The 57,043-nt window shown below is 56.3% G+C and carries 54 protein-coding genes, 2 tRNA genes and 1 pseudogene; 31 read left to right on the top strand and 26 right to left on the bottom strand.

Translation table 11 applies throughout. From position 1 onward, the window contains the following. The 4 genes from G556_RS11465 to pta form a co-directional block, all read right to left on the bottom strand. The coding region (locus G556_RS11465; protein ID WP_420806062.1) for a hypothetical protein at nt 1-243 on the bottom strand (243 nt) is incomplete at its 3' end. Between the two features lie 648 nt (nt 244-891). Beyond that, complete coding sequence (locus tag G556_RS0106830) at nt 892-2,958, bottom strand: CocE/NonD family hydrolase (RefSeq protein WP_028822233.1); 2,067 nt, start codon at nt 2,956-2,958, stop codon at nt 892-894. A gap of 20 nt (nt 2,959-2,978) precedes the next feature. Beyond that, nucleotides 2,979-4,523: a peptide MFS transporter gene (locus tag G556_RS0106825; RefSeq protein ID WP_028822232.1), complete on the bottom strand. Its 1,545-nt coding sequence runs from the start codon at nt 4,521-4,523 to the stop codon at nt 2,979-2,981. Between the two features lie 251 nt (nt 4,524-4,774). Then, on the bottom strand, nt 4,775-6,277 hold the full coding sequence (gene pta / locus G556_RS0106820; protein ID WP_028822231.1) for a phosphate acetyltransferase: 1,503 nt from the start codon (nt 6,275-6,277) through the stop codon (nt 4,775-4,777). Between the two features lie 63 nt (nt 6,278-6,340). On the opposite strand from pta, the gene G556_RS0106815 reads away from it, so the two are divergent. Further along, a complete protein-coding gene (locus tag G556_RS0106815; RefSeq protein ID WP_028822230.1) occupies nt 6,341-7,135 on the top strand; it encodes a deoxyribonuclease IV in 795 nt (264 codons plus the stop codon). Nucleotides 7,136-7,192: 57 nt separating this feature from the next. Then, nucleotides 7,193-8,881: a formate--tetrahydrofolate ligase gene (locus G556_RS0106810; protein ID WP_028822229.1), complete on the top strand. Its 1,689-nt coding sequence runs from the start codon at nt 7,193-7,195 to the stop codon at nt 8,879-8,881. 3 nt (nt 8,882-8,884) lie between these two features. On the opposite strand, the gene G556_RS10540 is transcribed toward G556_RS0106810, so the two are convergent. Then, nucleotides 8,885-10,237 (bottom strand): histidine kinase, encoded by a 1,353-nt coding sequence (locus G556_RS10540; RefSeq protein ID WP_155941777.1) that lies wholly within the window; start codon nt 10,235-10,237, stop codon nt 8,885-8,887. Between the two features lie 271 nt (nt 10,238-10,508). On the opposite strand from G556_RS10540, the gene G556_RS11100 reads away from it, so the two are divergent. The 9 genes from G556_RS11100 to G556_RS10525 all read left to right on the top strand — a co-directional run bounded on the left by G556_RS11100 (nt 10,509) and on the right by G556_RS10525 (nt 18,762). Next, nucleotides 10,509-11,228 (top strand): SAF domain-containing protein, encoded by a 720-nt coding sequence (locus G556_RS11100; protein ID WP_051176760.1) that lies wholly within the window; start codon nt 10,509-10,511, stop codon nt 11,226-11,228. Beyond that, complete coding sequence (locus G556_RS10535; protein ID WP_155941776.1) at nt 11,225-12,004, top strand: CpaE/TadZ family protein; 780 nt, start codon at nt 11,225-11,227, stop codon at nt 12,002-12,004. The genes G556_RS11100 and G556_RS10535 overlap by 4 nt, the downstream gene beginning before the upstream one ends. Further along, nucleotides 12,001-13,440 carry a TadA family conjugal transfer-associated ATPase gene (locus G556_RS0106790; RefSeq protein WP_028822227.1) on the top strand — a complete coding sequence of 480 codons (1,440 nt, stop codon included), beginning with the start codon at nt 12,001-12,003 and terminating at the stop codon, nt 13,438-13,440. Before G556_RS10535 ends, G556_RS0106790 begins: the two co-directional genes overlap by 4 nt. Next, on the top strand, nt 13,437-14,258 hold the full coding sequence (locus G556_RS0106785) for a type II secretion system F family protein (RefSeq protein WP_028822226.1): 822 nt from the start codon (nt 13,437-13,439) through the stop codon (nt 14,256-14,258). Before G556_RS0106790 ends, G556_RS0106785 begins: the two co-directional genes overlap by 4 nt. Beyond that, a complete protein-coding gene (locus tag G556_RS10530) occupies nt 14,255-15,139 on the top strand; it encodes a type II secretion system F family protein (protein WP_036916171.1) in 885 nt (294 codons plus the stop codon). The genes G556_RS0106785 and G556_RS10530 overlap by 4 nt, the downstream gene beginning before the upstream one ends. Before the next feature lie 113 nt (nt 15,140-15,252). Next, entirely contained in the window at nt 15,253-15,456 is a 204-nt protein-coding gene (locus G556_RS0106775; RefSeq protein ID WP_028822225.1) for a hypothetical protein, read from the top strand. Then, a complete protein-coding gene (locus G556_RS0106770) occupies nt 15,457-15,810 on the top strand; it encodes a TadE/TadG family type IV pilus assembly protein (protein ID WP_028822224.1) in 354 nt (117 codons plus the stop codon). Nucleotide 15,811: 1 nt separating this feature from the next. Next, nucleotides 15,812-16,207 carry a TadE family protein gene (locus G556_RS0106765; RefSeq protein WP_028822223.1) on the top strand — a complete coding sequence of 132 codons (396 nt, stop codon included), beginning with the start codon at nt 15,812-15,814 and terminating at the stop codon, nt 16,205-16,207. Further along, nucleotides 16,195-18,762, top strand: coding sequence for an AfsR/SARP family transcriptional regulator (locus G556_RS10525; RefSeq protein ID WP_081675543.1), 2,568 nt, complete (start codon nt 16,195-16,197; stop codon nt 18,760-18,762). Before G556_RS0106765 ends, G556_RS10525 begins: the two co-directional genes overlap by 13 nt. Here G556_RS10525 and G556_RS0106755 read toward each other — a convergent pair. The 5 genes from G556_RS0106755 to G556_RS10515 all read right to left on the bottom strand — a co-directional run bounded on the left by G556_RS0106755 (nt 18,749) and on the right by G556_RS10515 (nt 23,655). Then, on the bottom strand, nt 18,749-20,083 hold the full coding sequence (locus tag G556_RS0106755) for an MFS transporter (protein WP_081675542.1): 1,335 nt from the start codon (nt 20,081-20,083) through the stop codon (nt 18,749-18,751). The two genes, G556_RS10525 and G556_RS0106755, sit on opposite strands and share 14 nt — an antisense overlap. Nucleotides 20,084-20,086: 3 nt before the next feature. Next, complete coding sequence (locus G556_RS11095) at nt 20,087-20,758, bottom strand: GNAT family N-acetyltransferase (protein ID WP_016454910.1); 672 nt, start codon at nt 20,756-20,758, stop codon at nt 20,087-20,089. Nucleotides 20,759-20,991: 233 nt separating this feature from the next. Continuing rightward, a complete protein-coding gene (locus G556_RS0106745; protein WP_028822221.1) occupies nt 20,992-21,630 on the bottom strand; it encodes an RNA polymerase sigma factor in 639 nt (212 codons plus the stop codon). 92 nt (nt 21,631-21,722) lie between these two features. Continuing rightward, the gene (locus G556_RS0106740; protein ID WP_028822220.1) at nt 21,723-22,394 is read right to left on the bottom strand and encodes a response regulator; all 672 of its coding nucleotides are present in this window, start codon (nt 22,392-22,394) and stop codon (nt 21,723-21,725) included. 52 nt (nt 22,395-22,446) lie between these two features. Next, nucleotides 22,447-23,655, bottom strand: a complete 1,209-nt coding sequence (locus tag G556_RS10515) for a sensor histidine kinase (RefSeq protein WP_051176756.1) — start codon at nt 23,653-23,655, stop codon at nt 22,447-22,449. A 111-nt stretch (nt 23,656-23,766) separates the two neighbouring features. Between G556_RS10515 and G556_RS0106730 the strand changes: the two genes are divergently transcribed. Further along, complete coding sequence (locus G556_RS0106730; protein ID WP_028822219.1) at nt 23,767-25,539, top strand: hypothetical protein; 1,773 nt, start codon at nt 23,767-23,769, stop codon at nt 25,537-25,539. Here the strand turns inward: G556_RS0106730 and G556_RS11640 are convergent, their stop codons facing one another. Further along, nucleotides 25,540-25,668 (bottom strand): DLW-39 family protein, encoded by a 129-nt coding sequence (locus G556_RS11640; protein ID WP_211219449.1) that lies wholly within the window; start codon nt 25,666-25,668, stop codon nt 25,540-25,542. 127 nt (nt 25,669-25,795) lie between these two features. On the opposite strand from G556_RS11640, the gene G556_RS0106725 reads away from it, so the two are divergent. Together G556_RS0106725 and G556_RS0106720 are read left to right on the top strand one after the other, a co-directional pair. After that, complete coding sequence (locus tag G556_RS0106725) at nt 25,796-26,245, top strand: HIT family protein (RefSeq protein ID WP_028822218.1); 450 nt, start codon at nt 25,796-25,798, stop codon at nt 26,243-26,245. Between the two features lie 10 nt (nt 26,246-26,255). Continuing rightward, nucleotides 26,256-26,618: a DoxX family protein gene (locus tag G556_RS0106720; RefSeq protein WP_028822217.1), complete on the top strand. Its 363-nt coding sequence runs from the start codon at nt 26,256-26,258 to the stop codon at nt 26,616-26,618. A gap of 95 nt (nt 26,619-26,713) precedes the next feature. Here the strand turns inward: G556_RS0106720 and G556_RS0106715 are convergent. Further along, nucleotides 26,714-26,786 (bottom strand) — tRNA-Ala (locus tag G556_RS0106715). Between the two features lie 117 nt (nt 26,787-26,903). Here G556_RS0106715 and G556_RS0106710 point away from each other — a divergent pair. From G556_RS0106710 to G556_RS10505, 4 genes are read left to right on the top strand one after another with little or no spacing between them, the layout of a single operon-like run. Beyond that, the gene (locus G556_RS0106710) at nt 26,904-27,320 is read left to right on the top strand and encodes a DUF5318 family protein (protein ID WP_028822216.1); all 417 of its coding nucleotides are present in this window, start codon (nt 26,904-26,906) and stop codon (nt 27,318-27,320) included. Further along, complete coding sequence (locus tag G556_RS10510) at nt 27,313-29,490, top strand: transglycosylase domain-containing protein (protein WP_051176755.1); 2,178 nt, start codon at nt 27,313-27,315, stop codon at nt 29,488-29,490. Before G556_RS0106710 ends, G556_RS10510 begins: the two co-directional genes overlap by 8 nt. Next, nucleotides 29,487-30,836, top strand: a complete 1,350-nt coding sequence (locus G556_RS0106700; protein ID WP_028822215.1) for a glycosyltransferase family 87 protein — start codon at nt 29,487-29,489, stop codon at nt 30,834-30,836. Before G556_RS10510 ends, G556_RS0106700 begins: the two co-directional genes overlap by 4 nt. Next, complete coding sequence (locus G556_RS10505; RefSeq protein WP_051176753.1) at nt 30,826-31,896, top strand: mannosyltransferase family protein; 1,071 nt, start codon at nt 30,826-30,828, stop codon at nt 31,894-31,896. Before G556_RS0106700 ends, G556_RS10505 begins: the two co-directional genes overlap by 11 nt. A gap of 40 nt (nt 31,897-31,936) precedes the next feature. Here G556_RS10505 and G556_RS0106690 read toward each other — a convergent pair whose 3' ends face one another. The 5 genes from G556_RS0106690 to G556_RS0106670 all read right to left on the bottom strand — a co-directional run bounded on the left by G556_RS0106690 (nt 31,937) and on the right by G556_RS0106670 (nt 36,213). Next, nucleotides 31,937-32,791, bottom strand: coding sequence for a PfkB family carbohydrate kinase (locus G556_RS0106690; RefSeq protein WP_028822214.1), 855 nt, complete (start codon nt 32,789-32,791; stop codon nt 31,937-31,939). Further along, a complete protein-coding gene (locus G556_RS0106685; RefSeq protein WP_028822213.1) occupies nt 32,788-33,054 on the bottom strand; it encodes a GNAT family N-acetyltransferase in 267 nt (88 codons plus the stop codon). The genes G556_RS0106690 and G556_RS0106685 overlap by 4 nt, the downstream gene beginning before the upstream one ends. Before the next feature lie 31 nt (nt 33,055-33,085). Beyond that, nucleotides 33,086-34,636: an RNA-binding domain-containing protein gene (locus tag G556_RS0106680; RefSeq protein WP_028822212.1), complete on the bottom strand. Its 1,551-nt coding sequence runs from the start codon at nt 34,634-34,636 to the stop codon at nt 33,086-33,088. 159 nt (nt 34,637-34,795) lie between these two features. After that, entirely contained in the window at nt 34,796-35,125 is a 330-nt protein-coding gene (locus G556_RS0106675) for a YqfO family protein (RefSeq protein ID WP_028822211.1), read from the bottom strand. Nucleotides 35,126-35,169: 44 nt separating this feature from the next. Further along, a complete protein-coding gene (locus tag G556_RS0106670) occupies nt 35,170-36,213 on the bottom strand; it encodes an acyltransferase (RefSeq protein ID WP_155941775.1) in 1,044 nt (347 codons plus the stop codon). A 92-nt stretch (nt 36,214-36,305) separates the two neighbouring features. Here G556_RS0106670 and G556_RS11770 point away from each other — a divergent pair, with 92 nt between their 5' ends. After that, nucleotides 36,306-36,440 (top strand): hypothetical protein, encoded by a 135-nt coding sequence (locus G556_RS11770; protein ID WP_267878596.1) that lies wholly within the window; start codon nt 36,306-36,308, stop codon nt 36,438-36,440. Between the two features lie 69 nt (nt 36,441-36,509). Here G556_RS11770 and G556_RS0106660 read toward each other — a convergent pair whose 3' ends face one another. The 5 genes from G556_RS0106660 to glf form a co-directional block, all read right to left on the bottom strand. Beyond that, nucleotides 36,510-37,715 (bottom strand): glycosyltransferase family 2 protein, encoded by a 1,206-nt coding sequence (locus G556_RS0106660; protein WP_028822209.1) that lies wholly within the window; start codon nt 37,713-37,715, stop codon nt 36,510-36,512. Continuing rightward, nucleotides 37,706-38,797: a glycosyltransferase family 2 protein gene (locus G556_RS11090; RefSeq protein WP_081675539.1), complete on the bottom strand. Its 1,092-nt coding sequence runs from the start codon at nt 38,795-38,797 to the stop codon at nt 37,706-37,708. Before G556_RS11090 ends, G556_RS0106660 begins: the two co-directional genes overlap by 10 nt. Before the next feature lie 121 nt (nt 38,798-38,918). Then, the gene (locus G556_RS0106650) at nt 38,919-39,671 is read right to left on the bottom strand and encodes an ABC transporter ATP-binding protein (RefSeq protein ID WP_051176750.1); all 753 of its coding nucleotides are present in this window, start codon (nt 39,669-39,671) and stop codon (nt 38,919-38,921) included. After that, entirely contained in the window at nt 39,671-40,540 is an 870-nt protein-coding gene (locus G556_RS0106645) for an ABC transporter permease (RefSeq protein ID WP_028822207.1), read from the bottom strand. The genes G556_RS0106650 and G556_RS0106645 overlap by 1 nt, the downstream gene beginning before the upstream one ends. A gap of 15 nt (nt 40,541-40,555) precedes the next feature. Further along, nucleotides 40,556-41,719, bottom strand: coding sequence for a UDP-galactopyranose mutase (glf, locus tag G556_RS0106640; protein ID WP_028822206.1), 1,164 nt, complete (start codon nt 41,717-41,719; stop codon nt 40,556-40,558). 141 nt (nt 41,720-41,860) lie between these two features. Between glf and G556_RS0106635 the strand changes: the two genes are divergently transcribed. From G556_RS0106635 to galE, 3 genes are read left to right on the top strand one after another with little or no spacing between them, the layout of a single operon-like run. Further along, nucleotides 41,861-43,837, top strand: a complete 1,977-nt coding sequence (locus tag G556_RS0106635; protein WP_028822205.1) for a DUF6541 family protein — start codon at nt 41,861-41,863, stop codon at nt 43,835-43,837. A gap of 26 nt (nt 43,838-43,863) precedes the next feature. Beyond that, nucleotides 43,864-45,810: a DUF6541 family protein gene (locus tag G556_RS0106630; RefSeq protein WP_028822204.1), complete on the top strand. Its 1,947-nt coding sequence runs from the start codon at nt 43,864-43,866 to the stop codon at nt 45,808-45,810. Nucleotides 45,811-45,854: 44 nt separating this feature from the next. Continuing rightward, complete coding sequence (gene galE / locus G556_RS0106625) at nt 45,855-46,835, top strand: UDP-glucose 4-epimerase GalE (protein WP_028822203.1); 981 nt, start codon at nt 45,855-45,857, stop codon at nt 46,833-46,835. Between the two features lie 54 nt (nt 46,836-46,889). Here galE and G556_RS0106620 read toward each other — a convergent pair whose 3' ends face one another. Next, nucleotides 46,890-47,771 (bottom strand): glycosyltransferase family 2 protein, encoded by an 882-nt coding sequence (locus G556_RS0106620; RefSeq protein ID WP_028822202.1) that lies wholly within the window; start codon nt 47,769-47,771, stop codon nt 46,890-46,892. 191 nt (nt 47,772-47,962) lie between these two features. Here G556_RS0106620 and G556_RS11890 point away from each other — a divergent pair. The 6 genes and pseudogenes from G556_RS11890 to G556_RS0106600 all read left to right on the top strand — a co-directional run. Then, nucleotides 47,963-48,019, top strand: a pseudogene (locus G556_RS11890) (lipoprotein); the annotation flags it as partial. Between the two features lie 33 nt (nt 48,020-48,052). Further along, nucleotides 48,053-48,571 (top strand): Ig-like domain-containing protein, encoded by a 519-nt coding sequence (locus G556_RS0106615; protein ID WP_155941774.1) that lies wholly within the window; start codon nt 48,053-48,055, stop codon nt 48,569-48,571. Then, entirely contained in the window at nt 48,499-48,780 is a 282-nt protein-coding gene (locus G556_RS11885; RefSeq protein ID WP_155941773.1) for a L,D-transpeptidase, read from the top strand. Before G556_RS0106615 ends, G556_RS11885 begins: the two co-directional genes overlap by 73 nt. A gap of 9 nt (nt 48,781-48,789) precedes the next feature. After that, nucleotides 48,790-49,107 (top strand): hypothetical protein, encoded by a 318-nt coding sequence (locus G556_RS11460; protein ID WP_162139765.1) that lies wholly within the window; start codon nt 48,790-48,792, stop codon nt 49,105-49,107. Between the two features lie 118 nt (nt 49,108-49,225). Beyond that, nucleotides 49,226-50,662: a sodium:proton antiporter gene (locus G556_RS0106605; RefSeq protein WP_028822199.1), complete on the top strand. Its 1,437-nt coding sequence runs from the start codon at nt 49,226-49,228 to the stop codon at nt 50,660-50,662. Between the two features lie 12 nt (nt 50,663-50,674). After that, on the top strand, nt 50,675-51,946 hold the full coding sequence (locus tag G556_RS0106600) for a lipopolysaccharide biosynthesis protein (RefSeq protein WP_028822198.1): 1,272 nt from the start codon (nt 50,675-50,677) through the stop codon (nt 51,944-51,946). On the opposite strand, the gene G556_RS0106595 is transcribed toward G556_RS0106600, so the two are convergent. From G556_RS0106595 to G556_RS11085, 3 genes are all read right to left on the bottom strand, one after another. Next, nucleotides 51,943-52,308, bottom strand: coding sequence for a DUF2304 domain-containing protein (locus tag G556_RS0106595; protein ID WP_024111677.1), 366 nt, complete (start codon nt 52,306-52,308; stop codon nt 51,943-51,945). The two genes, G556_RS0106600 and G556_RS0106595, sit on opposite strands and share 4 nt — an antisense overlap. Next, nucleotides 52,305-53,015: a glycosyltransferase family 2 protein gene (locus tag G556_RS0106590; protein ID WP_051176763.1), complete on the bottom strand. Its 711-nt coding sequence runs from the start codon at nt 53,013-53,015 to the stop codon at nt 52,305-52,307. Before G556_RS0106590 ends, G556_RS0106595 begins: the two co-directional genes overlap by 4 nt. A gap of 106 nt (nt 53,016-53,121) precedes the next feature. Beyond that, on the bottom strand, nt 53,122-54,075 hold the full coding sequence (locus tag G556_RS11085; RefSeq protein WP_162139764.1) for a glycosyltransferase family 2 protein: 954 nt from the start codon (nt 54,073-54,075) through the stop codon (nt 53,122-53,124). A 121-nt stretch (nt 54,076-54,196) separates the two neighbouring features. On the opposite strand from G556_RS11085, the gene G556_RS10490 reads away from it, so the two are divergent. The 3 genes from G556_RS10490 (at nt 54,197) to G556_RS0106570 (ending at nt 56,687) form a co-directional block, all read left to right on the top strand. Further along, entirely contained in the window at nt 54,197-55,135 is a 939-nt protein-coding gene (locus tag G556_RS10490) for an ornithine carbamoyltransferase (protein WP_051176748.1), read from the top strand. 109 nt (nt 55,136-55,244) lie between these two features. Next, a tRNA-Thr gene (locus G556_RS0106575) sits at nt 55,245-55,320 on the top strand. 128 nt (nt 55,321-55,448) lie between these two features. Beyond that, a complete protein-coding gene (locus tag G556_RS0106570) occupies nt 55,449-56,687 on the top strand; it encodes an exonuclease domain-containing protein (protein ID WP_028822195.1) in 1,239 nt (412 codons plus the stop codon). The last annotated feature ends 356 nt before the right edge of the window (nt 56,688-57,043 follow it).

Genomic DNA, 57,043 nt, shown 5'->3' with positions numbered 1-57,043 from the left:
CAGTTTCGGAGAAGATAATTCCAAGTCTTTAGCTATATCAGGCTTGGTTTCACCAGCAAGGAAACGCTTAACAGCCTGAACCTTCAGCTCATAGGAATATGACGAATACTTTGACCTATCCACAACAGCTAGCCTGCCATGAATACGCCACCGATCCTGAAAATTTCTCGACGCATACCTACTACACCCGGCTAGGTCAGCAGCCGCCTCTCTTCCGTAACCAGCCTCAAATAACTCAATCAAACGAAGCCGCTGACTATAAGACAAAGCAGCATTCTTGCGCATAAAGATACTCCCCGAAAGAAGGAACCAAATTAACCAGTCCAACTTTCGGGGAGCACTTCAGACATTGCCGCTCCTTTCAGTTTTTCCTAAACATTCGTTGTTATCGCTCATTAGGCTTTCACCACTTAAGAAAGGTTCGGTGCGTGGCGGTGAGGGTTGATGATTTTCCGCTTTGATTAAGCACCAGACTCTCCCACCCCAGATAGTTTTCCGAGTGTAAAAACTATATCGAAAAGCGTAGGGAAATATGTCCAGAGGGCGATGTTTTTGGGGCCTTTGTGGCACCAGGGAACTAGAGTTTTTCTTAATCTCTTAAATACCGAAAACGGACGCTCAAAAACGCTAAAAATCGGAATTTTTATCTCGCGTTTTTAGGTTCACCTAATGAAGTGTTCCTTTACAAATTTCGACGAACCGCGACGTGGAGGCCCTGCGTATGTTGAGCACTACTACCTTTCGGAGCAGGCCTCAGCTTTCGTTCAATGGTGCGAAGGCTGCTGCCTCCAATTGATTAGACCCGCCTGGCCGCTTTGTTTTCGCAGGTTTTATTTAGCCGTCCAAAAAATAATTGGCCCGGTAACTCGGGCCAATTATTCGTTTTATTCGTTAGCTAGCTTCGCGCGGAATGGTTTCTTCCCAGGTCCTGGAAAAGATCTTTTCGTCCTCATCAAAGCATTCGACGATCGACTGCGTGTAGAAGTTCTTCTCGTCGCAGCGGATCCGGGTGTCGGCGGTCAGCGAGGCCTCCCAGTCCATGTCCGGACGGGTCAGCTCCACCTTCCACTGCGCCTCGGTGCGTGCGCTAGTGGGGTCGTCCCAGTTGATCCAGTAACGCTCGACGGCGTCCTCGTTGTAGTGCAGGCCGTCGGGGTAGATCCTGGTGCCACCGTACATCGGGTCCACCTGAATCAGCGTTTCCTGCTTGGCCACGTCGAAGCTAATCAAACGTTCCGGGCGACGGGCGCCGGAGCGGCCCTCCTCGGGGTACTCGACGTCGATGAGTGGCGGCTGAACCGGCTCGCCGAAGACCACCGATTTGTCCAGCTCTTCCTGAGCCGAGCCCTGCTCGTGTGCCAGGCGCTCCGGAACGACGAAGCGGCTGGCGGCTAGGTCGATCTCGACCGCCTCGTTCTGCGCTTGCGGCCAAATCCACGGCCAATACGCCGTGGAAACCGAGAGCCGCAGCGTGTGACCCTCGGGCACTTGGTAGGCGATGCCGGTCATCGGGATGGTGACGTCCACCCATTCGCCGGCGGGGAACTCCACCACCTTGTCTCGGCCTTCACGAGCCGTCAGGTTCAGGTTGCCGCGGGTAATCAGCGTCGATGCGCCGTCGGGGGCGACGTCACACAGGCGCACGTAAACCTGGCCGCGGGTCGCCTGCGTCGTTATCTTGAGGTTCACCTGGGCGTTGCCCAAAATCTGCAGCGGCTTGCTCAGCGGGAAATCGAACGTCGTGCTGCGGCCGTCGTCGGGGCGCTGATCGACCGGAAGGTCGGTGTCGTTGCCGAACGGGAAGTAGCGGCCGGCAAGCTGCCCGACGTCCTGCGGGCTCTTGACACGCGCAATCTGCTTGCCGTTCTGGTCTTGGGCGAGCGGGCAGCAGGCGCCATCTGCAAGTAAGAACGTCCTCGCCTCGAATGCCGGGTTCGGCCATTCGCGCTCGGCGATCCAGCGTCCGGGCATCTCATCGTAGACAGACTTGGGCTCGTAGCCATCGAGCATCCAGGTGCGCAGCAGCGGCTCGTCCATGACGTCGTTATCTTCTTCCTTCAGCCACTTGTCCCACCAACGCAGGGTTTCGCCGAGGAAGTCGATGTGCGGGCCCGGGCGCAGGTCGCGGTCCGGGTATTGGTGCGACCAGGGGCCGATGATGCCCTTGACGTTCTTGCCTTGCGCAGAAAGGTTTTCCACGAGCCGCAGGACGGTGTCGCGGTACGGGTCGAACCAGCCGCCGACGGCCATGACGGCCGCGTTGATGCGCGAGTAGTCCTCGCACACCGAGCCGTGACGCCAGTAGTCGTCGCGGGTCTGGTGGGCCAGCCAGCGGTCGATGAACGGACTGAGCTTGTTCAGCCTGCCAACCCACTGCTCGCGCCACTTGTCGCCCCAGACGCGCTTGTCTACCGGGCGAGATTCGAAAGCCATCATGGTGGCTGCCCAGGCGTGCATGTCGACGGCCAGCATCGAGCCGCCCATGTAGTGCACGTCGTTGTCGTAGCGGTCGTCGGTGGAGCAGACGGTGACGATTGCCTTCAGCGGCTCGGGCTGCAGGTAGGCCAGCTGAAGCGAGTTAAAACCACCCCACGAAATGCCGAACATGCCAACGTTGCCGTTCGACCATTCGCGGCTGGCAAGCCAATTGATGACCTCAACGCCGTCGGCGTGTTCCTGGGCGTCATATTCGTCGCCGGGCACGCCCTCGGAGTTGCCGTGGCCTCGAATGTCGACGCGCACCGACGCGTAGCCGTGGCCCGCGTAGTAGGGGTGACGCTCCGAATCGCGCGGCCAAGTCCAGTCGCCTGCACGGTAGGGCAGGTACTCGAGAATGACCGGAACCTTTTCTTCGGTTTTAGGCAGCCACGCCTTCATCCACAGCCTGGTGCCGTCGGAAAGCGGAATCCAGTCTTCGACGACCTCCACCTCGTAGGGAAAATCGGAGATGTACTTCATATTTCCTCCTTCGAATAGATTTAACCGACTACGGTCATGCGTTTACGCATCCATGGCGTCAAAATAATCAGCATGACGCCGACCGCGCCGATGGCAACCGCCTGCCAGCCGAAGTAGCTGGTGATGTTGCTCATGTGTTCGTAGTCGAAAAGTTTGACGATTTGTGCCTGCAGCCCCTGCGTCATGGCCATCGCAGAGAACCACACGGCCATCGTTTGTGCGGCGAATGCGCGCGGGGCCAGTTTGGTGGTGGCCGACATGCCCGATGTCTGCACGAATAGGTCGCCGATCCCCATGAAGATGTATGAGACGACGATCCACCACATCGCGAATAGGTGGCCGTGGTCGGTTAGAGCGCCGGCCAGCGCGATGATGGCGAACGAGATCGCGCCCAGAATCACGCCGATGCCCACCTTCGCGGAGACGGGCGGCTGATGCTTGCCCAGTTTGATCCACAGCGCCGCGAGCAGCGGACCTGCGGCAACCTCCACCAGCGCGATCATGGGGATGTACCAAGTTCCGGGGAACTCGAAGCCCAGAATGTTGTTGTTCGTGTGCTGGTTGGCGATGAAGTTCAGCGTGTTGCCGGTCTGGAAGTAGGTGATGCTGTAGGCCACCAGCGCAACCAGAAGCAGGGCGTAGGGGCCCAGGTTGGCCTTCTCGGTCTTCGTCACTTTGGGCGAAAAGAACATCCACGTCAGATACGCGATTGGTGCGATGATCGTGACCGCGGTCACCATGTTTATGATTAGGCCGAGCGGGTTGTCAGCCATTGCAGAGAAGCCGACGGCGAGTGCTATCACCACTGCAACCAGGCCGATGGTCAGCCAGAAGTATTTGTCGGCCTTGAACATCATGCGGATCTTGACCGCCAGCTCGCGGCCGGCCAGGTTTTTCTCGCCGAAGATGTACTGGATTACGCCCAGCACCATGCCGACGGCAGCAGCCGCGAAGCCGGCGTGCCAGTTGACTTCGGGGCCGAGGTAGCCGACGATCAGCGGGCCTAGGAAGGCGCCGATGTTGATGCCGGCGTAGTATATGGAGAAGCCAGCGTCGCGCCTGGCATCCTCCGGTGCGTAGAGCTCGCCGACCTTGGTGGAGACGTTCGGTTTCAGCAAGCCGGTGCCGACGATGATTAGTCCTAGCCCGATCCAGGTGGTCACCTCAGCCGGGATGCCCATCGTGATGTGGCCGGCAGCGATGATGATCGCGCCCCAAAGGAGCGCGCGGTGGGTGCCGGTGACGCGGTCCGCGATCCATGCCCCTGCGATGGAAAGCAAATAAAGCAGCGCCCCGAACGCTGCAACGATTGAAGAGGAGACGTCCTTGTCGTAGCCCAGACCACCTTGGGCGATTGACGCCGCGAAGTAGAGCGCCAGAATTGCCTGGAAGCCTAGGTATGAGAACCGCTCCCAAAGCTCCAGCCCAAAGAGCGTGTAAAGGCCTTTCGGCTGGCCCATTAATCCCTTGCTGGACTGCGCCTTTGCGTCGAGTGTGCGGGCTTTTTCTAGTTTTGCTTGAAATTTTCCGGCTTTTTTGCCGATTAAATTAATTTCATTGTTCATCAGAAAAGATGCCTAACCGTCGGTTTATCGAACCCCAAGCGCATAACTAGTTATGTGTCTTGGCTCTACGCGCGGGGCAGTGCTTTGGCGAAATCCTCCTCACCGAATAGACGACAACGAAATCCAATTTTAGTTGTTTTTGGTTAAAACCTAAGACGGTTGCGCACTAACCGCTGGCTTAAGAAGCCGTTTTTGAGCGTAAAAAGGCGGGCAGAAAAATTAATTTTCCACCCGCCTATTTATCGGTATTTTTAGCCCTGCTGCGCCTGAATTGCAGTCATGACGATCGTGTTGACAATGTCGTCGACGAGTGCGCCGCGCGATAGGTCGTTGACTGGCTTCTTGAGACCCTGCAGAACTGGGCCGTTGGCCTTGGCGCCCGCAGTGCGCTGAACCGCCTTGTAGACGGTGTTGCCGGTGTTCAGCTCGGGGAAGACGAATACGTTGGCGTTGCCCGCAACCGGGTTCTCGGGCATCTTCTTCTTGCCCACAACCGGGTCGATGGCGGCGTCGAATTGGATCGGGCCGGCGAAGGCGAAGTCAGGCTCGCGGGCGGCCAGCAGCTCGGTTGCCTCGCGCACTGCATCGACGTCGGGGCCAGCGCCGGAGGTGCCGGTGGAGTAGCTGATCAGCGCCACGCGCGGCTCGATGCCGAACGCGCGGGCCGTGACGGCCGAGCTGGCTGCAATGTCGGCCAGCTGCTCGGGAGTCGGGTTCGGGGTTACCGCGCAGTCGGCGAACACCAGGACGCGGTCGGCAAGCGACATCAGGAATGCGCCCGAAACAACCTTCACGCCGGGCTTGGTCTTGATGAACTCGAGGCTCGGGCGGATGGTGTTTGCGGTGGTGTTGTTCGCGCCGGAGACCATGCCGTCGGCCTCGCCCTCGTGAATCATCATGGTGCCGAAATAGCTGGCAACCTTCATCTTCTCCCGGGCAGCCTCGACGGTTACGCCCTTGTGCGCGCGCAGTTCGGCGTACTTGGCGGCGTAGCGCTCGACGTAGCTTTCGTCCTTCATCGATACGATCTTCGCGCCGGAGACGTCGACGCCAAGCTCTGCGGCCTGCTTCTTGACCTCGTCGGCCTCGCCCAGCAGGACGATGTTGGCCAGGTCGCGCTCGAGCACGATTGCGGCGGCCTGTAGAATTCGGGCGTCCTCGGCCTCGGGCAGCACGATGGTGCGCTTGTCTGCGGCGGCCATCTTGTTGATTTCGTACTCGAACATGGCCGGGGTGCGCAGCGCCTGCTTGCTGGTGGCCAGCCTCTCGGCGATCTCGGCTGCGTCGGCGTCAGCGGTGGCCAGGACGTCCACGCCCTTGGCTTCGAAACGTTTAGCTGCGAACTTGGCGGTGGCGTCGTCGCCAGCCAGCACGACTGCCGGAGCGTTCAGGGTTGCTGCGAGGCTGGCGTTGATGTCCAGCTCGGCCGGGGCGATGGCGGTGTCGTAGTCGGAGCCGACAACGACGACTGCAACGTGTGCGGCCTTCAGCGCGCCGAACTTCTTGACGATCTGTGCCTCAGCAGCAACAGCATCCTCGGCGAATTTATCGGCGGGAACACCGATGGCGTCCTCTGCCTTCTGGTCGGTACCTGCGGCATTGATTAGGCGACGGACAACCTCGTCCGAGGCGGGGGTGATCGGTCGGAAAACCGCAACCGAGCCGCTCTTGGCTAGTTCTTTAACAATCTTTTCGGCAACCTGCTCTTTGTTGACGTTGGAGCCGGCTGCGGCTACGTAAATGCTTTTGCTCACACTCTAAGAGTAACGGTGCAGGGGCTTGCCCGCGAGCTTTGAGGGCATAACTAGTCTGGATGCATGAACTTGATCGGTGCCCACGTAGACGAGCTATCCGCAATCGACGACGCTTCGAGCTTGGACGTGCCCATCGTCCAGATCAGCCTCGGCGATCCGCGCAGCTGGAAGACCCCCAAGATTTCCTTCCCAGGCGGTGCGGAGGGGCTGCGGTCGGCTGCCGAGGAGGCGGGAGTAGGCATCTATGTGCACGCTGCTTACGTAATTAATGTGGCGTCCACCAACAACCGCATCAGGATTCCCAGCCGAAAGCTGCTGCAGAAGACGCTCGATGCGGCAGCGTCCATCGGCGCCAGGGGAGTGGTGGTGCACGGTGGCCACGTCACGGCCGACGACGACCCCGAGGCCGGCTACGAGAACTGGTTCAAGGCCGTCGACGGCCTGGAGATTTCCTGCCCGCTGCTCATTGAAAACACCGCAGGCGGCAAAAATGCCATGATGAGATTTAGCGATTCCATTGCCCGCGTTTGGGAAAAAATTTCTGCCTCCGACAACATCGAACACGTCGGCACCGTTTTCGACACCTGCCACGCCAACGGCTCCGGCGAGGACATTCTTCAGATGATCGACAAGGTTCGCGAGATCACTGGCGGCATCTCGCTGCTACACCTAAACGATTCGCGCGACGAGCCCGGCACAGGCGCCGACCGCCACGCTAACTTGGGCTCGGGCACGCTCGGTGAGGAGCTACTGATTGAGGCCGTCAACAGGGCCGATGCTCCGGCGATCTTGGAGACGCCCGGCGGGCTCGAGGGCCACCAGGCAGACCTGGCGTGGTTGGCTGAGAGAGGAAAATGACGCGTTTGATGGCAAGAAACTGGTCGCTAACTCCTAAGACAGTGTTGAATAGGGGCTATGGCCAGCGATCTTGAAATAGCACAATCCGCAAAACTTCGTCCCCTCACAGAGATCGGCGAGCAGCTGAGTCTCAGCCCAACCGACCTCGAACCCTTCGGTCACTACGCTGCCAAGATCGAACCCGCGAAACTTCGCGAGGCTGGTAGCCAGCGCGGAAAATACGTCGTAGTGACCGCCGTCACCCCGACGCCGCTGGGCGAGGGCAAGACAACCACCGCCATCGGCCTGGTTCAGGGCTTGGGCAAACTGGGCAAAAAGGTCGTCGCGACGCTGCGTCAGCCTTCGCTCGGGCCGGTCTTCGGCATCAAGGGCGGTGCAGCCGGCGCGGGCTACTCGCAGGTCGTGCCGATGGAGACCCTCAACCTGCACCTGACAGGAGATTTCCACGCCATCACCGCCGCGCACAACCTGCTGGCCGCAATGGTTGACAACCACCTGCAGCACGGCAACAAACTGGACATCGAGCCGCACTCCATTACCTGCGGACGAGTGCTGGACATGAACGATCGCGCGCTGCGTAACATCGTCGTAGGGCTCGGCCGAAAGGTCGACGGCGTGCCCCGCCAATCCCGTTTCGACATCACCGCGGCCAGCGAAATCATGACGATCGTCGCACAATCTGCGGATCTTCCCGATCTGCGCGCCCGGCTCGGGCGAATCGTCGTCGGCTTCAACACCTCAGGCGAGCCCGTCACGGCCGAGGACCTAAAGGCCGCAGGAGCCATGGCTGTTCTGCTGCGCGACGCGCTACGACCCAATCTGTTGCAGACGCTCGAGGGCCAGGCCGCGCTGATTCACTGCGGCCCGTTCGGCAACATAGCCACCGGGAACAGCTCGATCATCGCTGACAAGTTTGCCCTAGCAAACACCGACTTCGTTGTTACGGAGGCCGGCTTCGGAGCGGATCTGGGTTACGAGCGTTTCGTCAACGTCAAGTGCGCCACCTCCGGTCTGGTTCCGGATGCTGCCGTGATCGTGGTTACGGTCCGCGCGCTGAAACTGCACTCCGGACGCCACAAGGTTGTCGCCGGCAAGCCGCTGCCGCCCGAGCTGCTGGAGGAGAATAGCGCGGACGTCGAGGCCGGCCTATCAAACCTGGCTCACCACCTGGACATCGTCCGCAAATCCGGCGTGCCCGCGGTGGTGGCAATCAACGCGTTCCCTGACGATCACGAAAGCGAACACCAGGTCATCAAGGATTTCGCCGCCAGCAAGGGCGTGGCGTGCGTGGTTTCGACGCACGTCGCCGACGGCGGCGAGGGTGCTCAGGAGCTGGCGAAGGCGGTCGTCGAGGCAGCCGATCAGGCCACAGACCTGCACTTCAGCTACGAGCCCGAGGACTCTCTGGAAGACAAGATCAATTCAATCGCGACGAAGGTGTACGGCGCTGACGGCGTCAAGATCGAGCCAGCGGCCGCCAAACAGCTGGCCAGGTTCACCGAGCTAGGTTTCGGAAAGCTGCCGGTCCTGATCGCGAAGACCCACCTGTCCACCACCGCAGACCCGGCCGATCGCGGCGCACCGACGGGCTGGACGCTACCTATCCGCGAGGTGCGCCTGGCGGCGGGCGCCGGTTACGTGTACGCCCTGGCGGGAGCCATGCAGACCATGCCCGGCCTGGGCACTCATCCGGCCGCAGAGAAGATGGACATCACCCCGGATGGGCGAATCGTCGGACTCTTCTAAGGTCTAGAACTGGCTCCCGATCTGACGCATCGCCTCGACGGTCTGGTTCATCTGGTCGGCGTCCGGCAGTTCGCTGGGCCCGGAGATGAACTCCAGCTTTTCGATGACCTGCTTGGAGCGTTCAACCTGCTCGGAAATCTTCGGTGCGATATCCGCCACCTCGGCGGGCAGCTCGCGGCCCTCGTTGCCGGCAACCCAAGAACCCAGCAGGTCGACGAGCATCTGCAACAGACCAGCCACCTGACGGGCGTTGTCGGTTGCCTTCTTGGACTGTTGCGAGTAGCTGCTCGCCTGCTCGTTGAGCTCTTGAATGGCCTGCGAAATGGCTCGGGTGAGCAGCCCGATGTTCGAGGTGATCTCGCTGGCTGCCGGATCCGTCGCCAGTTCCGCGACAAAGTTTCCGATCATGGTGGCGTGCAGCCTGGCCAGAGCGATTCGGAAGCGCGTGTGGCTTGCGGTCGACGACGTCTCTTTGAGCGTTTCGGTCAGCTCGTCGGTTAGGCCGCGAATCTCCGCATCCATGGAGCTCCACAGCGTCAACGGCATGGTCAGCGTGCGCTTTTCGATGGAGTCCGAAGGCAGCTGGTTGACGGCCTCGGACACCTCGTTGGTTGCTTCGAGGATGCCGCGCAGCACGTCGGACGCTTCCTGTAGCTGCGTCGACTGATCCTTCAGATTCTGCAGATCGGACATCGCGACGCCGAGCTGCTGGTGCAGCTGGCCGACTGTCTGCAGCATCTCGCCGTAGACGCCCTCGGCGTTGCACTCGGGCATGACGTGGCCAGCTTTCTCGCGAGCCTCGATCTCGGCGGGCAGCGTCTCGAGCATGAAGTCTTCGTAGCTGTTGAAACCTGCCGCGTTGAGCAGCTCAGCGAGCTTTTCCGCGCCCACCGTCGCGGCCTCGTGACGGTTCGCTCCGTCCGCCTTCGCGATCATCTCCACTGCTAGTGACTCTTTATAGATCTGCTCAGCGGCACCGAACGGCACCGGGCACATCGGGCGGGTGCGGACGGAAAGATAGCCATCGTCGAGCGGGGTGATGGTGGCGAACACGTCGTAGCGGCTGCCGTTATTGGCAAGGTTGTGGACGTATGCCGCGAACGGGCGTCCAGACTCTAGCGTCTGCCACATCAGCCTGAACGCGCCACCGGGCATCATCTGGTGACGAATGATGTTGTGTGCTGCGCCGATCAGCTGTTCTCTGGGCCAATGCGATAGCCGGACGAATACAGAGTTCGCCTCTTCGATGACGCCTTTAGCGTCGGTCGTGGAGAAAAACAGTTCGTCAACTCCGACTTCGTGTTGTTCTCCCGAGGGCAGGATCATTCCCGGTACGAACCTGAAAGTTTCCGACATGTTTGGCCTTTCTATTCCCCCAATAGAGCAGGGTGTCATGGCTGAATCTAATGAAATCGCTAACGAATTAACTAATTTTTCAAATAGATACCTGAAGCGTGGGTTAAGGCATTAACTCTTTCTTAAGTCTTGTTCTTGGCTTAATCGCGGATCCCCAGGAATTTAGTTAGGGAACTTAAAACCCGTTGATAACTGTGGTTTGGCCAAATTTCATCTCGTTAATATAAGCGGGCCTTTGGCATTTCTGCACACCCCAATTTCAGGAGACCAGATGGCAAATCCCCTTAGCTTTGTCGAGTCATTTTCCGGCGACGAATCGCATGCGCGGATGGCCGAATTTAAGGGTTCAAATGGAGCCGACAACGTTAGTCATAGCGCCGTTTCTAGCGGCCGAAAGGTTAATTCTGTCGCTCCTGCCAGGGCTAAACGCAATTTTCGTTTGGCAATTGCGGGCATTCTTTTCTGCGCTTTGGGTGCGCTCCTTATGGTCTGGGCTATCGCGGCCAATGGCAACACTCGTGACGTTGTTTCCGCCACTCGAAACATTCAGCGTGGCGAGGTCATCTCGGGCCCCGATCTGGCCAGCACGAGCGTCGGGGCTGCAGTGGGAGTGCCCGTCGTCGAGAAGGCTGAGGCGCAGAGCCTCGTGGGGAAGATTGCGCGCACCGATATTCCGTCGGGTTCCTTGCTCGCCCCGCAGTCGGTGGGCGACGCGGAAGTCGACTCAGGCTCAGCCATGATCGGGCTCAAACTTGCCACTGGCAGGCTGCCGGCAAAGGATCTGCCGGCGGGTGCCCGCGTCACATTGGTGGAGGTTGCTGACGGCGGCCCGGGGCAGGAATTCGCGGCAAACGTTGTCAGCCAGAGCGGCGTGCTCGACGGTCAGACCAAATTAGTCGACGTCACCGTCAGCAGCGAGAACGCGTCTGTAGTTGCGGCCTTGGCCGCTGCAGACAGACTGGCTCTGGTCAGGCAGGCGGATGCCGCATGAGCGTTTACGTCTTCTGCAGCGCGGGTGGTAGCCCCGGCGTAACCACAACCGCCCTCGGGTTGGCTTTGTCTTGGCCAAGGCCGGTGATGGTTATCGACGCCGATCCGCACCCCAGCCAGTCCGTGCTTGCCGGGCTGCTAGCAGGGCGAACCGAACCGAGCACGGATCTTGGAGATTTCGCCGAGGCAGTCCGGTCGGGCGAGATTTCCGCCGATCTGCTTTCCGCCATCGCAATACCGCTTCCTGGTGTGACGCATGCCTCTTTCGTTCCGGGCTTCAGAAATCCGAAGGCGCCTGCGCTGTTTTCTTCGGCGCTGCCCGCGCTACTTTCCCAGGCGGAGCGGCTCTCCGATTCTGGCGCGGACATATTTTTCGACCTGGGACGCCTAGATGTCACGAATTCTTCCGCGCAGATATTCGCCGCAGCCGACGCCTGTTACTTAGTTACACGCAGCAATCTGCCGTCGTTGGCTTGCGCGAAACTATGGCTGCCTACGCTGCAATCTTTGTACGACTCAGCCGCAGGGGAGCTCGGCATTATCCTCATCGGCGCCGGGCGACCGTATTCGGGGCGTGAGATTTCCGCCCAATTCGATCTTCCCGTGGCCGGCGATGTGGTTTGGGCGCCGAGCGTCGCGGCGAGGCTGTCGGATCAGGCCCCGAAGGCCGCTGTTTTGGGTCAGCGGAACTATCGCAGATCGCTTCAACTTCTGGTGGAAAAGCTCTTCGAGGTTAGCGCGCTGACGATTCGTCCAGAGCAGATGGAGGCCCGATGAACGCCAAGCGGGGAGCGGCCGCATTAGACCTGAGCACTGCACTGACGACGCTAGATAGGTCGCAGGTCGAGCCGGCGCCGCAGCCAAGTGTTCAACCGCGGCGAACGCTGACGGTTGACGCCGGAGCCAGTATCGACTGGAAGCTGGTTGTGGAGCTACGGAAAGAGGCGTCGGAAAAGATCAGCCGTCGCCTAGAGACGTGGGGCTCCGGTGAGCAACTCGACGATGACGACCGTCAGATGATGGGCCGCGCCGTAATCCGTCAAGTGGTTCGCGCCTACGCCGAGCACCTGAGCACCAGCGGTCAGCAGCTTTGGCCGCTGGCGCTGGAGCGGCGCTACGCGCATGCCGTCGAGAACGCCATTTTTGGTTATGGCAGGATGCAGCCGCTGTTCGAGATCCCGGATGCCGAAAACATCGAGATTCACGGCTACGACTCCGTGGTTGTGCAGTATAGCGACGGGCGACGCGTCAACCATCCGCCGGTTGCCGACAACGACGAGGAGCTCGTGGAGGCCATCAGGTTCTTCGGGTCCAGCGCGAATCCGCCGCGCGCCTTCGACGATGCCCACCCCATGATGACCGTAGCCGTTGGCAAGGAGACCTCAGATCAGTTCAGGATCCACGCCGTCGGGTTCGGGCTCAGCTACCGCCCGTCGATCGTGATCCGCCACCACATTCTCACCAGCATCACGCTCGACGAGCTGGCCGCCCGCGACATGATGCCGACAAGCCTGGCCAAATTTCTGCGGCTGGCGGTGCTCGCGCGCAAATCGATCGTCATATCAGGCGACCAAGGGGCCGGAAAAACCACGCTGCTGCGCGCCCTGATCGATGCGATCCCCGCGAACGAGCGCTTCGGCACCATCGAGACCGACTACGAGTTGCTGACGCATCTGCAGCCTGGACGAAAGAACATGCTCGCGATGCAGGCGAAAACTGGGCTCGGAGAGCTAGTGGACGGCAGGCGGCTTGGCGAATACAGCGTCGCCGAGCTGGTTCCGGAGGCGCTGCGGCAGAACCTGAGCCGGTTGATCATCGGTGAGGTGCGTGGCAGCGAGGCCGGCGCCATGTTCGAAGCAATGCAGATCGGCACGGGTTGCCTGTCCACGACGCATTCGCATTCGGCCTCCTCCACGATGGACCGGCTAGCTACGCGCGTCGCATCCGGTGCGGCGTTGAGCCTAGACCAGGCGTTTCGGCAGATCGCACTGAACCTGCATCTGCTCGTGCACGTCAACCTCGTCGACGACACCTGGCGCGGTGGCTCCCGCCGCCGATTCGTGGCCGAGGTGCGGGCGTTGACGGGCGCAATCGAGAATGGCCGCCCGGTGACGCACCTGGTCTACCAGGCGGGCATCGACGGGCGTCCTGCGCTCTTCGATCCGCCGGTCGAGCTGCTCGCCGAGCTGTCCCGATACGAGGTGCAAGCGTGAATGCGCTGGTCGCCGGCCTTGGGGCATTCCTGTTTTTATTCGGCGCGTTCGTAGTGGTGGTGGGCGCTCGTTCCAGCAAAAGTCGGATCGTTTCTAAACCGCTCAACCTGCCCAAAATCAGCGTTAGGACAGGGGGTGTGCTCGCGCTTAGCGCCATGTTTGCGTTGGTCACCGGGTGGTTGCCCGCGTTGATCGTCGGCCCCGGAGTCGGGCTGGTTCTGCCCGATCTGTTGCGGCCCAAACCCAATCGCGAGGTGCAGTTATTAGCTGCGTTAGACCGCTGGGTTCGGCTGCTGACCGCGTCTGTAGCCACGGGCAAATCCATTCCGGACGCCATGCGCGCCACCTATGCTCAGTGCCCGAAGATGTTGAAGTCAGGTGTTTCAACAGCGCTCGCGCGGCTTCGCGGCCGTTGGTCCGTTCGAGAATCGCTGCTGGCTCTCGCCGACGAGTGGGACTCCACAGACGCCGATGCCGTGCTCGCCGCCTGCATACTGTGTTCTGAGCGTGGTGGCCTGGGCGCGCACCGCACGCTTGACGCGCTAGCGGACAGCGTCTCTGACAGGCTCGCGGCGCTCCGCGAGATCGACGCGGAACGGGCCAAGCCGAGGGTCGTCGTTCGCCAGGTGACGATGATCACGGTCGTCGTTTTGGGTGCCGGGGTAGTCATTAATCCGTCTTATTTTGCGCCTTTCACCACTCCCATCGGGCAGGTGCTGGCCATCGGTTTCTTCGTCTGTTACATGCTTTCGCTGCGGATGCTGCAGCGCATGTCCAGGCCGCAAAAGCGCGAGCGAATCTTGCAGGTGAACCAATGATCGTCCAACTGTTAGCCGGCGCTGCTCTGGGCCTCGGTGTGTGGAGCTTCTTCGCCATGCTTTACCCGTCTGCCTTGCGGTTGTCCGATGCGTTAGAACTGCTGGGGAATAATGAGGCCGCCCCGCAGCCGACCACCGTTTTAGTGGCAGACGAAAACTCTCGGCTGGAGAGATTCGGTGCGTGGGTATATCGACGGTTGCCGGTGCCGCTTTCGCAGTCCAATATGGCGCTGCTGGGTCTGCAGGGCCGTTCGATTGGCGACTTCTTTCTACTCAAAACGGTGTTCGCGCTTGCCGGTTTCCTGCTCCCGGCCATGGTGGTCGGGGTGATCGGAGGGTTCTCATCCGCGCTGGGCGTTTCGCTGTTCGCGGGTCTGGTCGGCGGGATTGCCGGCTGGTTCCTGCCCACTTTGCAGCTTCGTCAGCAGTTCACCCAGACGACGCAGACAGCTGCCGAAGTCGTCCATACATACATCGATCTGGTTTTCTTGGAGCGCTTGGCGAATCGTTCCGCGGTGCAGGCGCTGTCCGCGGCGGCGGAGATCTCGCCCGCTCCGCTGCTGGTTCGGGTGCAGGCTTGCCTGACGCGTGCCCGCCTGGAACAGCGCTCGCCGTGGCAGGATCTCGAAAGGCTTTCTGAGACGCTGGGTGTGCCGCAGCTTTCGGACGTCGCCGACATTATGCGCCTGGACGAGCAGGGCGCCGCGATCGCCGACACCCTGGCCCAGCGCGCCAAGGAACTGCGAACTCAGCACCTAAACCGCGCGAAGGAACAGGCGCATGCGGTCAGCGAGCGGATGACGCTTTGGATGTCCGTGCCCGTGCTGATTTTCGCCTTTGCCTTCATCACCCCGCCACTTTTACGAATGGCCATGCAGTGAGGAAGTAAAAAAGTTCCCTGTGGATAACTCTCTAACCACATTTTTAATTCGGAAAAATAAATAGCCCGCGTGCAGCAGATCCTGCTTGCGGCTCGGCAGAAGGAAAAGAAAATATGCAATTGATCAGGCTCAGGAACAAGGCAATCGGGCTCTACGTTCAGGCGAAGGCTCCGGTCAGGCGCGACGAGCGAGGGCTCTCGCAGTCGACGGAGAACGCGGTGCTGCTCACGGGTGCAGTCGCGTTGGCCGCCGCGGTGATCGCAATCGTCGGCGTCTACGTGAAGGGCAAGCTGGCGACGCTGGGAGCAGAGGGGTAGATGGGCGACGAACGCGGGATGAGCCAATCGGTCAGCTGGGCTGTGCTCGCCCCGTTGGTCTTGGGCGTAATCCTGCTTGCCATCGCCGCTGGGGTGCACGCGCACGCAAAAAGTGCGGCCCAGCAGGCAGCGATGGCCGGCGCCGAGCGCGCGGCTGCCGTGTATGGCGATTGCCGTCAGGGCGTCGAGGTCGCCAAACGGTTGGCGGACCGAGCTGGGCTGAAGGACGTCGAAATTAGGTTCGACGAAAACCCCTCCAGCGTTCGGTTCGAGCTCATCGCCACCACGAATTCGCCGCTGCCAGGGCCACTTTCTAGGGTCGAAGCGCAGGCCTTCCGGCCGAAAGAATTTTGAGATGAACAGCAAAGATATCAGGGGCATGGCCAGCGTGGAGGCTGCAGTGATCTTGCCTGCGATATTCCTTGTGGTCTGTCTGATCATCATTGGGGCCAGGCTCTATTGGGCGAAGGCGCAGCTTGCCGACGCCGTCTCGGCCGGTGCCCGCGCGGCCTCGGGGCAGTGCGCTAGCTGCGTGGATCCCCGCGTGCGTCAGGTGGTGGAGTCGGACCTGGCGACGTCCGGTTCTTCGTGCCGGAACCTGAAGGTGTGGACGGATTCTGCGGACGGGTTTGTGCGGGCGAGCGCCTCCTGTCAGATCGACATGACTCAAGTCGGTGGTCCTCGGCTGACGCTGACCCAGACCGCAAGGGAAAAGATAGACAGTTTTAGGAGTAGCACATGCGAATGCTGAAGGCCCTCGGGGCCGCACTGGCGATGATCGCGATTGTCTTCGTGGCCCCGGTAATGCTCGTTAGGATAGGCCGCCTCGACGCGCTGGGCTCGCTGCAGCCGACTTTCGCCTCGGTGCCGGACTTGGCGGTCGGCGTGCTGACCATCGTCGCCTGGCTTGCGTGGGCAGCTGCCTGCCTCAGTTTGGTTTTCGAGTTCGTCTCGGCACTAACCGCCGGTCAGGTTCGGTTGAGCGTGCCCGGCCTTCGGGTGTTCTCTTCCTCCAGCGCGCTGCTGGTCACCGCCTTGCTGGGACTGGGTGCGTCGGCGGTCAATTCCGTTCCTGAGGCTCCGGCAATAGTTCAGCAGGCCGATGTTTCTGCGACGAATCATGCGCAAGAAGAAGCGCAGCGAAACGACGAGCTGTTGAGCTACACCACTTCAGCCGGGGACGATCTTTGGACCCTGGCCGAGGAGCATCTGGGTGACGGCATGCGCTGGCGCGAAATCGCCGAGCTAAACGACACAGTTTTGGGCTCTCCGACTCAGGTCTTGGACGCGGGAACTCGTCTGCTGATCCCGCACGAAACTCACGCCGTATCGCTGGCTTCTGTGCAGGATGCCGAGGAGAGCTGGTCTAGCGAGGTGGAGGTAGAGAAGGGCGACAGCCTGTGGTCGATCGCTGGTGAGCAGCTCGGAGATCCCGGCAAGTGGCCCCAGATCTTGGCAGCAAACAGCGATCTGATCAAAGATCCAGCCTTGATCAAGCCTGGTTGGCGCCTGAGCATCCCAGACGCACAGCAAGTCGATGCTCTGGAGTCTGCGGAACAAAATTCCACGCCTGTTGAGGAGGCCACGCCGGAGCTTCCGGCTGAAGAGGTGCCCGACGACCTGGTCGCCCTAGCCGACGTCGTGCGGTGCCCGACACGGGTGGAAAAGTCGCTTTCTCTTGAGTCTCCGAGGCTCGATGTTGCCAACCAGTTAGGCGTTGGCCCGATCGTGGCCAGCGTCGTCTCAGCTGTCGGTTCTTCGGCCGGTGTGTCTTTGGCGTTGGCAGCGACGCTTTCTGCGGCAATCTATCGTCGTCGCAATCGCCAGCAGGTGCAGCGACCATTAGGCAGGGCAATCAGGCGCCCGGAACATGCGGCAGGGGAGCTAGAATCCGCGATTTCGACGCTCGGTGGCCTGTGCAACGAAACCGCGAGAATCCTTTCCAGCCACGCGCATGGCCTACATGTCGGGCACGAGCTGACCGACGATTCTAAGCCCATCAGCTACGACTTCTTTGACGCTGGAATCACCTCCATCTCGGGCGACGCCGAGCGGGCGAATGCGTTCGCCACCGGCATCGTGCTCTACGTCGCAGCAAGCGAAGAGCCAGACGCGGACATAGTTTCGGCGGGCTCCGGCTTCGATTGGCTATCGACCATGGACGAGCCCAGCTTGCAGACCGCCGATGCTGCGGTGGCGTATCGAATGTTGATGGCCGATCTGGCAGGCCGAAGCGAAGCCTCGTCGCCCGATTCTTTACGTCCAAGGCTTTACGTGTTCGAACAAATGCCGTCCAACCTGCCAGCCGCCGAGGATCTGCGACGCTGCGCTCTTGGCGTGCTGGTCTGTGAAGCAAGCAACGAGCACCCGATGTTCCAGGTCGCCGATGCCACCGCAAAGATGCCAGGTGGCAGGGTCTTCTCGCCGGAACTAGTCAGCGCCCCCGCTCGACGCGGGCTGGCGGAGATCTTCGAGAAGTCGTCGAGCACCGAATACGAGCAGGCCGAGTGGTGGGGCCGCGAAACAACCGAACTAGCTGGTCAGACAGAGCGCGATCAGGAGGCACAAGTGAATAATTCCAACCCGATTCTTCTGATGCTCGGCCCTGTCACTCTAGAGTCCGCTCGCGGAAAAATACCCCCGAGGGCGCTCAAACAGTGCCAGGAATACTGCGCCTGGCTGCTCGAGCACCCGGGCGCCAGCGCGGCTCAGATGACCAGGTCGCTGCTGGTCGCCGAGGGCACCCGCCGCTCAAATATGTCTAGGCTGCGCAGCTGGCTCGGCTCCGACGAGGAAGGTAACCCGTACCTGCCAGAGGCGTATTCGGGACGCATCCGTCTGCACCCGGGTGTTTCTTCCGACTGGGAACAGTTCAGGACGATGCTGGTGGGTGGTGTGGATCGCGCTTCCGAGACCGTCCTTAGGCGGGCGCTGGAGCTGGTTCGTGGAGCACCGCTTGCGGACGCGGCCCCAGGCCAGTGGAGTTGGGCGGAACCCCTGCGAGTGGCGATGGCCAGCATGATCCGCGACACGGGGCTTCGTCTCGGGCGTTTAGCTCTGGAACACGGCGACATCGAAACGGCCCGCTGGGCAGCTGCCAAGGGTCTGTTGGCCGTCCCCGAAGACGAGCTTTTGCTTGGGCTGCGGCTAAAGACCGAGCATCTGGCCGGCAACGACGTCGAGGCCGACAGGTTAGTCCTGCACATCACTCGGCACGCGCGTCAGTTGGGCGTCGATCTGCTGGACGAGACGGTTGAGCTGCTGCAGCAGACCGTCGAGGGGCAGGCTAGGGCTAGAGCGATCTAGAAGATTGGCTGCGAGTTGTGCCTCGGTCATACGTCTCGGGCGATTTAGCGGAGACAACGGTGAAGATCGCCGCAACGACCAGGAACCAACAGATCATCGCCCAGTATGCCGCAGTCGATGCCCCGTCGGCGGGCAGCGTGAATCCGGCTATCAATGCGCCGACCACGATGCCCAGGTTGTTGAAGATGTCGTAGATAACCATGACCCGCCCGCGATAGCGGTCGGTGGTGTGAGCCTGGACGATGGTGTCTCCGCACGCCTTGATGCTCTGCGCTAGCAGCCCGATGAGCAAGCCGCTGAACAACAACGAGATTGGCGAGAGCCAAGCGGCGGGCAGCACGAGCGTCAGCGCGGAGGCAAGCAGCAGCCCGATCACCGTCTTGCGGATTCCGAAGCTTCTGCTGGCTGGGGTGACGAGCACGCCGCATAGTGCGAAACCGAAGCCCGCGAGCCCGAACCAGGCGGCCATGTCCACCATCGCGGCCGCCTCTTGGGTCGAATCGTGGAAATGATGGCGGTAAAGCAGCACGACCGTTACGATCAGCGCGCCCCAGCACATCCTGGCGAAGAAAACCGTGGCGATCGCCCAAAACGCGGGGCGGGTCTGCCAAAGATTTTTTCCCGCGTCGACGAGCCCGCTTAGCACACTCCGCGCGCCCGGTCCGAGCTTTGCTTGGGTGGGACCCAGTTCTTTTCGGCCGATTCCTAGCGCAAGCCAGACTGCTCCCGCGAAGCAGACGGCGGCCAGGCAGAAGAGGAAGCCGTCGGCCTGGTTGGCTCCCCAGGCGTTACCGACCGTGATGCGGGCGATCGCAGCCGCGCCGCCGCCGGCCACCGCAGCGATCGGGCCAAGCATGGGCATCAGGCTGACCGCCTCGACGTATTCGTCTTTTTCGATCGTGAACGGCAGCCCAGCGGATAGCCCGGCTAGCTGCAGTCGGTTGATGCTGAGCGCGAATAGCAGCAGCACCATCAGCAATATCTGGCCGACTCCCGCCGTTGCGCCGGAGGCCACCGCAACCGCCATCGCGACGCAGAGCACGATTCGCGAGACGTCGCAGACGATCGTTATCCGCTGTCTGCTGAATCTATCTAGCAGCTCGGACAAGAATGGCCCGACGACGCTGAACGGCAGCATCGTGATGGCTAAAACAGCGGCTATTGCTGGCCCAGAGGCTTGCGACTGCGGGTTGAACAGCACGTAGCTGGCCATGCCCACCTGGATCATCGAATCGCCGCCCTGGCTGAATAGACGAAGTATTACGATTCGACGAAACAGCGGCCTGCGCATCAGATGCTGCAGTCGGCGAAGGAAATCCATGAACTACTTTCTGCTTGCCAGCCGCGACTTGTCGAACGCGTCCTGGTCGAGGTCGACAAGCTCCACTTCGTCGCCACGAAGCCCCGCCTCCAGGCGGTTCCAGGTGGGTTCGTATCCGCCGACATAGTCCTTCAAGAAGCGGCTCAGCGGCTTGGCGGGTAAAGCTGCGGGCAGTGGCTGCTGTGAGAAAACGATCAGCAACATGTCCATCGCGTTTTTGCCCGGTTCGATCGGGGGCTGTAGGTAGTCGAGCATCAGTGCCTTGGCGCCTCGCCTGGCGTAGAAGAGGCTGCGGGCGGCAGGATCGCCGTGGGCGACGGACGTGGGCGGCGTCGCCGGGTTCTCGATTTCCCCGATCAGCCACTTGGCGCCCAGTTTGGTGCCTTCGTCGATCGCGGTCTGCAGAAGTTTGCCACCGAGGCCGTGGCCGCGGGCGTGTTCGGAGGTGGATAGCCAAGAGATCAGGGCGAGGTCTTTCTCGTCTTGCACCTCAAGCGAAACTTCGCCGGCCCATCTTCCTTCGTGACGGGCTCCGTAAAGCAGCGTGCTCCCAGATTTAACGGCGTCCACGAAGACGTCCGCCGACGATTTTTCGTCCGGCGGAAAGCTCACATCGATGAGCTCTTGGTGGATCTGACGGGCCTCGTCCGGGTTGGTGACACGATCAATACGCATGCATACAGGTTAGTCACCTGTTTGGCGGTTAAGGAAACAAGAATCGGCGACTTAAATTGCCGTTAGATGAAAAAGCACCAGGGGGCTGCTAGTCACCCCTAACAACCCCCTGGGCGTCTGATATTGACTATATAAAAAAGCTTGTTCTTGCGTCAATTGAGTACGACCGTGGCATTGATATTTTGCGTTTTCCGAAATTCCTTCCAGCAGTTGGGTATATTCTCGCGCCATTTTTAGGCTGCTGCCAGCAGTTGTGGCGCGTGCAGCCGAAGTTTTCTGGCGGCTTGGCTGCAGCGGCTGCGAACCGCGTCGTGCGAGATGTTGTGGATTCTTGCGGCCTGGGAACAGCTGTATCCGCGGGCGTAGACCGTCTCCAAAACCCCCGCCGTCGACGCGCTGACTATGCCTAATGCTTTTCCGGTTGCGATTAGGTTGATTATTTCGGCTGTCGAATTTTTGTGAACATCCCTAATCGGCACTTTCTCGACCAGCAATTCCCTGCGCGATTTCGCCCCGGACCTGTTGAGCCTTTTCAGCGTGTCCAGGGCCAGATTTGTGACGATGTTTTTGCGCATCCGATTTTGTGGGAAACTCATCATGCGAAGCCAAAAGTCGGCAACAAAGTCGTCAAGGTAGTAGCGATTATGCGCCCGGGCAAGCATTTTTAGTCGGGGCAGTGTGGCGTAGAGAACCACAAAACCGCTCAACTCGTCGCCGTCTTGGGCGGCCCGCAACAGCCGTGCGACCACGTCATCGTGTGCGCAAAGCTCAAGCGCTTGCCAGGCAGGGATGCGTTGCCCGAGGACCTGCGGGTCGAGTTCGTTATCGGCGATTGCGTGCCATTGCTGGTTAAGTTTGGTGGCGATGCTCATGAAAAAGAGACAACCCTGGCGGTGTTGCCACTAGGGTTGTCTCTTCGTGTGGTGATGTTGCCCGAAGGCTATAGGTGTTGTCCGGTTATTTATTAGCGGCCGATTCCGGCCTCTAGGGCGATCAGTACGAGCTGAACCCGGTCGCGAGCCTTCAGCTTGGAAAGTAGGCGTCCCACGTGGGTCTTGACCGTGCCCTCTGCCATGAACAGGGTGGAAGCGATCTCGGAGTTGGTGGCGCCCTTCGCGATCTCTGCCAGCACCTCGCGCTCGCGGTCGGTGAGCACGTCCAAGCGTTCGGAGTGATCTTCCGGCGAGCTGGGCAGGTTGGGCACGACGTGGTCGAGCAGCCTGCGGGTGGCGCTGGGGGCAACCACCGAATCGCCGGCGCTGACCGCACGGATGGCGTTGAGTAGGTCGATTGGGTGGGCGTCCTTGAGCATGAAGCCCGACGCGCCAGACTTGAGCGCGCTAAACACGTATTCATCGAGGTCGAAGGTGGTCAGCACCAGCACCTTGGCCGGAATCTTCTTCTCGACGATTCGCTTAGTGGTCTCGACCCCGTCTAGGCCGGGCATCCGAATATCCATGAGCACGACGTCGACTTTCTGCCTGGCCAACACGTCGAGGGCCTCGTTGCCGTCGGACGCCTCGGCCACAACTTCCATGTCGTCTTCGGCGTCGATCAGCATCCTGAAACCGCTGCGCACGAGGGCCTGGTCGTCGACAAGCATCACTGCGAGCTTGTTTGGTTCGTTTTCGGTCATATCGCTCCTTGAGTTACCTAATTCATTATGGCCTTAAACGGCCAGCAAAGTTCTAGCCTTTTCGGTTAACCGGAATTACCGCTTGCACTAGCCAACCCGCGCCGAGTGGCCCGGCATTGAGTTTGCCGCCCACGGCCTGCACCCTCTCGCGCATTCCGCGGATGCCGTATCCGGTACCGCTGACTTCGGCCGGGCGGGCTTTGTCCTCGCCGCCATCGTCGTAAATGGAGACCTCCACCTTGCTCGGTTCGTAGCGCAGCCCGACAGAAACTCTAGCGTCGGAGCCGGAGTGCTTCATGACGTTGGTCAGTGCCTCTTGCGTCACCCTATAGATGGTCAGCCCGACGGCCGCCGAGAGTGTCGGACGGGTGCCGCGCTCGGTTAGTGTCACCCTAGAACCGGCCCGCTTCACCAGGTCGCCGATGTCTGCCAGGCCGGGGCTGGGCGCGTATTCCGCGTCATTTCCGTTGCGCAGCACGCCCACGATTCGCCGCATCTCGACGAGTGCCTCGCGTCCGGTTTCGCCGATGGTTTCGAGGACGTCGACGGCCTTGTCCGGGTGCTTTTTGGCAAGCGCTTTGCCGCCTTCGGCCTGCACTACGATCACCGAAAGCGAGTGGGCGACGATGTCGTGCAGCTCGCGGGCGATCTCGTTTCGAACGCGCGTCTCGGTGGCGCGTTCGGCCTCCGTCTGCCTGGCCACCTCTGATTCGTAGCGCTTCCTGGCGCCCTCCGCGCGCTCAAGCTCCGCGACCGCGGTTTCTTGGTCTCGTCTGCCAAGCAGATAGGGGATGACGATCCACGCCAGGCACAGCAGAATCAACGCGACGGTGGACTCGATTTTTTCGCTTTTTTCAGAAATTCCTGCCGTCCAGCGAAGCGGGCCGATGACGGCTCCCAGCCCGCAGATCAGCGGCAGCCACCTAGCCGCGATGCCTTGCACCATCCGCGCCATCGCGTAGCTGGCGATCGGCACTGCCGCCAGCGCCCAAGTGGGGTGCGGCACCAGAATCAGTTGGGTGCCGCCGAATGCGCAGATGAGCGCCAGCATCAGCCACGGCTGGGAGCGTCTGAAGAACAACGAACTCGTCATGCCGATTGAAGTGACCACGGAAGCCAGGTAACTAGGCGATTCACCGCGATTGCCCCAGAGGTCTCCCCAGAAGCTGGTCGCGAACACCAGGACTATCGTCAAGACCGCGTCTAGGAGGGTCGGATACTTGGTCCGGGTTAGCGAGGAAGCCGAGTTATCTGTTGCCACACCATAAAATTAAACTCCATTGGCCGAAAAAAGAGCGAACAAGTTGCAGAATTATTAGTAGCGAGACTCAAGCAAGCAAGAAAGGTCAGTCGCGTGGGTAGTTGTGCGCTGGTGCCACCGACCTTTGGGGAGCGCGGTCTCGATAAGGCCTACATTCTGAAGCTCGTCTCCAGGATCAACGTCCGTCGGGCCGGCTGCGACATCGATCTCCTGCTGTTGCTGCGCGCCTATTTGACCGCAGAGCTGCCCGAAGAACTAATGCGCGTAGTTCGCGATTGTGTGCTTGGGTTCAGGTTCAATTTCTATGCCCAGGGCAACGACCAGTTGACCACTTGGACGGAGAACCGGCAGCTCACATTTAGCGTCGCACAGTTTATCTCCGCGCAGACTTTTGCCGGTGAGCGGTTTACTGATTCCAGGTTGGCCGAGGAACACCTCTTAGCGGCTGCCTCACGAATTCAGGTTTGGCTCTCCGACAGGTTCCGCTTTGGTTTCAGCGAGTGGCTTTCGCCCGCGCCCATGTCTAGGTGTGTGGGTGCGCTGACCATGCTGGTAGATCACTCAAACAACGAGAGTATCAGGAAACGTTCCGAAATGGTTCTCGATCTGCTCATTTTGGACGCGGCGCTGCATTCTTTCGAGGGGAATCTAGCCGTCGCTTGCGCCCGTGCAGAAGATGAATATCTACTTCGCCCGCAGAATTCTCCGATGGCCGCTGTCATGGCTTCTGCTTTCGGCACCTCGGACGTCGAAGTGGATCTGGGTAAGATCTCGAGCGTATTCATCACCCGAATGCGCTACCGAGTGCCCGAGGCGATTGCGTACATCGGAACCCACGAGGAAGAGCGTCGGACTGAGATTTCGCAGGGCCTGAACGTCGACGAAGTTCTTGGCGAGCTGAAACGCCACCCGGACTATCCGAGAACATCGAAGTTGGACATCGCCCGCTTCTGGTGGGGGATGCAGGCAATCGTGAATCGCAGGTCCATCAAACATTCGATGCTTCTTGCTCGCGGAATTAAGGTGCGCGGAAACCGCATTCTGCGCCCGATTAAGGCGTTCAGCTGGCTGCCCAAGTTCGCGGTGACGTCCGTGCAGCATCTGATGAACCCATTCATGGTGGGCAAGGCCATTCAGCGCGGAAACGTCACGACGTTCGCCACCCGCAACTATCAACTGAGCAGCGCTCAGCGTTATCGCCCCGGCGAGTTCGGCGGCGAACAACACCTTTGGCACGCCCGACTGCGCGGCGGGGTGAATGTGTTCGGCAACCATCCGGCGGCCAAATCGAAGGGCAGGAAGTTCATCAGCCGGTGGGCGGATAACGGCATCAATCCCGATCTCGCCCAGCAGGGCAATGTGCTTCTTGGCATCCAGGATCTGCGCGGCCGGCACGGGTTCATGGAGGGTAAGCGGAAATACTACACGCACTTCCACTTCCCATTCGTCCAATTCGATCAGGCGCGAATCGGCCCGCACTGGGTTGCCGGCCGGAAGGGCAACGCCTTCATCGGCATTTTGGGCACTAACAATTTCGAGCAGGTCGGCGGCGACGAGTTTGTCCAGCGAGGAATTCTCACTGGTTACGTGGTGGTGCTCGTCGACGAGGAGGAATTTGGTTCCCTAGCCGAGTTCATTCGGCATCTGCGCTCGTATCAGATCGAGTTGACCGACGGCACGCTGTGGCTTTCCACACCGTTCGCCGATTACTCGCTAACTTGGCGGGGTGCGTTCACTTTTAATGGCCGCGATGTCGATACTGATTACGACCGCTATAACTGCGGGTCAGTCGCCACCGCCCGGCTGCCAAGACGCATCGAGGTCGCCCCGGGCGCACACAAGCTAGTGCTCGACTGGGACCGCCTTGAACGTTTCGACACCTAGTCATGGCAGCGGGTCTGTCGCGGAGCTCCAAAGCGCGGCCTCGTAAGCGCGTCGTCGCCTGGAGGCGAAAATGACGGCACCGATGGCTAGGCCAACAACCGATAGGAAGGCTAGGAGACGTCGACTCATGAAGCCAAATGTAGCCTGATTGCCCAAGGATTGTTACCGACGCGGTGGCGGTTGGGAACATGAGCCGTCGAAAATTAATTGTGCATAACTTCTGGTACGGCCGTTTTGGGGTCTTAAGCTTGGCTTCATGAGCACTGTTTTTACGAAGATAATCGACGGTGAGCTGCCCGGTAATTTCGCCTGGGCCGATGACGTCTGCGTGGTTTTCGCCTCCATCAACCCCATCACGGACGGCCACATGCTTGTTGTGCCGCGTAAAGAGGTCGCCAAGTTCACAGATTTGGACGACGCCACTCTCGCTCACCTGATGTGTGTCGCGGCCGCTATCGGGCGCGCCCAGGAGAAGGCTTTCGACGCTCCCCGCGCCACCATGATGATCGCCGGTTTTGATGTCCCGCACGTCCACCTGCACGTCTTGCCGGCTTGGGGTGAGGGCGAGCTGTCGATGGCGAATGCGGCAGAAAGCGCCGATCCGAAGGATCTGTTTAGGGCAACCGAGCGCATCCGCATGGCGCTCGTCGAGCAGGGCCACGGCGATAAGGTTCCGGCGAAGCTCGGCAGCGCGAGCGGCGAGTAAAATTTTTCCCATGGCTAATAAAGACGCAAAGCTGCTGACCGCGCTGCTGGCTGGAATGGGTGTTCTTCACTTCGCGAAGCCGGAGCCTTTCGACCAGATCATCCCGCCGGGCCTGCCCGGCAAGCCTAGGGACTACACGCTTGGCTCCGGCGTGGCCGAGCTGGCGACTGCCGGCCTCATCGCCTCCAAGAAGACGCGGAAGCTGGGTGGGGTAGCGGCGATACTGCTGTTCCTTGCCGTCTTCCCGGCGAACATCTACATGGCGTACCTGTGGCGCAAGAAACCGCTCGCGCTGAAGGCCGTCGCATATGGACGTCTTCCGCTGCAGGCGCTGCTGCTCAAGCAGGCAGCCAACGTAATTCGCGAGGCGTAATTTTCATCACGAATTTTGTGGCGCAAGCCCTCTCGGGTTCGAGCCGCTGGGCATAAATAAATGTGGCTCCAAGGAAAATCTTGGAGCCACATTTGTGGAGCATATGGGACTCGAACCCATGACTTCCAGCTTGCAAAGCTAGCACTCTACCAACTGAGTTAATGCCCCTTATGAACACCGCCTGAGCGGCTGTTTTTTCGTTCCGTGCGTCACGGAACTTTAAGAACTATAGCGTATTTTCCCCTGCAGATGGAAACCGGCGTTGCGCGCGTTAGGCTTATGCACATGAAAACGCAGCGGGAACGGGTCAGTTACGCGCTTGCCAGACGAAACACTCTGGAGTCGATGCGCGGGCCCGAATCCGTCATGCTTCCCGACCCTTGCGACGCCCAGCCACTGCTGGTGACGTCCGCCCTAAACCACGGCGACGAGGCCGAAGAGCCCTGCCCCGTGTGCGCCAGCGATCACCTGCTAATTTTGCGTTACGTTTTCGGCGATCAGCTGGGGCAATTTTCGGGTCGGATTAAATCGCTGGCAGAATTAGCGGAAATGGAAACTCAATTCGGCGAGTTCAAAGTTCGCGTAGTCGAGGTCTGCCCCGACTGCAAATGGAACTTCATGATCGAGTCGTTTTTGTTAGGCGACGGCATCAAGAGAAGGCCGCCGAGGCGCCAACAAACGGTGGAGGATATCTATGGCTAAGAAAAATAGCCCGAAAGCAGTCAAGCGCGGCAAGCCTGAAATGCCGCGGCGCGCCAAGAAAAAAAGATTCCCTGTTTTCAAGACGATTCTCGTCGTCATCCTTGCGTTTGCGGTGCTGCTTGGGTTGGGTGGTGTGTTGTTCTACGCCACCGTCGAGTTGCCTAACCCGAACGAGGAATTCACCACTCAGACCACCACGCTCTACTACGACGACGGGAAGACCGAGCTTGGCAGGCTGGCTATCCAAAACAGGGAAGCGATCGCCTACGACCAGATGCCGGATAGCCTGAAAGACGCCGTGGTGGCTGCGGAGGACCGCAGCTTCTGGTCCAACCAAGGCATCGACCCTGTCGGCATGGCGCGTGCCGCGTTTGGAATTATCCGAAACCGCGAGATCAGTGGTGGCGGTTCCACCATCACTCAGCAGTACATCAAGATTCTTTACCTAACCAGCGAGCAGAAGCTGAGCCGCAAGCTTAAAGAACTTGCGCTCGCAATGAAGATGAACCAGGCCGAGTCGAAGGAGACAGTGCTGGCCGGTTATCTGAACACCATCTACTTCGGCCGTGGCGCATACGGCGTCCAGGCTGCCGCGCAAGCGTTTTTCGGTGTTGATGCTAAAGACCTGACTCTTCCGCAATCCGTAGTGTTGGCGTCCGTCATTAACGCGCCAAGTAACTATGATCCGCAGCGTGGCGAGGTGCAGGCCCAGAACCTGGCCGAGCGCTACCAGTACGTGCTCGACGGCATGCTGGAGATGGGCACGATTTCTCAGGAGGAACACGACGAGGCCAGCGCTGGTCTGCCGGAAATCCCGAACTACGTCGCCCCGAACACCTACTCCGGCCCCAACGGCTTCCTGGTGCACATGGCAACCGAGGAGCTGCGCGCTAAGGGCTTCACCGAGGAGCAGATCAACGGCGGTGGCCTGAAGATCACCACCACCTTTAACGAACAGCGTCAGAAGGACGCTGTGGCAGCGGTTGATGCCACTGTCGAGAACGTCATCGCCCGTGCCCGCACGCACACCGACGAGAACGGCAACCAGGTGAAGCCGAACCCTGACGATCTGCACACCGGTTTGGTGTCCATTGACGTCAAGACCGGCGGCGTGATCGCGGTTTACGGCGGTAAGGATTTCGTCCAGAATTCCCGTAACTGGGCGACGACTCCGCGCTACGCGGCTTCCACGTTCAAGGCTTATGGCTTGGTCGCTGGTCTGCGAAACGGCTTCGGTCTCAACTCTGTGCTTCGCGGCAACACCTTCACGCCGGAAGGCGAGAACTCTCCGGTCAGCAACAACGAGGGTATTAACTACGGTCCTACAACGTTGAAGAAGGCCACGCAGCTGTCGATGAACACGCCATTCGTCGACATGATGTTGCAAATTCCTGACGGCTACAACGAGCTGGTTCGCGCGGCCAACGATGCTGGCGTTCCTGAACATCCTAGCTGGAAGGAGCAGGCAGGCCGTCTCGTTTTGGGCATGGGTGAGGTGTCCGTGTTTGACAACACCGCGGGCTTCGCCACCATCGCAAACCAGGGCATGAGGATTCCCGCTCACACGGTTAAGAAGGTCGAAGATTCTGTCGGTTCCGTTCTCTACGAGGCAGACGAGAAGGGCACCCGAACCATCGAGGACCCCGTCGCTCGTGACGCGATCGAAGCCATGAGGCGAGCTCCTCTTGCCGGCCAAGTAATCGCGGAAAAGACCGGCACCGAGGGCGTCACCGCTGGCCAGGACGGCGCCACCAAGGCCGTCAACCGTTCCGGTTGGACCGTCGGCTTCACCCCGAGCGTCGTAACCGGCGTCATGATGGTTGCCGGCGACGATGGCCAACAGGACCTGAACGATTTCATGCCGGCTGGCATGTACTTTTACGGCGGTTCTTACCCGATGGACGTGTGGACGAACTACATGACAAGGGTGATCGCCGATAGCCCGAACGAGCCGTTCCCCGCGCCGGGCAACATCAGCCCGACGATCGGTCCAACCTATATTCCGAGCGTGGAAGCGTCTGCGCCTCAGGAGGAAGAGGAAGCCGAGGAGACCGAGCGGCCGGTGGAGACTCAAGAGCCTGAGCCGCGTCAGACTCAGACTCTGCAGCCAGCTCCGGCGGCAACCGAAACCCGGGTGCAGGAAGTTCCTGAACCGGCAGAAGAGCCGTGACGGTAAGGGAGTCCCTGACCCAGCGCATAGGCGGCCCTCTTGGGCCGCGGGCCCGTCGTCGAGGGGTGTGGTTTTCGCCGGGTGTGTTCGCGTTCGGCGCGGCCTTTTTCACGATGCTGGTGGCAATTTTGCGTCAGCTTCCGTGCCGAAACACCCCTCAAGATTTCCCGAACGCTTTCGTGCGCCTTTGTTACACGGACATTCCGACGCTCTACCTGACCCGAGACATGGGCAAGGGCGGCGGAATCTACTCCGATATTGCCCTGGAATACCCGCCGCTGATCGGCTACATGATCGCCGCAATAAGGTGGTTTTCCGGTCTTTTCTACAACGTCGGCCCATCAGCAACGCACGCTGACACGGTTTGGTCGGCGGAGACTTTCTTCGTCGCAAACGCCGTTTTGCTGGGTGTGCTGTTCTTCGCGTTGGTGTTCGTACATCTGCGTCTGGACTCGGCCCGTCCCTGGGATGCCCTATTCATCGCAGCTTCTCCGCTGGTGATGACGAGTGTCCTGATTAACTGGGATCTCCTGGTGGTTGCTCTGGTGGCGTTCGCCATCTATGCCTGGGCCAACAAGCGCCCGCTGCTGGCAGGCGTGCTGATCGGGCTGGGAGTATCGGCGAAGCTGTATCCGATTCTGCTGCTCGGCGCGATCCTGATTCTGTGTTTGCGCGCAGAAAAGTGGCGGGCGATGGTTCGGGCCGTCGCAGGTGCCGTCATCGGCTGGGTTTTTGCGAATCTGCCGGTCGCCCTCGCAGCCCCCGAGGGCTGGAAGTATTTCTGGACGTTCAACGCCAACCGAGGCGCCGACCTCGGCTCGATCTGGTATCTGCTCAAGCTCATCGGCCTGGACGTCCCGAAGGTTTCGACGGTGGCCTTCGGCTGCATGTTCATGCTCGGCGTCGGCGTGGTGGTGCTTTCGCTGCGCGCGCCCAGGCGTCCACGCCTTGCGCAGGTTACGTTACTGCTGACGCTGATCTTCCTCATGTTCAACACGGTCTATTCGCCGCAATACGCGCTGTGGCTGCTGCCGCTGGTTGTTCTGGCCCGTCCTAAGTTGTTGGACGTCGGCGTCTGGACGGCCGCCGAGCTGGTCTACTGGTTCGCGATTTGGGGTTTCCTGGAGGGCATTCTCGGCGTCGGGCAGAGCGCGCAGTGGGTTTACTGGATGGCAATTATCGTGCGTATCCTCGCCCAGTTGTGGATCGGGCTCCGAGTTGTAGATGACATGCAGCGGCCCTGGGACGACCCCGTCCGGGTTGGATATGCGGACGATCCTCAAGGTGGCGTGCTGGATCATGCGCCAGATTTTTCGCTGTTCCTGAGGGCCAAGAATGCGCAGTAATCCGCGCCTGGTCGCTTTCGTATGGTTGTCCACCAGGGCGCTGATGTTCGGCGTCGTCGTGTTGGCCTGCCAACGTAACTCGCTGAGCCTTGAGCAGGCGCTTAGTCACTGGGACGTCCAGCACTTCATGACGGTCGCGAAAACCGGCTACGAAAACCCCGTTGATATGGCGTTCTTCCCAGGCTTACCGATCGTGATGAGGGCTCTTTCGCTGGTGAACGTGCCGATGTGGCTGACGGGGGTTGGGTTCGCGCTGGTCTGCAGCGCCCTCGCCGTCGTCGCCCTGGAGCGCATGTACGGTTCGGCCGCGGCCTGCCTGTGGCTGCTGGCACCGATGAGCGTTTTCACGATCGTCGGCTACACCGAGGCCCCGTTCGTTGCCGCCGCCTTCTGGTCGTGGGAGCGTGCCAGGTCCGGGCGCTGGGCGCAGGCCGGAATCCTCGTCGCGCTGGCCTGCAGCCTGCGAATCTCCGGGCTATTCCTGATCGCTGGTCTTGGCATCCTGGCCCTGACCCAAACCGAATACTGGTTCAAAGATCGCATCAAAAACGCTGCTTGGTTGCTGCTTGGTGCCGGCGTCCTCGGCGGGTTTGCTGCTTACTTACACTCCAAGACCGGTTCGTGGAGCGCCTGGTACAACGCTCAAAACGCCGGCTGGCATCGCGAGCTGAGCTGGCCGTGGGAGGCGCTGCAACGCACGATCCCGATGACCAGCGCCGGCTACTGGCCTGGACGCCCCGAGGTGCCCGTCATGTTCACCCTGGAGATCGTCGCGGTGGCCATCGGATACCTCGTCCTGCTCGTTTGCCTGTTCCGTCGACGCTGGGGAGAGGCCACATTCGTCGCGGCCAACGTCGTTCCGCTATCGTCCAGCGGCTGGTTCATGTCCGTCACCAGGGCGGTTCTGCTGTTGTTCCCGCTCTACGGCTGGCTAGGCGGGTTTGGTGGCAGACGCAGCAGCTCTTTCGTGCGGGCTGTTCTTGGCCTTATCCTCATCGGCGATTTAGTGCTGATGGGGTGGTGGACGTACTGCTTCGCAAGCGGCGCCTGGGCTTGCTAGGCACGGCGCCTGGGCTTGCTGAGCGTGGCGCCTGGGCTTGCTAGCGTCCGTTTGTCCAGCCCATCACTCCGTGGTGTTTGACGCAGGCTGTCGCCACCTTTGTAGCCGCCTTCAGCGCGTATTGGAAGCTATTCCCCTCAGCCAGGTAATGTGCCAGGGCGCCGTGCAGCACGTCCCCGGCGCCATTGGTGTCAACTGCCCGCACTTGCTCAACCGGCAGCCAGTTGGTCTCGTAGCTTGGCGTCAATTCCTCGTCCCAGCTGAGCTCGCGGATCTCCACCTTTCCTGGGCCGTCGCTCCTGGCTAGGGAGTGAATCTTGTATTCGCTCAGCTCGTCCAACGCGTTCTTCGGAGTCGAACCTGGCGTCTTGAAGTCCGCAGAAATCACCGCAACGTCGAGCTGGGGGAGCAGCTTTTCTAAGCCTGGCTTCCAGGATCCGCCGTCAAGCAGGTGGACAGGCTCGGGAACTTGGCTGAGCGGCACGGAAACCGGCAGCAGATGCCCGTCGTGCAGAACCACGTTTGCGCCGGAGAGTACCTCCGCGTCCGGCACGCTAACATCGTCCAGCGAGGTGTTGTTGGTGGAGACAACGCAGCGATGGCCATTGTCGGTAACCATAACCGTGGAGATGGGCGGCTGGAAAGACGCCGGGGCGACGTCGACGATCTCGATGCCGGCCAGAAACTCTCGAACCAGTTTCGATAGCGCGCTTTTACCCAGGGCCGTGACGAGCACAACCTGCGAACCGAGCTCGCGGGCGGTGCGTGCGGCGTTGGCGGCTGGGCCTCCCACGTCGATAGTGGAACCTTTGGCGACGATCTTTTTGTTCGGCTCAGGGAACGCGTCGATTCGCTGGGTGTGGTCGATTGTGGTGAGCCCGACGCAGACGATCATGCAAGCAAACCTTCGCGTTCGGGGTGCTCAGCAAAATATTTGACGGTGTATGGGCAGACAGCTTTCACCTTCAGACCAGCTGCCGCGATTTCGTCGAGTGCGTATTCGGTCAGTCGTCCGGCTAGGCCCTGGCCCCGGTACTCGGATTCGGTTCCGGTGTGGTTAATGGTGACGACGTCCCCTGAGCGGGCGAAGTCGATCCTGGCGGCGACGGTTTCGCCGTCGAGTGCCAGGAATGAGTTGTCCTTGCGTGTGAAGTTCATAAGTCCTCGAGTGTCGAAAGGCCGGTACCTATTAAACATTTGTTAAGTGGTAACTAGTATTCGGTTTTCCGCGGCCGCCTTCGCGATAAACCAGTCCTTCACCTATTAATTGGTTCAATGCGTAGCGGACAGAATACTTGGGTAACTGAGTCCACTCAGAGATCTCTGCAACCTGTGTTTTTCCTTCTTCAAGCAAAGAAAGAATGAGACGCCCGTTTTTTGTTTGGGTTTCGGAAGATTTATTTTCTGATGTGGAATCTGGTTGTTCAGGTTGTGGGGCGTCGTTTGTTCGTGAATTCGTGGCTGCTACGTTGCTGGAACGTAGCGCAGCGGGGGTCGGCCAAATGATCGCCGTGAAACTAACTCCTGTGTCTCGGAATATCGGCGGTATAGAACCAAGACGTTTTGCGGTCTCAAGGACCTCTCTTATTCCACCGCCCTCGCCTTCGATGATTGCCGACCCGTCACTTGTGTAAAGAGATTGTGAGATGGAATATAGGCGCTGATTTACAGCAGCTCTGCTAAGTGTTCTACTCGTTAGTTGACTTACGTCGATACCTCTTAGCCCTCCTGGGCTAGAAACGATTAATTTATTCTGGTCTAGCCGAATATCGATACTTTTGCCCACGCCTAAAGTGTCTGGCCCTAAGTCTCTGTGGACAATCGCATTGGCAATTAGTTCTCTGGCTGCATTTAAGGCAAACTCTGGACGGTCGGCCATATTGCCGTTTTCGTCGTATGCCCGGGTGTACGAAATATTGTTTCGGACCCATTCCATAAGCTCCTCAAGCAAGATTGGGACGGGGCCTTCGAATCTTTCCAGGTTTCGTATCGCACGCTTTCCAGAACCATCCTTTGTTCTAACTGCTGCGGTAATAGCTAGAGCGGGGAAAGGCCCTTGGGGGTAAATACCCATGGCGTAGAGACCTGCAACGGTTAGCTCGCCTGATGAATTAATCACTCGGGTTAGTCTCAGTAGGTCCTGATCATTTTTAATTGTCGTGAGGCGTTTACGAGTTCGTCGGCATTCTGCGAGATAGTTTTTGACTAATTCTTCATCCAAGTCCGCTATGGATGTATTCGGAACTGCTATTTCGTCGTAGGGAACCCGTTCGTCTGAATTTAGTTTTGCGACTTCGACCATATGAACGTCTGTGTCGCTCATCTTGTAGTCGCCATCTGCTTGACGCAAGTACGGGATTCCTCGAAATCTTGCTGGCCTTAACGCAAGCGGCAATCCGGGGACTTCCACAACAACAATTGTTTTTCCTTCGATTTGCAGATTGTACGTTTCGATAACCGGCGGTGGGACTACAGCGGATCGAGCCATGTCTGTTATTTGTCTTCCGGTTTTCCCCGGATCTGGAACACCATAGATTTCGAAGTTTGTGGTTTCGTCACCGATGCCCAGCACTAAAACTCCGCCAGCTGGCATATTCGCGAAGGCGCAAAGAGTGGTGCAGATATTTTTTTCGTTAGGTATCCCTTTGGCAGCCCGTTTTACTTCGAACGACGCCGTGTCAGATTGATTTTGGCGCAGTAGCTGCAGCTCATGGTTGATGTCTTCGGCGGTTAGAACCATAGAACAACAATAACAGTGGAACAACAATAATTATTGTTTAATCTATTGGGTTTATTGTTTTTCGCGGTCGAGATGAGTCTGTGGCGGAGCTTGAAGAAAAAAATATGCGTAAAACAACAATAATTATTGTTGTTTAGCTTGGTGAGTGTTGTTTGGCTCTTAAAAGTCCTCGAGTGTCATTATCGGGTAGACGTGGTAGGCGGGTTCTTCGTAAGGGTGGGCTGCCAGCATTGCCTCCAAAGCTGCCCGTGCTTTGGAGCGTTTGCAGACGCATTCGATGCGTTGCTCGGCAACTTCTTCGGGCTCGCCTGGGGTGCCGATGGTCGGGTTAGCGTTCAGCGACGGCTCGAAGCGTCCGGTGCCTGACGCGCTGAATGTGCACGCCCGATATTCGCCTAACTGTCCGGCTCCTGCGTTTGCGAGTGCCTTGCGAATTTTCGGGGCGGCCTCGGCGGGCGAGAAAACCACGATGACCACTAAATCGCTCACAGTTACTGCCTATCACAGCTGAGGTAAAAAAGTTCTCCGATAGGTCAGGGGAGAGCCCATCTCCTGACGACAGGTATTTTTCTTAGTACCCAAACAGTCGCAACGCAGAAAGCCCATGTGATGAGGCAAACAAGCAAATCTGAACGAAAACCGTTGTAGCCAACAATGCGACGAAAAGCATCGGAAGGAATGATGTGTATTAGGTATATGCCAAAGGTGAGCTTTGACAAATTTGCCAGGGCGGTATGTAGTCTCGTATCAAAGCGCTGAAAATTAATCTGTTTGGCTAATACAAAAAAGGCTGCTGTAATAAAAGGAACCCCGACGCCAAAGTAGCTGGTTAGTAGTTCTTGATGACCCCACCCTTTCAATGATGTGAATGCTCCTAGCACGCTAAAAGATAAAAACCCTATAAATCCAAGTGAGTAAATGGCTGTTCTTTGCCACTTTTTCAGATCGATCTTCAAAAGTACGTATCCCATAATTGGGAAGAGCACGTATTCGCTACCCGGAACTATGTCTACCTGAGGCAAAAAATCTGGAATGAATGATCTGACTAAAGGCATGATTACGCCGCCAATGAAGCAGATCGCAATTAGGTAATAGTAGAACTTAGTTGGGTCTTCGGGTCGATTTTCGATTGCCGTTACTGCTGCAGAAAAAAGTGGCATAAGTACGTAAATGCCAGCCAAAACCATTAGGAACCATAGGGGGGCATTTGCTTGTTGTAGATTGCAAAGAAGGGATATTGGGTTTTCAAAGATCTTTTTATTATCGAGACAAAAGAATTGGTATAAGGCTCCCGCTATCCCCCAGATGAAATAAGGGATGATTATCTTAGAGAATCTCTTTTTGAAGAAATCTCTGATGCTCATTTTTCTTGTGAAGCCAATTAGATTTGCGCCACTTATAGCAAAGAATAGGGGGACTGCCGCAACTCCGATTCCGCTGATCAGGTATTCGATCCAGTAGCCGTTTACTGGCTGGTTGCTGAAATATACTGTTCTGGAATGTAGAAACACGACGAGAAAAATGCCGACAACATTTAATACATCCATCCAGGCTCGTCTGTGTGTATTTTTTATCACGGCATAGATCTTATCTGGTGCGCAATGCTTGTTTGCACCACAATGCAGTTTACTGGTCGTTTTGTATGCGTATCTTTTCGTCGAGACAATGAGTGCAAAACTGCCTTAGTGCCAATGCAAAAACAAAAAGCGGTAATCCTGCCTGTCTAAAGGTGCTGTTCGACGGCCATCTCGTCACCGATCCGGCGCTGTGGAAGGGCGCGCCGCGCATCGTCATCGGCGAATAAAAGCGATAAAGAATGACCGGCCGTCCATACTCGGGCAGCCGGTCATTCTTGTTTAACGATTATTTACGATTATTTTTCGCTTTGCTTGATCTCCCACTCGGAAATCAAGCGGTTGTACGCCTGGGCTTCGTCGATCATGTTTGTGGTGACGCTGTAGGCCCGGTTGATCCTCTTGTACTGCGTCAGGCTAGTAGCCGGCAGAACGCGCTTGGCCACCGCCCTGGCAGCCTTAACCGGGAACAGCTTGGAGAACTTTTCCAGCGCGGCCTTGACGTTGTTAACCGGATCCTCCATGCCACGCAGCCCCAAGACAGCCAAGCTGCGAACCTTGTTCAGCGGATTCTTGGGTTGCTCAAGGCTCTGCAGAATTAGCCGAGTCTCGGCGTCCACCTCTAAATCATCGATCGGTCCGAAGTGCCTCTCGATCAGGTCTTGCATGTCCGCGATGGCCTTAGCCGAGTCTTTCGCGTGGAATGCATCATAGGTGATCAGTTGCAAGAACCACTTCAGCAAGCTAGCCTTGTGGTCCTCGAAAATCCCGCTCTCATGCCAGTGTGTGAAAACCTTGTCAGCCATGGCTAGGTGATTTTTGACGACGTTAGCCCGCTTCTGCATCTGAATGTGCATCGCCGAACCGGGCCTGCTGTATCTGTAGCTATAGAGATCATCCTTGATGCTTACGGTTCGCTGCGATTTGGGGTATGCATCGAGATAGAAGAGCTGGTCCTCGCCGATGGCTAACTCCTCATCGAAACGCAAAGAACTGCGTTCGATGAAATCTCGAGAGAACGCGGAAAGCCAGATGTAAGGACGAGCCAGACACTTTTTGAAGAGCTTCTCATCGAAACCCTCGACGACGGCATCTTTCGGCTTCAGCGCATTCGCCAGCCACTGGTGGGGCTGCTCGAACGAAATCGCCTCTCCACCGAACGTCAAAATATCCGGCTGTTTCTCACCGAATTCCCTCGCAACAGTTGCGCAGGCGCCCGGCTTGAGGAAATCGTCACTATCGACGAACATAACGATCTTGCCCGACGCCAGCTCCAGGCCATGGTTCCGTGCTGCAGACACGCCCTGGTTTTTCTGCTCAGCGACGACGATTCGTGGATCCAGATCAGCCGCAATTTTCAGCAACTGCGGAGAGCTATCCGTCGAACCATCTTCGACGCAGATGATTTCGATGTCCTTGAATACCTGGCTCCTGAGCGAATCCAGGCACCGAGGTAAATACTTCTCAACGTTATAAACCGGGACAATAATCGAGATCAGCGCCACGATTTAGCCAGTCCTTTCGCCTTCTTGTATGCCTTATTGGCTGCCGTTTTTGCCAGGCCGACGAAACCGCGGTCCTGAATCAGCCTGCCAACCTTGTGGCTGAGCGCCTCTGGCTTAACGCGCCAGTCGTGGTAGTCCCGCGGATTAAGCAGGATCGTCCTCAGATCCTGCAGCTTCCACGGCTCGAACAGCCTGATGTCGACGTGCCCAGCTTTGAACTCGTCGAGGAACATGTCCCTGCCCTTTTCGAGCACCAGCACCTTGTTTTCCTCGGCCACCCGCTCGTAGTTCCAGATCAGCGCGTCATAAAGCATCTTGACCTTGACGGGGGAGAAAATCTCACTCTTCTTCTTGTTCTCGGAAAGCCAGCGGGTGATCTCGGAGTACTCGTTGAACAGGGCGTCCACCTTGGCAGGAGAATTCACCGACGAATTCTCGTTATCCTGCCTGTAGTGCACAAGCGGCTTGTGGACGAAATACACCTTGTCTGCCGACGCCCAAACTTTGAAGGTGAAGCTGGTGTCCTGGAAAGAGGCGCCGGGGGTCTCGAGGAAACGAATCTGGTTTTTATCCAAGAAAGATTTGCGATACATCGCCGACCAAATGGACGGCTTTGCGTGGAAAATTCCGTGATCGACGCTAGTGTCGATCAACCTGCCCGCCTTATTGGCGGGGATGGCCTCGAAAAACTCGTTGCGCTCAGTCGGCGTCGACCAATACATCCAAAAGTTTGCCTTAACAACATCGGCACCGGACTCCGTGATCGCCTTGTGCAGCGTGCTGAGGGCGTACGGTTCCGTGAAATCGTCGGATTCTAGGATCGCGATGAACTCGCCCTTTGCCTTCTCCAACCCCCTATTCATCGAGGCGCCGTAGCCTGAGTTTTCTTTGTCGATGACGGTGAAGCGGGAGTCCTTATCCAAAAACTCCTGGATGATGTCTCGGGAGCCGTCCGTAGAGCCATCGTTGATGCAGATGAATTCGACGTCCGACATGTCCTGCGCAGCAAGCGAGCCCAGGCATTCGTGCAGATAGTCCTGCACGTTATAGATAGGAACCAAAACGGATATAGCGGGATTCATCAGCAATCTTCCTTCGTGTGACGACGGTTGTCGTCTTGGAACAAAACGAGCAATGCTATTTCGATCGGTATCTAACCAGCATACTAAATCCGTCTGTAAAGAAGTCTCTAAGAACGCGGACTCAATCGCCCCTGATCCTGCCGACGGCCTTGTGAATATCACCGTCGAACACTACGTTTCCGTGCTCAAGGACGACGCCCCGATCACACAGATCCGCCACCATGTTTAGGTCGTGGCTAACAATAACCAGGGCTTTTCCGCTGCTCTGGAGCTCGCGGATGCGGTTCAAGCATTTGCGTTGGAACGGCTCGTCGCCGACGGCAAGAATCTCGTCCACCAGGAAAACGTCCGGGTCGGTGTGCACGGCGACGGAGAATGCAAGACGCAGGAACATGCCGGAGGAATAGAATTTAACTTCGGTGTCAATGAACTGTTCGATCTCGCTGAATGCGACGATCTCTTCGAATTTCTCTTTGATCTGCTTCTCGGTCATGCCCAAGATAGCGCCGTTAAGGAAGACGTTTTCGCGTCCAGTTAGGTCGGGGTGGAAACCAGCGCCGACCTCGATTAATCCGGCCAGTCTTCCACGAACGCCGATTTGCCCCTCGTCAGGGCGCATAACACCGGAAATCAGCTTCAATAGGGTGGATTTGCCCGACCCATTAAGCCCTAGGAGCGCTGTGGTTTCGCCCTGATTGAACGAAAGATTGATGTTGTTTAGCGCTTTGAAACGGTTGACTTCGGCGTCTGGCTTGTGTTTGAACTTCGCAACCACGAACTCTTTTAGCGAGTGCGTGTGACGAATGTTGAAAGTCTTAGTTAGATTCTCGATGCGCACGCATTCGTATGACTTAGCCAATGTGCTCTCGCTCATCACAGCTCCTGCGCGAATCGCCCGTCGAGCTTCTGGAACACGAGCTCGCCAATTAACAAGGTAAATGCGGAAATGCCCGCTGCGATGAGGGAGAACTTAATCATTCCCGGCGGCATCGCATACGTCACGCCGGACGTTGGAGCCCAGAAGCAGTAGTGGAAGAGCTCCACGACGGGCGTGATCGGGTTTAGCTGGTAGACGACCCACATCGTGCCCGAACCAATTGCCCGCACCACGAAATCCCAGTGGTAAAGAATCGGGGAAGTCCAGCTGATAACCATGTTGATCAGGTCGACCAGGTTCTCCGCGTCACGAAGAATCACGTTGACGGCACCAAATAGCAGACCGAGCCCGAGGACGAACACCGCGATGATGACGAAACCCGCCAGCCCAGCGAGAATATTTAGAGGTCCCGGACGCCAGCCCATAATCAGTGCGCCCAGCATCAAGACGACGACCTGCGGGAAGAAGTGAATGGCGGCCACCCACAACGAAGAAATGCAGAACAGCTCTCTTGGCAGATAGATCTTCTTCACCAGCGGAGAGTTGTCGACGATCGCCTTCGTGGCGTTCCTGAACGCCTCGCTGAAGAAGTTGACTACCACGATTCCCGAGAACAGGTAAACCGCGAAGTTTTCGACAGCCTGGTTCATTCTCATGAAGACGCCGACCGCGAAGTAGAACACCAGGAACTGCACGCCGGGTTTGACGTAAGACCAAAGCATGCCCAGCACCGAGCCACGGTAGCGAACGCGTAGCTCCTTGCGGACCAGCAATTTAAGCAGAAAGGGGTTCTTGAGCGCGTTGATCAGGCCCCCGCCAGAGCCAGGGCGGCTGAAGCCTTCCTGGGAAAGAGTTGTAGCCGTCAAATCTTAAAGTCCTCACTACTTGGTCAGACTACGAAAATACTCGGCAACGTGATTATCGAAAAGTGAAAGCGCCGACGCGATTGCCATGTGCATGTCTAGGTATTTGTAGGTGCCAAGACGCCCACCGAACCAGACGTTCGGCTCGTCCTTTGCCAGCTCGCGGTACTTGGTTAGGTGCTCGCGGTCTTCCGCGGTGTTGATGGGGTAGTACGGCTCGTCGTCGTGGTTGGCGAACCGGCTGTACTCGCGGTAAATAACTGTCTTTTCCTTGGTGTAATCGCGCTCGGGGTGGAAGTGGCGGAACTCGTGTATTCGTGTGAACGGCACGTCGAGGTCGGCGTAGTTCATGACCGGGCAGCCCTGGAAGTCTTCCATTTCCAGAACTTCCTTCTCCAGATCGATGGTGCGCCAGGTCAGGTCGCCCTCTGAGTAGTCGAAGTAGCGGTCGATTGGGCCGGTGTAGACGACGGGAATCTTGCCGACGACGTTGTCCTTGCTGAATTCCTGGCTGGAATCGAAGAAGTCCGTGTTCAAAAGAACGGTGATGTTCGGGTTGTCCACCATGCGCTCGAGCCAGGCGCCATAACCGTCGGTGGGTAGGCCCTCGTACTTATCGGAGAAGTAGCGATTGTCGTAGGTGTAGCGAACCGGCAGGCGGCTGACGATCGACGCCGGCAGATCTTCCGGCTTGGTCTGCCACTGCTTGGCTGTGTAGTTCATGAAGAACGCTTCATACAGCGGGCGGCCAACCAAAGAGATGCCCTTCTCGACGAAGTTCTCCGGCTCCTTATCACCCAGCTCCTGCGACTGCTCCTTGATCAGCGCCTTTGCCTCGTCGGGGCGGTATGCCGCGTTGAAGAACTGATTGATGGTGCCCAGGTTGACGGGCATCGGGTAAACGACGCCGTTGTGGGTGGTGTAGACGTGGTGACGGTAGTCCGTGAAGGTGGTGAACCGGTTGCAGTATTCCCAGACCCGCTCGTTGGAGGTGTGGAACAGGTGAGCTCCGTACTTGTGTACCTCGATGCCGGTCTCTTCTTCGGCCTCGGAGTACGCGTTGCCGCCGATGTGTGGCCTGCGCTCGACGATGACGACTTTCAAGCCCAGTTCGATGGCTGCCCGTTCAGCCATCGTCAGGCCGAAAAGACCAGAGCCTACAACTACTAGATCCGCGTTCACTGGCATCTCCTAAGGGGTCGGTTTTACGGCGGGTTAGCCATAAAAGAGTGTTGCAGTAGAGGACAATATAACCATGCTAGCGCGTTGAGGTCGTGTACCATCAGCATGGCGTGTTTAAAGGTGAGGCTTGGAGATTGCTTGATGACCTGGATTGAATTTGTCCCCGTTGTCCTTGTTGCTGCTGGACTTACGTACGGGCCAGGAATAATAATTTTACTGGGAGCTAGGCAAACTATGTTTAAAGTTCTAGCGATCGCGCCTGCTTTAACTGTACTAGTCAACGCAACGACAGCTATATTTTTTTCGGTTATCGGGATTAGCTGGAACTGGATAGTTCCTTTAATCGCATCTGTGATAATTGGTTCTTTTATCTTTTTCGCAAAAAAAAGCTCGGTATTTAGAGAAAATCAGTGCCAAAATCAAGATAGAATGGGGTGCTTGGTCGCCATACTGGTAGGGATGGTGGGCGCGTCTTTTCTTGCTTTTAGATTCTTTAGAATCATCGGTTCTCCATCGAACATTTCACAGACTTTTGATAACGTCTTTCACTTGAATGCAACACGGTTTGTTCTAGATTCCCAAAATGGCTCGCCACTTCATGTTCTAAAAGTTACGGGTGAGAATGGCAATGGTTTTTATCCGAATGGTTTCCATGAACTAGCCGCTTCAGTTCTGTATTTCTTCCCGAATAATATAGCCGAGGCGGTTAACTCATTAGTCTTCGTGATTTTTGTTTGCACTTGGATGATTTCATGCATGTACCTAGCTAAGGTTATTTTCGGATCAAGCCCAACGTCTATGGCCTTTACAGCCTTGTTCGCTGCAGGATTGACAGGGCTGCCGATGCTTCCTATGTATTGGGGGGTTCTGTATCCTCTGTTATTGGCCTACTCTAGCTTGCCAGTGCTTTTAGCTCTTTTCCTTGAGCTGTTAGAAGAGGATGCTCTGTGGCCTTCTCCTCGCTGGAGCCAGATAAGTCTCTTTATTCTAGCTGGAATAGGGTTGTGTTTCGCGCATCCTTCAGTCGCTCACGCTTTTGTTCTACTAGCTATCCCCGTTTTTGTTATGTGGAACGCAACTCTGAAAAAACGTTTCGGCCACTTATCGCACAGTAAAAGCGGTATACCCAACCTGGTGCTACTTGACGTAACTATCGCCATTGCTGTGGTAGCTCTGTGGATAGTTGGAACAAAAATGACCGGTGGAGCGCAGTGGGGGTCAAGCAGAAGGGCCGGCGAAGCGTTAGGTTCCGCTCTGCTAAACGGTGGGCCTATGCTTAGGCCATTAATTGCTGTAAGCGTTCTCATGAACATAGGCATGTTCGCGGTATTTCGTTCTAAAAAAAATTGTTTTCTTTTGTATTCATGGCTGACCGTTGCTTTTTTCTGGATTGTTGCCGCTTGCGCTCCGATCGAGACTGTCCGCGAATTTATGGTTGGGCCATGGTACGCAGATAGCCTCAGAATTTTGTCGGTCCTTTCTATATTGGTCGTGCCGCTATGCGTTGAGGGATCCTTGTCAGTAGTTAGATGGCTGAACAATCACTCGCGCCTAGCTCGTTTTCAGACGAACCATTTATTGATGGTTTCAATAGCTACAGCTTGTTTAATAACTCAGATCGAGCCTGGTTTGGTTACTTCTGATTCTTTTGCAGCAGAAACCTATCGATATTACTCAGACAAAGAGCCTTCCTGGAGACAGGCGAACTACATCAGAGACAAAAGCATGCTGCTAACAAAGGAGGAGAGGGAGATTATTGAATTTGCCGGAAATAACCTCCCATCTGATGCATTAGTTGCGACTGCAACGAATAATGGTTCTTCTCTCCTATACGCATTCACTGGAATAAAAACCATAAATACGCATATTTTTTATCAACCTACAAAAGATGTTGAGGAAGTCGAAGAGCATCTCGATGAGATTGGCTGGAATAAAGATGCCTGTGCGGCCACAAAACGGCTAGGCGTTGATTATGCGCTTGACTTTGGGAATCACTTGGTTACGTTGCAGAAGAGAGAATATCGTGGTTTGAACAACTTAAAAAATAATTCTTCCTTCAGAAAAGTGGCGTCAGAAGGTAACGCGGCTATCTATGAAGTTGTCGGCTGTAATGCTTAGCGATATTAAAAGAAGGTGAGTTTTACATGGATTGGTTAGGCCTTCTGCCGGTTATTTTGGTCGGCTTGGCGATGTTGTATTTGCCTGGTTTCGCCATACTAGTTTTGGCTAGACAACCTCTTTTAAGATCGTTGGCTATAGCACCTCTGGTGACAGCTTTTTTGCATGTTTCGACTGGTCTTGTATTCGGATTTTTTAATATTCCGTGGACGTGGCGAGTCCCCTCTGGTCTGAGTCTCATTATTTCAGTTTTGGTTGCTGTTATATATAGGAAGATTCCTTGTAAGATAAATTTTCGACCTCCTAGGACAAACTTAACTATTGTTTTGGTATTCTTGGCGGGAGTATCTCTGCTCGCCATGAGGTATGTTCGAATTGTTCGGCATCCTAGTAATATCGCTCAAACGTACGATAACGTCTTTCATCTCAATGCGGTTCGTTTTATCGTCGATACTAAAAATGGCTCTCCGTTACATGTCTTTTATGTGACAGGGGCAAACGGAAAGCAGTTCTATCCGAACGGTTTTCACGATATCGTTTCCGGGGTGCTCGAGATTTTTCCGAGTTCGTTAGGCGAAAGTTTCAACGCTGTAGTGCTGATTCTCTTTGCGTTCACATGGTTGATTTCGTGTTTTTATCTGGTGGAAACCGTTTTTGGAATGAAACTAGTGAACGTGATTGCTGCTGCGGTACTTGTCCCAGCTTTCAACTCAATGCCGGTTACTCTTCTTGATTGGGTTCTTTATCCGCTTTTTGCTGCCTATGTGTTTTTGCCGGTATTGCTGGCGTTGGGTTTGCAGCTTTTTGATGTTGGAGTAAATAAAAAGCAACCTTTTTCTGAGACATTCGTTCTCTTATGCTTTGCCGGTGCTGGTGCTTGCTTAATTCACCCCACCGGCGCATTTGCTTTCTTTTTGATGATGATTCCCGTGACCATCATTTGGGTTGCCAGAAAATGTCGCTATAAGGCATCAGGTGAAATCTCGAAGAAAGAATTCCGGTTTTCTGTTGGCGTATTTTTCCTTATCTGGGTGATGATATTTGCTTGCTGGGCCTTGATTAGACCGATGCGAGAATCGGCCATTTGGGAGCCTAGCCAGACTTTTGACATGGCTTTCGGTTCTGCCTTGCTCAATGAGGGAATAAGGCATGGCGCGCTATACGTTGTTAGTTTCTTTTCTGTTAGTGGCCTTATCATCTGCATTTGGAGAAGAAAACGTATTTGGTTGTTGATGATTTGGGGAATTGTAGTTCTTGCTTGGGGTATCGTCTCATCAAGTGCCATATCTTGGTTGCGTTGGGCCGTGACGGGTCCCTGGTACATGGACCCTTATAGGATTTTGCCTCTCATCTCTGTGCCAGCTCTGTTATTAGCGGTGATTGGTTTTAAGCTCGTCTTAAAGAGTCTGGTGCAACGTGCGGAATTAAAGCGAACCGACGTCAGAGTCATCGCGATTCTTTTTGTTTTATTCAGCCTTATCCTCTCGCAGGTTGAACCAGGCATTAGGCATTCTGATGAGAAGACAGCTGAAAATTACCAGATGGGTAGCACAGGTGACGATGGCTCGCCTATGCTCTTGGACAAGAATGAAATGAAGATCTTCGATATCGCTGAATACCGGCTACCCGATGATGCCGTTTTAGGCACAGTTCCAAATAACGGATCATCAATGATCTACGCGTACAAAGGTATAAAAACTATCAATACCCATTTGCTATACGAACCTACCGATGATGTTCGTATTTTGGAAGAGCACCTGGATGAGATAGGGCATAATCCGAAAGTTTGTGAAGCGGCTAAGCGCCTCGGGGTTGAATATGTCCTAGATTTCGGTGATCGCTACGTCGGTGAAAATGATAAGTCTTATGCTGGGTTTAATAATTTCAAAAATAATTCCAGTTTTGATCTGCTTGCTGTAAGTGGTAAAGCGGCTATTTATAAAATTGTCGGGTGCGGCACAAGTCAGCAATGACGTGTCAGTTGATTGCTGCGCAAGTATGGGAGGAAATTAAGCGTATGAGCGTAATGGTAGTTGGCGGTGCCGGATACATCGGTGCTCACGTCACCAAGTTGCTGCGCGAGCAGGGCTCCGAAGTCGTCGTTGTGGATGACCTCTCGAACGCCACCGAAGATCGCGTGCAGGGAGCACCACTAGAGAAAATCGACATTGCTCCCGACGACGCCGTCGCGAAAATCCGCAAAGTAATCCGCGATTACAAGGTTGACGCGGTCATCCACTTCGCGGCTCAGAAACAGGTTGGAGAATCGGTGGAGAAGCCACTGTTCTACTACCGTCAGAATGTTGGTGGGCTGATCAACGTTTTGGCTGCTATGGAGGCCGAGGGTGTCAAGAAGATGATCTTCTCCTCGTCCGCATCCGTCTACGGCGCGCCCGAAGACGCAATAGTCAAGGAGGACGCGCAGCTTTCCCCGGTTAACCCGTACGGCCGCACGAAGGTCATCGGCGAGTGGATGATGGAAGACTGCGAAAAGGCCTGGGGCCTGAAGTGGGTAGCCCTGCGCTACTTCAACGTTGCTGGTGCCGGCTGGCCAGAACTCGGCGACTCCGTCATCATGAACCTGATCCCGATGGTTCTGGACAGGCTCGCAAAGGGCGAGGCGCCGCGTGTATTCGGTGACGACTACGACACCCCTGACGGCACCTGCATCCGCGATTATGTGCACGTCAAGGAACTTGCTCAGGCGCACATCGAAGCCATGCATGCTCTCGACGGCGACCTGCCTAACCATGCTTACAACGTCGGTACCGGTCAGGGCACATCGGTCAAAGAGATTGTTGAGGCGGTTGGTGAGGTTTCTGGCCTGGACACCACGCCCGTCATCGAAGGCCGTCGTGCAGGTGACCCGCCGAAGCTGATCGCCGAGGTTGAGCACATCAAGGAGGACATGGACTTCACGGCTTCCGCAGGTGTTCGCGAGATCGTCCAATCCGCATGGGATGCCTGGCAGGCGGGGCCTCGCAAGATCGAAAAATAAGATAAAAGTTTGGGGCCAGTTGGAAATCTTAGCTGGCCCCAAACTTTGCCTTTACTATTTGACCAAATGCATTGTCAGGTTCTTGACGCCCTTTTTGTTGTTTTTCAAGGCGGCCTTCGGAAGCAGGGTCAATGCGTGAAGTCGGCTCGATAAGTGAATCTTCGCAATTCTTGACGCCTTCTTCCACCCTAACTCTGTCATCTCGTGACTCATGGTCTCGAAAAATGCGCGTTCCTCAGTGAACCGAGTTCCTTCTAGCGCTCTCCAAGACGAGTCTGATCCAGAGTGCCGGCGGTACAAGAAAGCGACGCAATCGTCCAAAAGTAGCGACCCGCCACGCATAAGGATGTCTAAAACCAAAGCCAGATCTTGAACGACATCGTATTCGGGACGGAAACTGATTTCCTTCATTTTTCCGGTACGCCAGGCGAGCGAAGGGAAGTAGAGCCAGTCGCCTCTCAGAAGAGAGGCAGCTGCCGACTCACCTTGAATTATTCGCTGTCCCTTACCTTTTGGTCGATATGCGGATTTAACCTTCTCGACTAGCGTGTTGCTGTAGGCGCCATTCTCGTCGATAGATATCACGCCCGGCTGGAAGATGTCTACTTCGGGGTTGTTCTCAGCTGCGTTAACCAGCCAGTCGAGGTAGTTCGGGAGCATGATGTCGTCGGCTCCCATAACGACTGCTAGATCATTCTCTATCTTCGTGAGACATTTGCGATAGTTTCCATTGGCACCGAGGTTTTTCTCGTTGCGTTCGTAACTTACGCGTTCATCGTTTAATGACTCGAACCATCCTGGAATCGAATCATCCGGGTATCCATCGTCGACCACTACTAGACGGAAATCTGGGTTTTGTTGATTTAGCACGCTTCTTACAGCCTGCTTCATCAACTCAACATCCCCATAGTATGGAAAGAGGACATCGACGGTCATGAAACTCTCCTTTGTAGACGGTAGTCATAAATTTTAGCTGACCACCCCATTAATAGTGACAATAAGCCTCACTATGGCTATGGTTTCGTCGTTTTTGTTTTAGGCCTGTAATTAGGCTGCTTAAGTATCAACCCAATTAGGCAAGGAAGGTAATGGAGCTTTAGCCAAGGGAACGTCTATTTGCAATAAGGATGAAGAGAATAGGTATCTTAGGCATTACCCTTGCCTTGATTCTGTCTGGCTGTAGTAGCCGGTCAATTCATGAGAATAGCTCTTCGGAAGTGGTCGCAAAAGCAGCGAAAATCGCTATCTCCACGGAGAATGGGCTGGGCAACATCAAGCCCCAAGATACCATTTCTGTCTCCGTCACCGGTGGCGAACTAGATTCTGTCGACGTGATCGATCAGAACGGCGAACCTGCCGCTGGCAAGGTCGCCGATGGCAAGTGGAAGGCGGACACCGGCTTGCCGCTGCAGCAGACCGTGACAATCATCACTAAAGCAACCGGCACTGACGGTAACCAGGTCTCCGAGCAGGTCCAGGCGCAGACGCCAGACCCGCAGTGGGTTGTCGCGGTTGATTTCCTCTTTGCAGGGGGCGTGCCGGCAGCAGGATGCCTGTGTGGGCTCGCTTCGATATGCCGGTCTACGGCCAGGCCGAGCGTAAAGCCATCATGGCCGTGGCCACCGTCAAAACCACGCCCGAGCGAGAGGGTTCTTGAGGCTGGATGGACGAGCACACCATGTATTGGCGTCCGAAAGCTTATTGGGAGCCCAACACCACGGCTCACGTCGAGGTGAACGCTGCGGGTCTGTTGGTGGGAGAAATGTGGGTGTTGAACAATGCTCAGGTGGACTACACCTTCGGCCCTAATCGAGTCATGAAGGTGAACATCGAGAATCACAAGCTTTCCGCGTACGAGAACGGCAAGCAAGTGCGCGAGATCTACGTGACTTCGGGACGCAAGAGCTTCGAGGCTATGACCGGCACCAAACTCATCATGGAATAGAAGAACCCGGTGGTCATGGACTCTTCCGTCTTCGGAATCCCGCACGATTCTCCTGGCGGCTACAAGCTGGACGTCAACCTAGCCCAGCGCATCACCTGGGCGGGCGAATACCTGCACGCGGCGCCTTGGGGCGCAAAATTCGCACGGCTATGCAAACGTCAGCCATGGTTGCACGGACATGGCCACCGACAACGCTCAGTAGTTGTGGAATTTCACAAGCCCGGGCAATTTCTTTATGAAGAGGTGCTTTGTACATCTGTCAAGCCCGAAGTGGTAAAAACCAGAAAACTATTTGATCGGCTTGCCTGTCAACGTGTTAGATGGTGAAAGTTCAAATCGGGTGGTTGGCGCTGTGTCAGAATCACTCATGTTGATAAAAAATAATTCTCTCTCGCCGTGGATAGCGAGCTGAGGCCATCCCAACCACAGAAAGTGGTGAAGTTAAGTGATTCCATTAGAGTCTGTTCCGGCATGGACGATCATCCCGTTCGTGGTGATGTTGTTATCCATCGCCATCCTGCCTCTCGTGCCTGCGACGACGGAGAAGTGGGAGGACTGGAGGTTCCAGCTCGGCATCGCTCTTGTTCTCGGCGTGCCGGTCATCGCCTACATGGCGTATAACTTCGGCTGGGTGACTGTTGGCCACACGGCCTTCGAATATTTCCAGTTCATCGCTTTGTTGTTTGCGTTGTTCGTCGTTTCCGGGTCGATCTATCTCGAGGGCGATATCAGGGCTACGCCTAAGAACAACACGATCTTTCTTGCCATCGGTGCCGCTATCGCCTCGTTTGTCGGGACGACGGGCGCAGCCATGCTGTTGATCCGGCCTCTGCTGAACATCAACGCCGAGCGCAAACGCAAAGCTCAGACGGTTATCTTCACGATTCTTATCGTCGCCAACAACGGTGGTTTGCTGACTCCGCTGGGTGATCCGCCGCTATTCCTCGGCTTCCTTCGCGGAGTCCCGTTCACCTGGACGTTCCACCTGATTCCCGAATGGCTGGTCATCAACGGTCTTCTGCTTGTGCTTTACTACGCGCTGGACACCGCCGCTTACGCGAAGGAAGAGGTAAGCGACAAGCTGCTGGACTACACCCACACGACGCCTATCCGACTTCGCGGAGCCATCAACTTCATCTTCTTCGCGATGATCATCGTTGGCGTTGCAGTTGTTCCGTCCATCGACCTGCAAGCTATCGAGGCTGGCACGGCCACTTGGGCCTCTTGGGTTCCGTGGCGCGAACTGCTGTTCGGGCTTGCCGTTGTCGGCTCGTTTGTCTTCGGCAGCAAGAAGATCCGCTACGAACTTAACGAGTTCACCTGGGGTCCGATCGTCGAGGTCGCCGTGTTGTTCATCGGCATCTTCGCGACGATGATGCCCGCGCTGCGTTACCTGGCCGAGATCGCTCCGAAGCTGCCGCTCAACGAGGTGACGTTCTACCTGTTCACGGGTGGTCTTTCCGGCTTCCTCGACAACGCCCCGACTTACGCCACGTTCTTCGAGATGGCGGCTCAGCTGCCCGGCGAGCCTTCGGTTGCTGGCGTATACGAGCCCTACCTGGTTGCAATCAGCATCGGTGCCGTGACGCTGGGCGCCCTGACCTACATCGGCAACGGCCCGAACTTCATGGTCAAGTCCGTTGCCGAATCACGTGGCGTCCAGATGCCTAGCTTCGGCGGCTACATCGGCTGGACGATTCGCTACCTGATCCCGGTTCTCGCCGTCATGGTTCTGATCACCATCGCCGAGGGCACCGTAACCACCATCATCGGCATCGCCCTGGGCCTTGCGATCCTGGCCTACTGCGCCTACCTGATCTACAAGTCGCACGGCGACGCTAAGAGAGTAAAAAATATTGTTGGTAGCCGACAGAATATCTAGGAGGCATAGGTAGTGGTGCACATTAGCGAAAAAAAGGACCCTGGCCCTATAGGAAAATCTAAAGCTGGTGGAATCTTGTTCGCATCAGCGGCATCTGCGATTTCCAGTTTCCTCGTGACAGTAATTTCTGCTCGGACCCTAACTGTCGAGGAGAATAAAGAATTCCTCGTATTTTGGGGGTTAATATTTGGCATTTTTGGAATTATCTCTGGCACGCAGACTGAATCAACAAGAGCAGCAGCGACTGGGCGCGCGTTAGATAAAAAGGGAGATCCGCCCGTTGGCCGCGCAAAGATTGTCTATACTGCGTTGGGCATCGGCCTCGTAGGAGCTCTATTAGTAGCCCTTTCCTCAATCTTCTGGTCGGGAAGGCTAACACCTTCTGCACCATTAATAGGCACGATTACCATATCGGTGGGCGTTTTCTTCTATTCCGGAGAAATGTCTTTATCTGGCATGTTTGCCGGATCAAAAGCGTGGGGGCATTATTCACTTTTACTGGCGGCAGAGGCCGTGATCCGGCTTGTGCTCGTTGCCCTAGCGGGTTTTTATCTTGCAGATTTGCTTGGTCTTGAAATTGCATCAGCGATTCCTTCTGCAACATGGCTACTGTTTCTATTAGGGGCCACGGGCAAAAATATGCTTAGAAAAAGAGCAGATGTTTCAGTAGCGCGCCTAGTTAAATATAATCTTCAAGCGATGCTTAGCTCTGCAGCATGGGCTGCATTAGTCACAGGATTCCCCACAATGCTGGAGATAACTTCAGATGGGGAAGACCCGGCACTGTTAGCAACTCTTATGCTTGCTGTCTCTTTAACCAGATCGCCGATCATGATTCCGCTTCAAGCTTTTCAAGGTGTTTTAATCACATGGGTGGCTGAGGCAAATAGTGGTCGTATGAAGATGCTGCTCAAGCTACAAGTCATCATTTTAGGTGTTGGTATTGCGTTATCAGCTTGCGCAGCTTTGATAGGTCCTCAGCTTATGAGACTTCTGTTTGGCGGCGCCTATGAGATTTCATCAAAAACTATCGGCCTCTTGACGCTAGCTTCGGTGGCTATGGCGTGGCTAGTTTTGTCTGGAGCAACGTCTATAGCTTTGAATAAACATAGGGAATATGTCTGGGGATGGGTTATCGCTGCTTGTGTGGCTTTCTTTCTGCTCTTAGTCCTACCCTTCGATGTCACAGCTCGCTCAATCACGGCTCTTATACTCTCTCCGCTTACTGGGATGGCGGTTCATCTTTTAGGTATTCGGATGAGTGATGTTTGTGAAGGGAATTAATTCTTACGGCCTGTTCCGTCGTTGTGTCGTAATGATTTGATTTCAAGATTTAGGATAGCTACGTGTTCTGCTAGCGTCCTGATTTTGTCTTCATCACGGGAGATCTCAAGGCTCAACTGGAGAGCAACCCCGAGCAAAAGAATTATTGCCAGAGCAAACAATAGGTTCGAAGGTACTTCGAACCCAGTTACTGTAGCGGCCCATACCAGAGCCTTAGGAAAAGCCGCTAGAACAACTATCATGATGCCGATTGTTAGCCAGAAAATAGCATATTTTTCGCGGAGTTTTCTGGAGCGAAGCATGTAAATTACCGCGAAAAGGACAACGATGCAGATTGCTAAGAAGAAAATTGAAGTTTTCATGCCTGGCCTCCATCAGAAAGATCGTGGTGTTTTACTGGTCGTCGCGTCATTGCTATTAAAAGAGCAAGAAGTGATCTAAACAAGTAGATTGCAGCCTTAATAGGGTTGTTTGAAGGAACTCCTGCTCGTCTTTTTCGCATCTCTACGCCAACCTGGCTGACAGTTAGGCCGGAGCGAATGGCGACGACCAATGAATCGACAGTATCGCCAAGATACTCAGCTGGGTAGTGCTTGCAGTACTGTTTTATCGCCAGACGGTCCGCGGCTCTGAATCCACTAGTTATATCCGTGAGCCTGGTTTTTGCGAGCCTAGAAATAATTCCAGCTAAAAGATTCATTGCCCATTTTCTGGGCCCTCTTGCCTGGTAGCTCCCCTTGCCAGCGAAACGGGCACCAATTGAAATATTGGTTTTATTCAGACCGTCTAATACTGACTGGATATTCCGCGGGTCATGTTGCCCGTCAGCGTCTAGCTGAATTGCCTGATCGTAGTCAAAGAGCTCAGCATATTTGTAGCCTGCTCGCATCGCCCCGCCGACGCCTAAGTTGAATGGAAGCGTTAGAACCTTAGCTCCTGCTGCGGTCGCTACTTTTTCTGTGTTGTCTGTCGATCCATCATTAACTACTAGTAGGTCCATTTGAGGCACGATCTGACGAACCTCATGTATGGTTTCAGAAATCGCTTCTTCCTCATTCCAGGCAGGCATGATGATTAGCGTACGAACCACAACGGCTCTCCAATCAGTGATTTTGAATAACTTCTATAAAGATTATCTCGCGGACACTATATCGGCGAGGACGACTCCGGACGGTTTACTGAAGACCGTATCTTTTCCCAATGTAGTTCTTGTACAGCCATGAATAAGCGCGAGGAGAGATCTTGAATATAGCCCCTGCGACAGCAAATAATGGCTGGAATCTGGCGGTAGCAAGAACGTCACCAAAACTAAAATTGTTTCTAAGATCAGACGGGTCGCTCTTTTGGAAAAGGTGCTGGTGCGCGACGGAGAGGTAGGTTAGCGTCCTGCTTGCTTTGAGAGCCAGTCGGGTCTTCTTGCTTTCAGGTAGCGCCGAGACCAAGTCCGCTAGGCAGGATAACAGGTGCTCGGTCTCTTCGTCAGTGCTGACTCGCCCCCATGTCAGGGAACCTGGAGAGACGTAATACCTAATTCCTGGATAGTCGGTGAAGGCCACCTTCCGAGCATAGACCGCGCACTCGACCGTGTGGATCTTGTCTTCCGCCCGCAGTATCGGACGGAACCTTACCTGCCCAGCCTTGGACGCCCTGAAGATCTTGTCCCAGGAATAGTTAGTGACCTGTTCGCTAATCACGGCGTTTATAAAGTCTCTGCCGTTGATCGGACCCGATTTCTTAATGCCCCTGATGCGCGAGCTCTCGTCGACCTGTCGGAGTTCGTGCCTGCAGACGACTATGTCGATTACGGGCCCGGCCTTCTCCAACGCGCTGCTCAGCCTGCGCGAGGTGAATTCGTCGTCGGAGTCTAGGAAGGTTAGCCACTCGCCGGTGGCTATTTCTAGCCCCTTGTTGCGCGCACCGGAAGGCCCTCTGTTCGGCTCGTTAAGAACTAGCTTTAACCGCTCGTCATTGAGCTCCTCAGATAACTGTTGTAGTATTTCTGCTGTGTCGTCGGTGGAGCCATCGTCGACTATGATGAGCTCCCAGTCGGCGAAGTCTTGAGCAAAGACGCTTCTCACTGCTCGCTTGACGGTTTCCTGCGCGTTGTACGCCGGCATTATAATGGACACTTTGGGCATCTGGTCTCCGTCCGGTTGGGCTGTCTGGGATGGTTAAAGCGTACCTGTGAAAAGCAAAGTAGATTGTGCGCTTCGTGTAACAAAAAACTTTTAAATGTGCCACGATAAAAGAATGAAGCATCTTCTCGCGCTTACTGACTGGGTTAAAGACGACCTTGAAGCCGTGTTCGACCTGGCAGATCGGCTTAAAAATCTTGATACAGAACCTCTGAAGGGTAAAAGCATCGCCCTGTTCATCCCGCAGGAGTCGGTGTTCTGGCGTTCCATGGCTGAGCACGCCATCGACAAGCTGGGTGCGCACGCCATCATTCTTGACGCCATGGCTCTCGAACGTAACGAGGATCCCCGCGACTTCACCGGGCTGCTGGCGAACTTCGCGTCCGCGATGATGGTCCGTCACGAGAACCTTCCGATTGTGCGCACGCTCGCAGCAGAAAGCCCGATGCCGGTCATCGTGACGATGTCCGACCGCAACAACCCAACCGAGGTGCTTTCGGATATCTACCAAATCCGCAAGCGTCGCCCAGATTGGCAAAAGCTTAACTATGTTTTCGTCGGCCCCGATGGCGCCCACGCTCGCGGCTGGCTGGAAGCCTCCAGGGTGTTTGGCCTCAACCTGCGCCAGTGCTGCCCACGCGGCTTTCAGACTTCCGGGTCACTTTTCTGGCAAGACCTGCCCAAGGCCATCAAATCCGCCGACGTGGTCATCACCCGTTCGGCGCCGCCGCGTCACCGCGCAGAGTTCGTGCCGTTCCGCGTCACCTCTGAGCTGATGGAATCGGCTAGGGACGGTGCGATGCTTCTGCCGATCCCGACCTTCACCCGTGGTGACGAGGTCAGCGAAGATGCCCTGGAGGGGCCCTGGTATCCGGGCTCCGATTTTAAGGCCAGCATGCTCGAGATCCAGATGGCCATCATTCTGGTCTGCATGGGGTACGTGGAGCTTCCTCCGCGACGCAGCCGCCAGAAGTGGGCGATCGCCGCGGCCCGCGAAAAGGCCAAGGCAAAGCAGATCGAGCAGCGCTACGACTCGTCTGACGACGCCGAATAAATTTTCTTAGACCGGCGGAGTGCCCGGGTGAGTTGCTCGTGTGTACCCCGCTGGTTTTATCTTTGCCCGTTTCGTCGATATAGTTGCCTGGTCTGCTTTTAGCGGGCGTGCCACCTTAGCTCAGTCGGTAGAGCGATTCACTCGTAATGAATAGGTCACCAGTTCGATTCTGGTAGGTGGCTCCACTCTTTTAATCGAGTTTTACCTGTTGAAGTTCTATATTTCACTGGTGCCGTTTTTACGTTTCACGCCTAAAGCATTGTGATTTTTCGGTCTTTCTTTTCCCGCCATGAGAAAAGGTTAGGCTTCTGCCATGCGTGGCTTTGTTGTCGTAGATCTCGAAACGACGGGCTTATCTAGCAAAGATCGGATCGTCGAGCTTGGCTTAGTTCGGTTAGATCCTGATGGCAAAGTCGTCGACAGCTGGGAAACTCTCGTTAATCCAAGACGGCATATAGGCGCGTCTGGCATTCATGGGATATCGGCTAGGGACGTTGTTGGGGCGCCAGCTTTTTCAGATATTGCTGACTTCATCGGTTCGGAGCTGAACGAAAGTGTCTTCGTTGCGCACAACGCTTCATTTGACGCTCGTTTTCTTGCCCGAGAGCTTTCTGCTGCTGGTGCTCTTGGAGCTGAAAGTATCCCTTATTTAGATACTTTGCAGTTATCCAAGGCTTATTTAGATCTCCCAACCAGAAAGTTGGGTGACATATGCGAGGCATTAGGAATAATTAATCAACTCGCTCACAGTGCCTTATCTGATGCGATGGCGACGGCGGAGCTTCTTCGCTATCTACTGGATCGAACTCCATCTCGCAGCCATTATTCTTTTAGTAAGGCTGTAACTGACACAGATAGCTTCTGCGGCTACAGATTTAGTGACCCTGTCTCTCGGCCGGTGTTATTTTCTCGTACGGACGCTAAAAAAGCATATGATTCATTGGCCAACGGAAGCTGGGTGACTAAGGCGGTAGCTAATCGAGATGTGCCAGATTCTGATGAGGTTGCGAGTTATTTCAAGATGCTCGATGACGTTTTTCTTGATAGACGAATGTCTTTCCAAGAGCAGGAAAGAATCTTGACTTATGCAGCTGCGCATGAGCTTTCTTCAAAAGCACTGCAACTGATGCACGCTAATTATTTGGATTCACTTCTGCAAGCTGCATACGAAGACGGAGTACTCACTGAAAATGAGCGCTCCACTGTCAGTGCCATAGCCAAATACTTGGGTCTAAGCATTAGTGATGAGAAATTCGCAGAATATGCGAGTCAAACTAATCTGGTTACTGTGGCATGCCATGCGTTGGACGAATGTATCGATCTTTTTGTTGGTGATCGGGTTTGTGTAACAGGTCCTATCCTGCACTCAAGAGAGTATTGGGATGGCTTCTTTGAATCTAAAGGAGTCAAGAACGCTGGCATTGCGAAAGCGACTAAAGTTTTAATTGCTGGAGATCCAGACTCATCATCAGGTAAAACAAAGAAAGCTAGGCAGTACGGAATACCGGTTATTGCTGAATCAGCTGTCGAGTCAATTCTGAGGTTTAGCTGAAGCGCACGATATACGCGCCTGTTAGGGATCTGAGCGTAAAACTGCGCTGGCAATAAGTTTTTTATGCCCGATTTGTCATCTGTCCCATGTTGGGCTATCGTTCACTTTCGCTTCGAAAAACGAACTGAAGAAACAGTGAGTTGTTGCGTCCTAAGGCAAAAGCAACAAGAAGCAAAAACAAAAAATTCGATTTGACATGACGGAATGAACCTCGTAATGTTGGTCGAGTCGCCTGGCGAGGAAACGAGTCAGACGGCAACAAAAATTCCACAGTGGGCTTGACTTTTTGGGGATTGTCTGTTAGACTGTTTCTGCTGGGTTGTGACCTTGCAGGGCTTTGATGGTTCTTGTTGGTC

The sequence above is a fragment of the Propionimicrobium lymphophilum DSM 4903 genome (genome assembly GCF_000423485.1).
GTDB lineage: Bacteria > Actinomycetota > Actinomycetes > Propionibacteriales > Propionibacteriaceae > Propionimicrobium > Propionimicrobium lymphophilum.
The sequence above is the reverse complement of the archived record's forward strand: the minus strand, read 5'-3'. Positions and strand labels throughout refer to the sequence as shown.

What these genes read in the sequence shown, in the direction of transcription:
- G556_RS0106770 (WP_028822224.1), top strand. Translation starts at nt 15,457, where the DNA reads ATGGGCGACGAACGCGGGATGAGCCAATCGGTCAGCTGGGCTGTGCTC.
- G556_RS0106740 (WP_028822220.1), bottom strand. Translation starts at nt 22,394, where the DNA reads ATGACCGAAAACGAACCAAACAAGCTCGCAGTGATGCTTGTCGACGAC.
- G556_RS0106745 (WP_028822221.1), bottom strand. Translation starts at nt 21,630, where the DNA reads ATGAGCATCGCCACCAAACTTAACCAGCAATGGCACGCAATCGCCGAT.
- G556_RS10535 (WP_155941776.1), top strand. Translation starts at nt 11,225, where the DNA reads ATGAGCGTTTACGTCTTCTGCAGCGCGGGTGGTAGCCCCGGCGTAACC.
- G556_RS0106685 (WP_028822213.1), bottom strand. Translation starts at nt 33,054, where the DNA reads ATGAACTTCACACGCAAGGACAACTCATTCCTGGCACTCGACGGCGAA.
- G556_RS0106710 (WP_028822216.1), top strand. Translation starts at nt 26,904, where the DNA reads ATGAAAACGCAGCGGGAACGGGTCAGTTACGCGCTTGCCAGACGAAAC.
- G556_RS0106790 (WP_028822227.1), top strand. Translation starts at nt 12,001, where the DNA reads ATGAACGCCAAGCGGGGAGCGGCCGCATTAGACCTGAGCACTGCACTG.
- galE (WP_028822203.1), top strand. Translation starts at nt 45,855, where the DNA reads ATGAGCGTAATGGTAGTTGGCGGTGCCGGATACATCGGTGCTCACGTC.
- G556_RS11885 (WP_155941773.1), top strand. Translation starts at nt 48,499, where the DNA reads ATGGACGAGCACACCATGTATTGGCGTCCGAAAGCTTATTGGGAGCCC.
- G556_RS0106775 (WP_028822225.1), top strand. Translation starts at nt 15,253, where the DNA reads ATGCAATTGATCAGGCTCAGGAACAAGGCAATCGGGCTCTACGTTCAG.
- G556_RS0106620 (WP_028822202.1), bottom strand. Translation starts at nt 47,771, where the DNA reads ATGACCGTCGATGTCCTCTTTCCATACTATGGGGATGTTGAGTTGATG.
- G556_RS0106650 (WP_051176750.1), bottom strand. Translation starts at nt 39,671, where the DNA reads ATGAGCGAGAGCACATTGGCTAAGTCATACGAATGCGTGCGCATCGAG.
- G556_RS10505 (WP_051176753.1), top strand. Translation starts at nt 30,826, where the DNA reads ATGCGCAGTAATCCGCGCCTGGTCGCTTTCGTATGGTTGTCCACCAGG.
- G556_RS0106570 (WP_028822195.1), top strand. Translation starts at nt 55,449, where the DNA reads ATGCGTGGCTTTGTTGTCGTAGATCTCGAAACGACGGGCTTATCTAGC.
- G556_RS10490 (WP_051176748.1), top strand. Translation starts at nt 54,197, where the DNA reads ATGAAGCATCTTCTCGCGCTTACTGACTGGGTTAAAGACGACCTTGAA.
- G556_RS0106720 (WP_028822217.1), top strand. Translation starts at nt 26,256, where the DNA reads ATGGCTAATAAAGACGCAAAGCTGCTGACCGCGCTGCTGGCTGGAATG.
- G556_RS0106630 (WP_028822204.1), top strand. Translation starts at nt 43,864, where the DNA reads ATGGATTGGTTAGGCCTTCTGCCGGTTATTTTGGTCGGCTTGGCGATG.
- G556_RS0106830 (WP_028822233.1), bottom strand. Translation starts at nt 2,958, where the DNA reads ATGAAGTACATCTCCGATTTTCCCTACGAGGTGGAGGTCGTCGAAGAC.
- G556_RS0106725 (WP_028822218.1), top strand. Translation starts at nt 25,796, where the DNA reads ATGAGCACTGTTTTTACGAAGATAATCGACGGTGAGCTGCCCGGTAAT.
- G556_RS10510 (WP_051176755.1), top strand. Translation starts at nt 27,313, where the DNA reads ATGGCTAAGAAAAATAGCCCGAAAGCAGTCAAGCGCGGCAAGCCTGAA.
- G556_RS0106810 (WP_028822229.1), top strand. Translation starts at nt 7,193, where the DNA reads ATGGCCAGCGATCTTGAAATAGCACAATCCGCAAAACTTCGTCCCCTC.
- G556_RS0106595 (WP_024111677.1), bottom strand. Translation starts at nt 52,308, where the DNA reads ATGAAAACTTCAATTTTCTTCTTAGCAATCTGCATCGTTGTCCTTTTC.
- G556_RS10540 (WP_155941777.1), bottom strand. Translation starts at nt 10,237, where the DNA reads ATGTCGGAAACTTTCAGGTTCGTACCGGGAATGATCCTGCCCTCGGGA.
- G556_RS0106690 (WP_028822214.1), bottom strand. Translation starts at nt 32,791, where the DNA reads ATGATCGTCTGCGTCGGGCTCACCACAATCGACCACACCCAGCGAATC.
- G556_RS11100 (WP_051176760.1), top strand. Translation starts at nt 10,509, where the DNA reads ATGGCAAATCCCCTTAGCTTTGTCGAGTCATTTTCCGGCGACGAATCG.
- G556_RS0106815 (WP_028822230.1), top strand. Translation starts at nt 6,341, where the DNA reads ATGAACTTGATCGGTGCCCACGTAGACGAGCTATCCGCAATCGACGAC.
- G556_RS11090 (WP_081675539.1), bottom strand. Translation starts at nt 38,797, where the DNA reads ATGAATCCCGCTATATCCGTTTTGGTTCCTATCTATAACGTGCAGGAC.
- G556_RS0106635 (WP_028822205.1), top strand. Translation starts at nt 41,861, where the DNA reads ATGACCTGGATTGAATTTGTCCCCGTTGTCCTTGTTGCTGCTGGACTT.
- G556_RS10525 (WP_081675543.1), top strand. Translation starts at nt 16,195, where the DNA reads ATGCGAATGCTGAAGGCCCTCGGGGCCGCACTGGCGATGATCGCGATT.
- G556_RS0106680 (WP_028822212.1), bottom strand. Translation starts at nt 34,636, where the DNA reads ATGGTTCTAACCGCCGAAGACATCAACCATGAGCTGCAGCTACTGCGC.
- G556_RS11640 (WP_211219449.1), bottom strand. Translation starts at nt 25,668, where the DNA reads ATGAGTCGACGTCTCCTAGCCTTCCTATCGGTTGTTGGCCTAGCCATC.
- G556_RS0106590 (WP_051176763.1), bottom strand. Translation starts at nt 53,015, where the DNA reads ATGCCTGCCTGGAATGAGGAAGAAGCGATTTCTGAAACCATACATGAG.
- G556_RS0106755 (WP_081675542.1), bottom strand. Translation starts at nt 20,083, where the DNA reads ATGGATTTCCTTCGCCGACTGCAGCATCTGATGCGCAGGCCGCTGTTT.
- G556_RS11095 (WP_016454910.1), bottom strand. Translation starts at nt 20,758, where the DNA reads ATGCGTATTGATCGTGTCACCAACCCGGACGAGGCCCGTCAGATCCAC.
- G556_RS0106825 (WP_028822232.1), bottom strand. Translation starts at nt 4,523, where the DNA reads ATGAACAATGAAATTAATTTAATCGGCAAAAAAGCCGGAAAATTTCAA.
- G556_RS10530 (WP_036916171.1), top strand. Translation starts at nt 14,255, where the DNA reads ATGATCGTCCAACTGTTAGCCGGCGCTGCTCTGGGCCTCGGTGTGTGG.
- G556_RS0106765 (WP_028822223.1), top strand. Translation starts at nt 15,812, where the DNA reads ATGAACAGCAAAGATATCAGGGGCATGGCCAGCGTGGAGGCTGCAGTG.